Annotated in this window: 53 protein-coding genes, 4 tRNA genes and 4 pseudogenes (1 of these 61 only partly in view); 34 read left to right on the top strand and 27 right to left on the bottom strand. The window is 28.3% G+C overall.

Features of this window, described 5'->3' with window-relative positions:
• Positions 1–20: 20 nt before the first annotated feature.
• The 4 genes from J5A73_RS08685 to ricT all read left to right on the top strand — a co-directional run bounded on the left by J5A73_RS08685 (position 21) and on the right by ricT (position 1516).
• Positions 21–107 (top strand) — tRNA-Ser (locus J5A73_RS08685).
• Between the two features lie 3 nt (positions 108–110).
• Positions 111–186: transfer RNA gene (locus J5A73_RS08680), tRNA-Phe, on the top strand.
• Between the two features lie 122 nt (positions 187–308).
• Positions 309–1007, top strand: coding sequence for a DNA repair protein RadC (gene radC / locus J5A73_RS08675; RefSeq protein WP_211614980.1), 699 nt, complete (start codon positions 309–311; stop codon positions 1005–1007).
• Positions 1004–1516, top strand: a complete 513-nt coding sequence (ricT, locus tag J5A73_RS08670; protein ID WP_094079677.1) for a PSP1 domain-containing protein — start codon at positions 1004–1006, stop codon at positions 1514–1516. The genes radC and ricT overlap by 4 nt, the downstream gene beginning before the upstream one ends.
• A 248-nt stretch (positions 1517–1764) precedes the next feature.
• Here ricT and J5A73_RS08665 read toward each other — a convergent pair whose 3' ends face one another.
• From J5A73_RS08665 to J5A73_RS08630, 8 genes are all read right to left on the bottom strand, one after another.
• Positions 1765–4245: an AMP-binding protein gene (locus J5A73_RS08665; protein WP_211614977.1), complete on the bottom strand. Its 2481-nt coding sequence runs from the start codon at positions 4243–4245 to the stop codon at positions 1765–1767.
• Positions 4246–4422: 177 nt separating this feature from the next.
• The gene (locus tag J5A73_RS08660; protein ID WP_211614975.1) at positions 4423–4671 is read right to left on the bottom strand and encodes a hypothetical protein; all 249 of its coding nucleotides are present in this window, start codon (positions 4669–4671) and stop codon (positions 4423–4425) included.
• Positions 4672–4732: 61 nt separating this feature from the next.
• A complete protein-coding gene (locus J5A73_RS08655) occupies positions 4733–6208 on the bottom strand; it encodes a hypothetical protein (RefSeq protein ID WP_211614972.1) in 1476 nt (491 codons plus the stop codon).
• Positions 6209–6281: 73 nt separating this feature from the next.
• Positions 6282–7451: a YARHG domain-containing protein gene (locus J5A73_RS08650; protein ID WP_211614970.1), complete on the bottom strand. Its 1170-nt coding sequence runs from the start codon at positions 7449–7451 to the stop codon at positions 6282–6284.
• A gap of 96 nt (positions 7452–7547) precedes the next feature.
• Positions 7548–8006, bottom strand: a complete 459-nt coding sequence (locus J5A73_RS08645) for a hypothetical protein (RefSeq protein WP_211614966.1) — start codon at positions 8004–8006, stop codon at positions 7548–7550.
• 36 nt (positions 8007–8042) lie between these two features.
• Positions 8043–8513 carry a hypothetical protein gene (locus J5A73_RS08640; RefSeq protein ID WP_211614964.1) on the bottom strand — a complete coding sequence of 157 codons (471 nt, stop codon included), beginning with the start codon at positions 8511–8513 and terminating at the stop codon, positions 8043–8045.
• A gap of 123 nt (positions 8514–8636) precedes the next feature.
• Positions 8637–9113, bottom strand: a complete 477-nt coding sequence (locus J5A73_RS08635; protein WP_211614962.1) for a B-box zinc finger protein — start codon at positions 9111–9113, stop codon at positions 8637–8639.
• Between the two features lie 75 nt (positions 9114–9188).
• Positions 9189–9809 carry a J domain-containing protein gene (locus tag J5A73_RS08630; protein ID WP_211614959.1) on the bottom strand — a complete coding sequence of 207 codons (621 nt, stop codon included), beginning with the start codon at positions 9807–9809 and terminating at the stop codon, positions 9189–9191.
• A gap of 321 nt (positions 9810–10130) precedes the next feature.
• Between J5A73_RS08630 and J5A73_RS10570 the strand changes: the two genes are divergently transcribed.
• The 7 genes and pseudogenes from J5A73_RS10570 (at position 10131) to J5A73_RS08600 (ending at position 16393) form a co-directional block, all read left to right on the top strand.
• A complete protein-coding gene (locus J5A73_RS10570; protein ID WP_249069239.1) occupies positions 10131–11102 on the top strand; it encodes a hypothetical protein in 972 nt (323 codons plus the stop codon).
• The gene (locus J5A73_RS10565; protein WP_249069238.1) at positions 11099–11824 is read left to right on the top strand and encodes a M3 family metallopeptidase; all 726 of its coding nucleotides are present in this window, start codon (positions 11099–11101) and stop codon (positions 11822–11824) included. Before J5A73_RS10570 ends, J5A73_RS10565 begins: the two co-directional genes overlap by 4 nt.
• Before the next feature lie 142 nt (positions 11825–11966).
• Complete coding sequence (gene cysK / locus J5A73_RS08620) at positions 11967–12884, top strand: cysteine synthase A (protein ID WP_211614956.1); 918 nt, start codon at positions 11967–11969, stop codon at positions 12882–12884.
• Positions 12885–13057: 173 nt separating this feature from the next.
• Positions 13058–13597 carry a serine O-acetyltransferase EpsC gene (epsC, locus tag J5A73_RS08615; RefSeq protein ID WP_211617415.1) on the top strand — a complete coding sequence of 180 codons (540 nt, stop codon included), beginning with the start codon at positions 13058–13060 and terminating at the stop codon, positions 13595–13597.
• A gap of 175 nt (positions 13598–13772) precedes the next feature.
• Positions 13773–13847 (top strand) — tRNA-Gln (locus tag J5A73_RS08610).
• A 325-nt stretch (positions 13848–14172) separates the two neighbouring features.
• Positions 14173–16001 (top strand): annotated as a pseudogene (gene glmS / locus J5A73_RS08605) (glutamine--fructose-6-phosphate transaminase (isomerizing)).
• An 80-nt stretch (positions 16002–16081) separates the two neighbouring features.
• The gene (locus J5A73_RS08600; protein WP_211614953.1) at positions 16082–16393 is read left to right on the top strand and encodes a hypothetical protein; all 312 of its coding nucleotides are present in this window, start codon (positions 16082–16084) and stop codon (positions 16391–16393) included.
• A 95-nt stretch (positions 16394–16488) separates the two neighbouring features.
• Here the strand turns inward: J5A73_RS08600 and J5A73_RS08595 are convergent, their stop codons facing one another.
• Positions 16489–17157 (bottom strand): hypothetical protein, encoded by a 669-nt coding sequence (locus J5A73_RS08595; protein ID WP_211614950.1) that lies wholly within the window; start codon positions 17155–17157, stop codon positions 16489–16491.
• A gap of 188 nt (positions 17158–17345) precedes the next feature.
• Between J5A73_RS08595 and J5A73_RS08590 the strand changes: the two genes are divergently transcribed.
• The 10 genes and pseudogenes from J5A73_RS08590 (at position 17346) to J5A73_RS08545 (ending at position 28611) form a co-directional block, all read left to right on the top strand.
• Entirely contained in the window at positions 17346–18701 is a 1356-nt protein-coding gene (locus tag J5A73_RS08590; RefSeq protein WP_211614948.1) for a glucose-6-phosphate isomerase, read from the top strand.
• Between the two features lie 262 nt (positions 18702–18963).
• Positions 18964–20340 (top strand): annotated as a pseudogene (locus J5A73_RS08585) (aminopeptidase); the annotation flags it as partial.
• Positions 20341–20352: 12 nt separating this feature from the next.
• Positions 20353–23394 (top strand): alpha amylase N-terminal ig-like domain-containing protein, encoded by a 3042-nt coding sequence (locus J5A73_RS08580; RefSeq protein ID WP_211614935.1) that lies wholly within the window; start codon positions 20353–20355, stop codon positions 23392–23394.
• Positions 23382–23993 carry a GNAT family N-acetyltransferase gene (locus J5A73_RS08575; protein ID WP_211614931.1) on the top strand — a complete coding sequence of 204 codons (612 nt, stop codon included), beginning with the start codon at positions 23382–23384 and terminating at the stop codon, positions 23991–23993. The genes J5A73_RS08580 and J5A73_RS08575 overlap by 13 nt, the downstream gene beginning before the upstream one ends.
• 101 nt (positions 23994–24094) lie before the next feature.
• Complete coding sequence (gene pgk / locus J5A73_RS08570; RefSeq protein ID WP_211614928.1) at positions 24095–25297, top strand: phosphoglycerate kinase; 1203 nt, start codon at positions 24095–24097, stop codon at positions 25295–25297.
• A gap of 404 nt (positions 25298–25701) precedes the next feature.
• Entirely contained in the window at positions 25702–25818 is a 117-nt protein-coding gene (locus J5A73_RS08565) for a MarR family transcriptional regulator (RefSeq protein ID WP_211614925.1), read from the top strand.
• Positions 25819–26227: 409 nt separating this feature from the next.
• Positions 26228–26752: pseudogene (locus J5A73_RS08560) on the top strand (IS200/IS605 family accessory protein TnpB-related protein); the annotation flags it as partial.
• An 80-nt stretch (positions 26753–26832) separates the two neighbouring features.
• Complete coding sequence (locus J5A73_RS08555) at positions 26833–27477, top strand: acyltransferase (protein ID WP_211614922.1); 645 nt, start codon at positions 26833–26835, stop codon at positions 27475–27477.
• Positions 27474–27698 carry a hypothetical protein gene (locus J5A73_RS08550; RefSeq protein ID WP_211614919.1) on the top strand — a complete coding sequence of 75 codons (225 nt, stop codon included), beginning with the start codon at positions 27474–27476 and terminating at the stop codon, positions 27696–27698. The genes J5A73_RS08555 and J5A73_RS08550 overlap by 4 nt, the downstream gene beginning before the upstream one ends.
• A 217-nt stretch (positions 27699–27915) precedes the next feature.
• Positions 27916–28611, top strand: coding sequence for an FAD-dependent oxidoreductase (locus J5A73_RS08545; RefSeq protein WP_211614916.1), 696 nt, complete (start codon positions 27916–27918; stop codon positions 28609–28611).
• A 94-nt stretch (positions 28612–28705) separates the two neighbouring features.
• On the opposite strand, the gene J5A73_RS08540 is transcribed toward J5A73_RS08545, so the two are convergent.
• The 4 genes from J5A73_RS08540 to J5A73_RS08525 form a co-directional block, all read right to left on the bottom strand.
• Complete coding sequence (locus J5A73_RS08540) at positions 28706–29944, bottom strand: dicarboxylate/amino acid:cation symporter (RefSeq protein WP_211614914.1); 1239 nt, start codon at positions 29942–29944, stop codon at positions 28706–28708.
• 268 nt (positions 29945–30212) lie between these two features.
• Complete coding sequence (locus J5A73_RS08535; RefSeq protein ID WP_211614911.1) at positions 30213–30932, bottom strand: endonuclease; 720 nt, start codon at positions 30930–30932, stop codon at positions 30213–30215.
• 35 nt (positions 30933–30967) lie between these two features.
• On the bottom strand, positions 30968–31096 hold the full coding sequence (locus J5A73_RS10710) for a hypothetical protein (protein ID WP_256438637.1): 129 nt from the start codon (positions 31094–31096) through the stop codon (positions 30968–30970).
• 69 nt (positions 31097–31165) lie between these two features.
• Entirely contained in the window at positions 31166–31804 is a 639-nt protein-coding gene (locus J5A73_RS08525; RefSeq protein WP_249069497.1) for a UPF0236 family transposase-like protein, read from the bottom strand.
• Positions 31805–32216: 412 nt separating this feature from the next.
• Between J5A73_RS08525 and J5A73_RS08520 the strand changes: the two genes are divergently transcribed.
• Complete coding sequence (locus tag J5A73_RS08520) at positions 32217–33851, top strand: malolactic enzyme (RefSeq protein ID WP_211614909.1); 1635 nt, start codon at positions 32217–32219, stop codon at positions 33849–33851.
• Between the two features lie 64 nt (positions 33852–33915).
• Here J5A73_RS08520 and J5A73_RS08515 read toward each other — a convergent pair.
• A pseudogene (locus J5A73_RS08515) lies at positions 33916–34347 on the bottom strand (hypothetical protein); the annotation flags it as partial.
• A 216-nt stretch (positions 34348–34563) separates the two neighbouring features.
• Positions 34564–34923 carry a MerR family transcriptional regulator gene (locus tag J5A73_RS08510; protein WP_211614905.1) on the bottom strand — a complete coding sequence of 120 codons (360 nt, stop codon included), beginning with the start codon at positions 34921–34923 and terminating at the stop codon, positions 34564–34566.
• 276 nt (positions 34924–35199) lie between these two features.
• Here J5A73_RS08510 and J5A73_RS08505 point away from each other — a divergent pair, with 276 nt between their 5' ends.
• The 4 genes from J5A73_RS08505 to J5A73_RS08490 all read left to right on the top strand — a co-directional run bounded on the left by J5A73_RS08505 (position 35200) and on the right by J5A73_RS08490 (position 38328).
• Positions 35200–35316, top strand: a complete 117-nt coding sequence (locus J5A73_RS08505) for a MarR family transcriptional regulator (RefSeq protein ID WP_211614903.1) — start codon at positions 35200–35202, stop codon at positions 35314–35316.
• Between the two features lie 403 nt (positions 35317–35719).
• Positions 35720–36967 (top strand): RNA-guided endonuclease TnpB family protein, encoded by a 1248-nt coding sequence (locus J5A73_RS08500; RefSeq protein ID WP_211614901.1) that lies wholly within the window; start codon positions 35720–35722, stop codon positions 36965–36967.
• 92 nt (positions 36968–37059) lie between these two features.
• Positions 37060–37839: an SDR family oxidoreductase gene (locus tag J5A73_RS08495; protein WP_211614899.1), complete on the top strand. Its 780-nt coding sequence runs from the start codon at positions 37060–37062 to the stop codon at positions 37837–37839.
• A gap of 75 nt (positions 37840–37914) precedes the next feature.
• Positions 37915–38328, top strand: coding sequence for a hypothetical protein (locus tag J5A73_RS08490; protein ID WP_211614896.1), 414 nt, complete (start codon positions 37915–37917; stop codon positions 38326–38328).
• 32 nt (positions 38329–38360) lie between these two features.
• On the opposite strand, the gene J5A73_RS08485 is transcribed toward J5A73_RS08490, so the two are convergent.
• The 5 genes from J5A73_RS08485 to J5A73_RS08465 form a co-directional block, all read right to left on the bottom strand.
• Positions 38361–39734: an MATE family efflux transporter gene (locus J5A73_RS08485; RefSeq protein ID WP_211614893.1), complete on the bottom strand. Its 1374-nt coding sequence runs from the start codon at positions 39732–39734 to the stop codon at positions 38361–38363.
• Positions 39735–39810: 76 nt separating this feature from the next.
• Complete coding sequence (locus J5A73_RS08480) at positions 39811–41049, bottom strand: RluA family pseudouridine synthase (protein ID WP_211614890.1); 1239 nt, start codon at positions 41047–41049, stop codon at positions 39811–39813.
• A 19-nt stretch (positions 41050–41068) separates the two neighbouring features.
• Entirely contained in the window at positions 41069–41725 is a 657-nt protein-coding gene (locus J5A73_RS08475; protein WP_211614887.1) for a thiamine diphosphokinase, read from the bottom strand.
• An 87-nt stretch (positions 41726–41812) separates the two neighbouring features.
• Entirely contained in the window at positions 41813–43201 is a 1389-nt protein-coding gene (locus tag J5A73_RS08470) for a sensor histidine kinase KdpD (RefSeq protein WP_211614885.1), read from the bottom strand.
• Position 43202: 1 nt separating this feature from the next.
• Entirely contained in the window at positions 43203–43907 is a 705-nt protein-coding gene (locus J5A73_RS08465; protein ID WP_211614883.1) for a response regulator transcription factor, read from the bottom strand.
• A gap of 191 nt (positions 43908–44098) precedes the next feature.
• Between J5A73_RS08465 and J5A73_RS08460 the strand changes: the two genes are divergently transcribed.
• On the top strand, positions 44099–44437 hold the full coding sequence (locus tag J5A73_RS08460; RefSeq protein ID WP_211614881.1) for a hypothetical protein: 339 nt from the start codon (positions 44099–44101) through the stop codon (positions 44435–44437).
• A gap of 44 nt (positions 44438–44481) precedes the next feature.
• Here the strand turns inward: J5A73_RS08460 and J5A73_RS08455 are convergent, their stop codons facing one another.
• From J5A73_RS08455 to J5A73_RS08445, 3 genes are all read right to left on the bottom strand, one after another.
• The gene (locus J5A73_RS08455; RefSeq protein ID WP_211614879.1) at positions 44482–45420 is read right to left on the bottom strand and encodes a hypothetical protein; all 939 of its coding nucleotides are present in this window, start codon (positions 45418–45420) and stop codon (positions 44482–44484) included.
• An 87-nt stretch (positions 45421–45507) separates the two neighbouring features.
• Positions 45508–46005, bottom strand: a complete 498-nt coding sequence (locus J5A73_RS08450) for a methylated-DNA--[protein]-cysteine S-methyltransferase (RefSeq protein WP_211614876.1) — start codon at positions 46003–46005, stop codon at positions 45508–45510.
• A 176-nt stretch (positions 46006–46181) separates the two neighbouring features.
• Positions 46182–47885 carry an AAA family ATPase gene (locus tag J5A73_RS08445; RefSeq protein ID WP_211614874.1) on the bottom strand — a complete coding sequence of 568 codons (1704 nt, stop codon included), beginning with the start codon at positions 47883–47885 and terminating at the stop codon, positions 46182–46184.
• Positions 47886–48096: 211 nt separating this feature from the next.
• Here J5A73_RS08445 and J5A73_RS08440 point away from each other — a divergent pair, with 211 nt between their 5' ends.
• Positions 48097–49326: a replication-associated recombination protein A gene (locus J5A73_RS08440; RefSeq protein ID WP_211614872.1), complete on the top strand. Its 1230-nt coding sequence runs from the start codon at positions 48097–48099 to the stop codon at positions 49324–49326.
• A 107-nt stretch (positions 49327–49433) separates the two neighbouring features.
• Here the strand turns inward: J5A73_RS08440 and J5A73_RS08435 are convergent, their stop codons facing one another.
• Genes J5A73_RS08435 through J5A73_RS08425 form a run of 3 tightly spaced genes read right to left on the bottom strand, consistent with a single transcriptional unit; the run spans position 49434 to position 51990 of the window.
• Positions 49434–50111 carry a hypothetical protein gene (locus J5A73_RS08435; protein ID WP_211614868.1) on the bottom strand — a complete coding sequence of 226 codons (678 nt, stop codon included), beginning with the start codon at positions 50109–50111 and terminating at the stop codon, positions 49434–49436.
• A gap of 39 nt (positions 50112–50150) precedes the next feature.
• Complete coding sequence (locus tag J5A73_RS08430; RefSeq protein ID WP_249069236.1) at positions 50151–50942, bottom strand: hypothetical protein; 792 nt, start codon at positions 50940–50942, stop codon at positions 50151–50153.
• 31 nt (positions 50943–50973) lie between these two features.
• Positions 50974–51990 (bottom strand): hypothetical protein, encoded by a 1017-nt coding sequence (locus tag J5A73_RS08425; RefSeq protein WP_211614862.1) that lies wholly within the window; start codon positions 51988–51990, stop codon positions 50974–50976.
• A 234-nt stretch (positions 51991–52224) separates the two neighbouring features.
• On the opposite strand from J5A73_RS08425, the gene J5A73_RS10560 reads away from it, so the two are divergent.
• Entirely contained in the window at positions 52225–52299 is a 75-nt protein-coding gene (locus J5A73_RS10560; protein WP_249069496.1) for a hypothetical protein, read from the top strand.
• Positions 52300–52570: 271 nt separating this feature from the next.
• Complete coding sequence (locus J5A73_RS08415) at positions 52571–52957, top strand: MliC family protein (protein ID WP_211614859.1); 387 nt, start codon at positions 52571–52573, stop codon at positions 52955–52957.
• 131 nt (positions 52958–53088) lie between these two features.
• On the opposite strand, the gene J5A73_RS08410 is transcribed toward J5A73_RS08415, so the two are convergent.
• Positions 53089–53165 (bottom strand) — tRNA-Arg (locus J5A73_RS08410).
• A 136-nt stretch (positions 53166–53301) separates the two neighbouring features.
• Between J5A73_RS08410 and J5A73_RS08405 the strand changes: the two genes are divergently transcribed.
• The 4 genes from J5A73_RS08405 to J5A73_RS08390 form a co-directional block, all read left to right on the top strand.
• Positions 53302–55020, top strand: a complete 1719-nt coding sequence (locus J5A73_RS08405; RefSeq protein ID WP_211614856.1) for a phospho-sugar mutase — start codon at positions 53302–53304, stop codon at positions 55018–55020.
• A 168-nt stretch (positions 55021–55188) separates the two neighbouring features.
• Entirely contained in the window at positions 55189–56436 is a 1248-nt protein-coding gene (gene hemW, locus J5A73_RS08400) for a radical SAM family heme chaperone HemW (RefSeq protein WP_211614853.1), read from the top strand.
• Positions 56437–56659: 223 nt separating this feature from the next.
• Positions 56660–56776, top strand: coding sequence for a MarR family transcriptional regulator (locus tag J5A73_RS08395; protein ID WP_080667958.1), 117 nt, complete (start codon positions 56660–56662; stop codon positions 56774–56776).
• 413 nt (positions 56777–57189) lie between these two features.
• On the top strand, positions 57190–57671 hold the start of the coding sequence (locus tag J5A73_RS08390; protein WP_211614850.1) for an RNA-guided endonuclease TnpB family protein. 766 nt of this gene lie beyond the right edge of the window; the window shows 482 of its 1248 coding nt (coding positions 1–482); its start codon is at positions 57190–57192; the stop codon falls past the right edge of the window.

Here is a 57671-nt window from a genome sequence, read left to right as displayed (position 1 = left end):
GATATAAATTTTTAAGTTGTGGGTGGATGTCCGAACGGCTAAGGGACCGGTCTTGAAAACCGGCGAAATCGCAAGATGTCTGGGTTCGAATCCCAGTTCACCCGCCATATGCCCAGATAGCTCAGTCGGTAGAGCAAGGGACTGAAAATCCCTGTGTCCGTGGTTCGATTCCGCGTCTGGGCACCATTAAATTCACTAACTTATATTTAAAGTATGATGTTTTAAAAAGACATCTTTTTTTTTATTTGTTGAAAAAAAAAGGGAAATACGATATAATAAAAAAGGGTTAAAAAATTGAGGGGATTGTAATGGAAGAAATTTTAAAAAAAGATGAAGAAAAAGAAAAAGGACATCGTAAGCGGTTGAGAGAAAAATTTTTGACTGTTGGAACTAAAGGGCTTCAGGATTATGAAATTTTGGAATTGCTCTTGACTTATACAATTGTGCGAAAAAATTGCAGGGGGATTGCTAAAGAATTGCTTTTGAAATATGGAGATTTGTATTCTATTTTGAAGCAATCTAGTGAAGAATTGCAAAAAAATAAAAATATGACGGAAAGAGCTGTTGTTTTTTTGAAATTGATATTTGAAGTAATTGAAAATGGATTGTATAAAAAAATTTATAACAAAAGAATTGAAATATCCAGTAATATTAAATTATTAAACTATTTGAGTTGTTCTCTTTTGAAACGAGATATTGAAGTTTTTAAAGTTTTGTTTTTAAACAGTCAAAATGAATTGTTGAAAGAAGAAGAGTTATTTTTTGGGACTTTGGATAGAAGTACAGTTTATATTAGGGAATTAATAAAAAAGATATTGAATTATAATGCTAAGTCAATAATTATTGTGCATAACCATCCATCTGGATCGTTAAAGCCATCAGATTCAGATATTTTTTTGACAAGAAAGATAAAAGAACTTTTTGACAAGATAGAAATACAGCTTTTGGATCATTTGATAATTAGTGAGCGGGGATATTTCAGTTTTTTAGAAGGTGGAATATTGTGAAAATAATAAATATAAAATTTAGGAAAACTAAAAAAGTTTATCCGTTTATAATTAATGAAGTGGAAAATTATAAAAAGGGAGATTATGTCTTGGTTGATACCATTCGTGGAGAGCAGATTGGGATTGTTTTGGACGCTGTGTTGAATCAGGAAAAGATTTTGGAGGAAAAAGAAGAACTAAAAATGCGTGAAGTTAAGCGAAAATTGAATGAAAGTGAAATAAATAAACTTACGGAGCTTGATAAAAAGGCAGACGAAGCTTATTTTATATGTAAAAAAATTGTAAAAAGATTTCTTCCTGAAATGAATCTTGTAATTGGCGAGTATACTTTTGATGAAAATAAGCTAATTTTTTATTTTACGGCGGAAAAAAGACTTGATTTTAGGGAATTGGTAAAAGAAGTGAACAGAACTTTTAAAAAGAGAGTGGAGTTTTATCAAATTAAAGTAAATGATGAAGGTCGTATTTTATCAGCATTTGGAAAATATGGAAGAGAGATTTATTGGTAAAATTTACTCAAATCTATTTAAAATTAAATTATTAAAAATTATATAAATTTAGAAGTTGAGTAAAATAGTCATAGTTTTTGAGTTCGATTTTAAAGCAGTTTTACTATAAAATAAAAAATTAAAAAAGATAAAAATTAGAAAATATCTAAAATTTATCTTTTTTTGTTTTTATGTTAAGAAAAAATTGTTTTTTATAAATTTAATTTTTATGTATTTTTATTTTTCATAAAAATTTTAATTATTTATTATTAATTTTCCATGTATTTTTTTATAATATTTTGTGCTTTCTTGCAAATTTCGTCATAACTGCCAGATGGTTTAAATTTTTCTAGCACCGCAACTTCAATTTTTTTCGGTCTTGGAAATTTCATATATCTTGAATATGCGTTAAATGCACCTTTTATACCTAGGCACTGAATATCTACATCCATTTCTTTAGCTATGATCGCAAATACTTTTTTAAACTCAGCAACTTTTCCATCTTTTGACCTAGCACCTTCAGGGAAAATAAGCACACTTTTACCGCTTTTTAAATGTCCAACAATTTCTTCCACACTTTTTCTTATATTTTTGTTTATATCAACTAAAATAACATTTCCGTGACTTACAAGAAGTTTCATAAATCCTTTTTTAAAATACCAGTCAATTGCTAAAAATAAAGTGTTATTTAATATTTTTCGTGGAAGCAGAGTTCCTAATACAACTGGATCAACAAAACTTTGATGGTTTGAGACAAAAATTTGAGGTTCTGCCGTAAGATTTTTTTTATTTATTTTTTTTGTCCTAAAATACAAATCAACTATTGGTTGAAGTGGTTTTAAAATTTTTGTAACCCAACGATTTTTATTGTCAACAATCGGTTTAGTTTCATCAATTATCTTTTTCCAGTCAACTTCATTATCTTCAATTTTTGTAGCTTTTTGGTTGATATATTCAGAAAGCAAAAGTAAATTAGGCATTTTAGAAAACTCATCTTCATCTAGTCTAATTCCAAAGTTACTTTCAATATATGCAAAAAATTCGACGATGTCAAGCGAATCCATTCCAATTTCAAGTTCCAGATTTTCTTGTGGCTGTGGAGCAATTCCTTTATTCTTTTTGACATATTCTTTTAAAATTCTGTAAATTTCGTTATCTGGCTCGATTACTTTTTCTTTTTTATCTGTTTCACCTTTTTCGTATAAGTCAGGCAACATAAATCTTCTTGTTTTTCCAACTCGAGTTTTTGGCAATTCATTTTCAAAAAGTTTATAATCCAGTATTTTTTCATAGTTATGAGCTTTTAAGTTGTAGTCTTCTACAATATTTTTTATGTAAGTTTTTGTGTTTGTAATATTTCTTTTTCTAAATTCCAATAAATCGGGAACAATTATTGCCGCAAGTTTATTTTTATGATTAAAAATTCCGATTTCCTTTATAAGTCCGTCACTTTTTTTTAGAACTCTATCTTCTAGGGTTTCAGGATCAATATTTTTACCATTCGATAAAACAATCATCGTATTTCGTCTTCCCCGAATTGTGACAAATCCTTCGTTGTCAATTGTCGCTAAATCCCCTGTTTTAAACCATCCATCTTCAGTAATCACTTCTTTTGTTTTTTCCGGCTTATTATAATAACCTTTCATCACAATTGGTCCTTTTACCATAAGCTCTTCATTTTCAATCTTTACTTCGACATTAAAAAGTTTTTTCCCAACAGTTCCAATTTTTCTCTCTTTTTTAGAATTTACTGCAATAACTGGCGAAGTTTCAGTAAGTCCGTAACCCTCCAGAGCATAAATTCCCAGAGTTTCGTAAAATCTTGAAATTTCAGGATCCATTTTTGCTCCACCAACGACGATAAAATCCAAATGTCCTCCAAATTTTTTGTGAACTTTTGCGAATACTTTTCGTTTTAATTTTATAGAATTTGAGTTTTTCATAATTTTGTAAATAGTTCTTGTTAAAAATTTTGCATTAATTTGCTCCATAACTCCATCATAAAATAATTTAAACACTCTTGGAACCCCAATTAGCGCTGTAACTCTATTTTTTTCAAGAGCTTCGAAAATCTCTTTACTTGCAATTTTTTCCACAAAAACGATAGAAGTCTGATATTTTAACATCAAAAGCACAGTCGCTGTAAGTGGCAAAATGTGATGAAATGGAAGTAGTGCCAAAATTTGGTCACGGTAGTCAAAAATTCCTTTTTCATAAATTCCTTCCATTTCAGAATTTAAGTTGTCAAATGAGAGCATAACTCCTTTAGGATTTCCAGTCGTTCCAGAAGTGTAGAGCATTGCAGCAGTTTCATCTCCAGTTGGATTGTTTAGCTCAAAATCTAAATTTTTTATAAAATTTAATTTTTCTTCATCAATTTTAACTTTATCAACATTAATTATTTTTATTTTATCTTTAAATTCATATTGATTAACAGCATCAATTATATTTTTTTGAGTCTCATCAGAACACAAAATAATATCAGGATTTGCGTCATTTAACACATACAAAATTTCTTGAGGGTTGCTATTCGCATCAAGTGCAATTCCTGCCGAATTTTTATCCCAAATAGCCATAAATCCGTAAATCCACTCAGGACGATTTTCCATAATTATAAGTCCAAATCTGTCTTTTTCTAAATTTACTACATATTCTGAAAAATATTTAATATTATTTATAAGCTCGGTATAATTTATATGTCTATTTTTAAAATCGACTAAAGCAAGTCTATCCGTTCTTTGTAAAAACATATATTTTCCTCCTCTTTTTAGATAAAAAAATTATATCATATTTTGAATTGTTACGCTATTTTTTTCTATATTTGTAATTTTATTGTTGCAGTAAAAATATTCAAAATAAAATAGAGCAATTTTATTTTGTAATAAAATTGCTCATTAAACTATTTATAATTCTACTGTTGTTATTTATTATTTTAATTCAGGATGTTTCTTAAAATATTCTTCTCTTACTTTTTTGTAATTAGTAGGTGGTTTTCGATTGGGGTCAGGATATTTTGCTAAATCGAGAAAACTAAACCTTCTCATATTCATAGCATCTTTTTTTGTAGATTTTGTTCTAGTTGATGTTGTATTTCTTTTTGTGTTTTTAGAACTTTTATTTGCTGAAAATGAAAATAAAGATATTACAAGTGTTAATAATAGTATAATTTTTTTCATATATTTTTCCTTCTTTCTTTTTTTATTTTTTTTTATTTTTTTATTTTTTTTGTTTATTATTTTAATTTAATAAAGTATATCCTTGTGAACTCATCGCAGCTTGAACTTCTCCAGCGTTATTATATTTTTCTGAAGAAAAAGAGTTAGATTTTATTTCTTCATAAGAAGTAATGTTGTTATTTTTATCTAAAACTATGTTCCCAATTTCAACTGGTTCAAAAGATTCAGTATTGCCAAGGAATCCAGCAAATGTGTTTTGAATGAAGTATTTAATTGATAAATTTCCATTTTCATCTTGTTTGTAATAAATTCCTGATAAATTAGGATTATCAGAAGGATTATCATCTTTTTGCAATTCAATTTTTCTCTGTGCAAGTTTTGTAATATAATTTTTCAAATCTTTTACTTGATTAGCATTTTTAGCATATTCAAGAAGTCCATTGATTTTTATTTTAAATTTACTGTTTTGAGGACGAATCTTTAATTTTTTTGCTGCATCTTTATTATAAGAAACTTCAACATCAATTGTATCTCCATTTTGTATTCCTTCAGTTTTGGAAAAATTAAATGTAATTCCTCCTTCTTTTGCAAACTCTTCCTCTTTTTTAGGTTTTTCTGTATTGCCATTTGCAGTTTCTAGCGGAAATTCAGGATTTTGATAATTTGTTATTTTCCCGCTTCCAGAAGCTCCATCGATTCTAACTGTATAATATTTATTAAAGTCAAAATTTTGCAAAAATATGAAATTTGCGCAAATATAGTATAATGCAATAATTCCAACTATAGCTATTCCAATAGCTGTATATTTTTTCTTTTTTTCAGGATCTATTGCATTTATTTTTTCAGCTCCGTTATTCCATTCTGATTTTATATCTTCAATTTCTATATTTTTTCCTCTAAAAATAACAAAATAATTAGTTATTACCGAACCTAATGAAGTTATGAAAGTCAATGCTAAAGAAAATTTTATTAAACCAAAATTTGGTGCTGAGCCTGTAGCTGCTCCAAACATACCTGATAAAGAAGTTAATGCTTTTATAAGTCCATGCACTGCATACATTTCTAAAAGTCCAAATATTATAAATCCACCAATAAAATAATAATTTAGATTTTTTAATTTTTCTATTTTATTTTCTTTTTTTGCCTTTAGATAAATCAAAACAGCAGCCACAATTACAGCAATTACTATTAAATTTAAAATCCCTTGCATTGTTTTAGCTGTTGAAAAGAAATCCATCCCTTTTCCCAGTAAATTTGCACCACTACTAAACAAATTATCTAAAGATCCTGAACTAGCTTCTGAAGCAGCTTTTTTTGCATTAAGGTATAAACTTAAACCTTTTATTCCAGTATAAAGAAGTATAACTGAAGCGGCTGCAGTCAGCCAGAATACTATTTTCAAAAAAAGTTTATTATTTTCATTATCTTTTTGTAGAATATTATCTAAGAATCCTGATTGTGAAATATTTCCAGAATTATTATTTGCATTTGAATTTTGATTATTTGTTTTATTTTCTGTATTATTATTATTATCCATTTTTCCTCCTATTTTTTACATAAACAAAATAATTTTATATTTTTTAGTATAAATCTAAAATAATTTATATAGATTATTGTTCATATTCTCTTATTATAAGAACAAATTTTTTCTCTTCTGGATTTAAAATTTCATCTGTGTTGTATCTTCCGTTATACCAACTTTTTTTAGAAAAATAATCAGCATATTCACGACTTTTTGTGAATATATATCCCTTTTTTGCAAATAGTGTATTTCTTATATATCCCAATTTTTGTTTTGAAAAAGTTTTTAGTATGTCTTTGTTGTTTTTATGCATAACCTCATCGTAAACTCTGTCCAATGTCGCCAAATCATCGTCATTTTGATTAGACTGCGCTGATGGAGTAATTGGATTAGGATTAGTTGTATTTGCTGAATTTGTTGCATTTGGAGCAGGAGCGGCAGGCTGTCCTGATTGTCCTGGAACTGGAGTTGCAGCAGCAGGAGTGGCACTTTCTCCAGTATCTGACATTATTCTTCTAAATAAAGTCATTCCATTTTCAAGTACCATATTAATTTCACTTAATTTTCTAATTCCAGACAATGTTTCGATTTTTTGTTTTTTAGAATCAAGTTTATATTGTGTTTCAGTAACTTCTCCAGTTGATTTGTCAAAGCTATAGTAAATTTTATAAATTCCGCCATTTTCTCCAATTACTCCGCTTACATATTTTTGATAATCTTCTTCTTTTACTTCCAAATCCTTCAAAGTTTTTCCATCTTTTTTAATTTCTCCATCCAAAGTTACAAAATCCATTGAATACGAGTTTTTATCATATTTTGTAGCAACTTTTACAATTTTTCGGTTATCAATAGAAGCAGGATCATCAGAATAATCTACGACAGTTGTGACATTATTTTCAGTCTGAGTAAGCTGCATAAGTTTTCCTTCCTCATAAACTTGCACTTTCTTTGTTCCAGTCAATTTATAATTTATTTCAGTTTCCCCTTGCAATTTTCCGTTGCTTACAAAGAAATATCCGCTTTTTTGTGGAAGATCAAATGTAATTTTTCCTGTAAAAATTGCTCCTTTATAATAGATAAAATCGTTGTCAACCCTAAAATCAGTTGAATTTAATGCAACCGTAGCTCCTTGTGGATTTTGCGGCTTTGTATAAGTAGCTGATTGATATCTAGTATCTTTTGCATTATTATCTTTATTTTGGTTTGAACAAGATACCATAAATGCTAAAATAAGAATTGTGATTGATAATTTTTTCATATTTAAATATTTCCTTTCTTTAGCTGTTTTTGGACTGCTCATATTTATAATTTTTGTTTGACAATCCTGAATTTTCTTTTCAAAATTCTATCAAAGTTATTTAATTTCATCAGTAAATGGCAATTTTTTATAATCTGCCGCTTCAAAACCAAAATAGTTTTTTACAGTTTTCTCAAAAAATCCAACATTTTCAAAGCCAAGGTCAGATGATTTTGAGTAACCTGTTCCACGCATTTCTACAGTATAATTTTTTTCAAAATTTAATTTTGTACCCGCATTAAAGTATGTTTTATGATTAGCTTTCAATTTTTTATTAAAAAATTTATACGGCGCTACATTATCGCTTCTTCCCCAAGTATATCCAAGAGCCACATCGTTATATTCTTTGCCGTTAATGTTACAAACTTTATAAAATCTAAAAAATTCTCCCGCTCCAGAACCGTGGTCTCCACCAATAGATGTAATTCCTGTGCAATAGCTTCCTTTTTTTGTTACGATTGTTTGTCCGAACGCAAAACTTCCTAGTAATAATCCAACTAATAATAAATTTTTCATTATTTTCACTTCCTTTTTTTTTAATTTTTATAAATTTTAATTTTCTTGTTTTGGCTTTAAAATTTTAAATTTTTTTAAATCACAATCTCCTGCTATTTTTTCAAAAAAAATTGTAGTGTTATTCTCATATATTTTAAATTCCATTATGGGATAAACATATAGATCATAATTTGTCTGATTGCTGCAAAACCAAAATGTTCCCTTTTCAGGATCGGTAAAGAATACTCCTGTTTCACCTTTTTCTGACCAGCTGAAATTATTTTCCTTTGGTATTGGCAATTTTTCCATTCTTCGTTTCAGCTCTCTTCTTATCAATGAACCTTCTAAATTAAAACCTTTAAAAATGTAAAGAATAATGGCAGACCAAATTATAAGACCAATTATTACATCACTTGTTTCTTTTTCTAAAAAAATAACAAAAAATAATGCTCTTATAACAAAAATTGCAATAAAAACATATTTTATCAGATAGCAAAGTTTTATATAATTATATTCTTTAGATTTCATATTAATCTCCTTCTTTATTAATTTTATAATATTTTTATAATTTTAAAAGTTGAAATTTTTATAAAATACACGATAATACCAAATATTTAATAAATTAAAAAAATTTTTTTATTTTTTATTGTTTTAACGAGATATTATTTCTTCAAGTAGAGCTTTATTTTTTCGAAGTATTGCTGCTGCTTTTAAATAATTAATAACTGAAAGTAATGTATAAATTGGTCCAAATAAAAGTGCTACTACTAATCTTATTAACAGTAGCTGTCCAAATCCTTCAAGAGTAATTGCCACATAAGGACTTCGTGCCCTAAATGCATAATATAATCCTATTGGAATGCTTCCAAACCACATAGCCATAAGTAATGCTCCTTCAAAACTTTTTTCAACATTCATAAAAAATACTACAGCGGCTGTAATTATACTTACAATGTATATCATTCTCATTTTTGATAAGTTTTTTTCATGATAGGCAATAAGATTACTAAAACAGTCTGGACAATATGCTTCATCTTTTCGAGTTATCGAACAATCACTACAAATTGCTTTACCACAATTTTTACATATTGCGTGAGCATCTTTATCGTGATGATAAAAACATTTCATAATATTTCCTCCTAATAATACTTATTTATTTAATATTATCATGTATTTTATAAAAAATTTCAACTTTTAATATTTTTAATTTTGAAATTTTTTAGATAAATAATATTCCAAATTGGCATCTAAATATTCTTTAGCTGCATTAATTTTCTGCATTTCAACGGTTGTATCTTTTCCTGGATTTCTATCTGGATGATATTCTTTTGCTTTTGTTCTATGTGCTTTTTTGATATTTTGAAGTGAAAGTTGTGAATTTGTCTCCAATCCAAGTATTTTTAAATTTTCTTCAAATTTTTCGATTATATCTTCTGTGGAATATTGAGCTCCATATCCTTGTTGCTTTTGCTGCTCTTGTCTTGCATGCTCATATTTTTCGTATTCTTTTTGGAACCATTCGCTGTACCAATTTTCATATTCTTGATGTATTTTTTCATCATCTTTATCTTCTTCAAAAAATTTTCCAAACATTTCTGGCAGTTTAAAACTTAATGTATCTAAAGAAAATGCAACTCCCAGCAAAATAGCTACTATAACCAAAAAATTCCAAAAGAAGCTCCAATTATGAGCAAAAAAACTTATAAGAGCTGTTATTGCAAGAGGAATCAAAAGAAGAAATCCTAGAATTCCACTAGTTACAGTTACAAAAATTAAGACTGAATTTATCGTAAACTGAATAATTCTGACTATTTGTTTATTCATATTTCCTACCTTTCTCAAAAATTATAATATTTAATATTACAGTGTAATTCTATAATTTATAAAAATAAATTTTTTCATATTTTTCTCTTCGTAATATTAAAATTTTAGACATATTTTTAATATTATACTTTATTTTTTATTGTTTTATATTATAAAAATATTATTTTTTTATATTTAATTAAAAAATTATAAAAATAAAATTTTTTTATTTTATAAATTTCAAATAAAAAATTGCTTTTTTTCCATAACTGTGGTAATCTTTTGATATGAAAAATAAATAATTTAAATAAATTAATTAACTAAACGAAAGGAAGTAAAAAGATGAACTTTAATGACTACAAATATGAACATATTGAAGTGGAAAAAATAAAAGCTGAATTTTCTGAAAATATTAAAAATTTTGAAAATTCTAAAAATGTGGAAGAACAATGTGAATATTTTGACAAAATTATAAAACTTAGAAATTATTTGGATACGATGCAGACACTTGTGTCAATTAGACATAGCATTGATACAACTGATGAATTTTACGATAAGGAAAACGAATATATGGACGAAATTAGTCCAATTTTATTTAGTTTTACAAATGATTTTTATAAAGCGCTTGTAAATTCTAAATTTAAAAAAGAGTTAACCCAAAAATACGGGAAATTTTTATTTGAAAAAGCTGAAAATACACTAAAAACATTTTCTAGCGAAGTCATCCCAGATTTTCAGGAAGAAAATAGACTTACAAGTAAATATGAAAAACTTATCGCAAGTGCAAAAATTGAGTTTGACGGAAAAGAGCTAAATTTATCACAAATGGTGCCTTACACTCAGTCAAAAGACAGAAATGTGAGAATTGAAGCGGCTAAAAAAGTTGCTAATTTTTTTTCTGAAAATAAAGAAGAATTTGACAACATTTACGACTCGCTTGTAAAAGTTAGAGATAAGATGGCAAAAAAATTGGGTTACAAAAATTATGTGGAATTTGGCTACAAAAGATTATCTCGACTTGAATATGACGCAAAAATGGTCGCTGGATATAGAAAACAAGTGTTAGAAAACATTGTGCCAATTCATACAGAACTTAGAAAAAGACAGGAAAAAAGATTGGGTGTAGAAAAATTGAGATTTTATGACGAAGCGATAAAATTTAATTCTGGAAATGCCGATCCGCATGGTTCACCTGAATGGATTTTAAATAATGGAAAAACAATGTATAAAGAATTATCTAAAGAAACTGACGAATTTTTTACATTTATGACTGAAAATAATTTACTTGACTTGCTTTCAAAAAAGGAAAGATGAGCGGTGGATACTGCACTTACATTCCAGATTACAAATCACCATTTATTTTTGCAAATTTCAATGCGACTTCGCACGATGTCGATGTTTTGACACATGAAGCTGGACACGCTTTTCAAGTTTATCAAAGTCGTGGCTATGAAGTTCCAGAATATTTGTGGCCAACTTACGAAGCTTGTGAAATTCATTCGATGAGCATGGAATTTTTGACTTGGCCGTGGATGAATTTGTTTTTTGAAGAAGATACTGAAAAATATAAGTTTAATCATTTATCAGAAGCGCTTTTGTTCATTCCATATGGAGTAACTGTGGACGAATTTCAGCACTGGGTTTACGAAAATCCAGAAGTTTCGCCGCAAGAAAGAAGAGAAAAATGGCTTGAAATTGAAAAAAAATATCTTCCAACAAGAGATTATGGTGAAATCGAAGAACTAAAAGAAGGAATTTTCTGGTTTAGACAAGGACATATTTTTTCATCCCCATTTTACTATATAGATTACACTTTAGCGCAAGTTTGCGCATTCCAGTTTTGGATTAAAGCCAATGAAAATAGAGAAAAGGCTTGGAGTGAATATTTAAATTTATGTAAATTAGGAGGAAGCAAACCGTTTTTTGAATTAATGAAGTCGGCAAATTTGAAAAATCCATTTGAAAAAGGTGTATTATCTGAAGTTGTTCCAAAGATAAAAGAATATTTAGACAGCGTTGATGATATGAAATTATAAATTATAAATAAAATATATTAAATTATAAAAAAAATATATGATTAAATAAATTTTTTTACTTGCATTTACAAATGTTTAGTGGTATACTAATTGTAGATACAAATATGAGAGAAAAAATATAATAAATTATGGAGGAAAATATATGATATACGAAAATATTATTGATTTAATTGGAAATACACCAGTTGTAAAATTAAATTTTTTAAAAGGTGACGATGTTGCTGATATTTATGTAAAATTGGAAAAATATAATATTGGGGGAAGTGTAAAAGATAGAGCGGCTCTTGGAATGATTGAAGCTGCAGAAAAATCTGGAGAATTAAAACCAGGTGGAACAATTGTAGAACCAACATCAGGAAATACAGGAATTGCATTAGCAATGATAGGAAAAGCAAAAGGATACAAAGTTATAATTATTATGCCAGATTCAATGAGTATTGAAAGAAGAAGTATTTTAGCTGCTTATGGAGCTGAATTAATTTTAACTGAAGGTGCAAAAGGAATGAAAGGTGCAATTGCAAAAGCTGAAGAACTTGCAAAAGAAAATGGATACTTCTTGCCACAACAATTTAAAAATCCTGCTAACCCTGCAAAACACTATGAAACAACAGCAAAAGAAATTTTAGATGATTTTCCTGTACTAGACGCTTATATTTCAGGAGTTGGAACAGCTGGGACTCTTGTTGGAGTTGGAAAAAGATTAAAAGAAGAAAGACCAGATACAAAAATATATGCTGTAGAACCTTCTTCATCAGCTGTATTATCAGGAGAACAACCTGGAAAACATTTGCAACAAGGACTTGGAGCTGGATTCGTTCCTGGTAACTATGACAGCAGCGTAGTTGATGAAATTGTAAAAGTAACAAATGAGGAAGCTATAGAATTTTCTACAAGAGCTGCAAAAGAAAATGGATTATTCGTTGGAATTTCTTCAGGAAGTGCAATAGCTGCAGCTTACAAAGTAGCTAAAAAATTAGGAAAAGGTAAAAAAGTACTAGCTATATTACCAGATGGCGGAGAAAAATATTTGTCAGTTGAAGCATTTAGAAACAGTTTATAATAAAAAAAGGGAGTATATTTTTGCTCCCTTAATTTACAAAATATATAAATATGAAAATAATTCAAGTATTAATAAATTATTTACTTGAAATTTTTTTATAAATTTTATTAAATTTAAGCATATGTAACAGTAAAAAAATAAAAAATAAAAAAATTAAAAAGGAGGAGTTTGCCATTTTTAAACAATTAAAAGAAGAATTTGACAATATCGCTCAAAAAGATCCAGCGGCCAGACATAAATTAGAAATTTTATTATATCCGTCGCTACATGCGGTAATAAATCACAAAATAGCGCATTTTTTTCAAAAGAAAAAACTTTTTTTCTTGGCTAGACTTTTTTCTCAAATTTCAAGATTTTTTACTGGAATAGAAATTCATCCAGGAGCAACTTTAGGAAAACGAATTTTCTTTGACCACGGAATGGGAATTGTAGTTGGAGAAACTGCTGAAATTGGCGATGATTGTGTAATTTATCACGGTGTGACTTTAGGTGGAGTGACGACCGAGAAAGGAAAAAGACATCCTACATTAAAAAATAATGTGACAGTTGGTGCGGGAGCTAAAATTTTGGGAAATATAACGGTCGGAAATAATGTAAAAATAGGTGCAAATTCCGTTGTTTTAAAAGATGTTCCCGACAATGCCGTAGCTGTTGGAATTCCCGCAAGAATTATTCAAAAAGCTGAAGAAGACTTTTTTATGTGGCATATTTAATTTGAAAAAGTAAGTTTTGAAGATGGAGAATATTGAAAGAAAGGTTCGATATTCTCTATATTTTTGAACTTTAAATCAAATAATAAAAAAATTTTTTTCAATTAAAATAAAAAAAAGTGTTGACAAAATTATTTTTTTTTGATATACTTACATAGTCGTAAAAGTTATGACTTGTTGGGCTGTCGCCAAGCGGTAAGGCACTAGACTTTGACTCTAGCATGCAATGGTTCGAATCCATTCAGCCCAGCCATTTTTAAAAATTTAAAATAGTTATTTATATAAAACTGTCTAAAAAGACAGTTTTTTTTATTTTAAATTTTATAATTTATAAAAAAAATAAAATATTGAAAAAAAATAGTAAATTTGATATAATTATTTAACAAAAAGAATAAAAATTAAAAATAGCGCCAGACCTTTTTAAAAAAGGAGACGAGGAAAAAGAGTTATCGAAAATTCGGCGGATGCTCTTTGGGTTATCACAACCTGAATAATATACAAAAGTTATAAGAAATTATAAAACAAAAATATTATAGTGATTATTCTTTTTGAATTTTATATTTGTAAAGGAGAACGCTATGTGTGGAATAGTAGGTTACATCGGTTCACAAAATGCTCAAGATTTTGTAATTGATGGATTAGAGAAATTGGAATACAGGGGATATGATTCAGCTGGAATTGCTGTAAATACTGGAAAGTCAAAATTTGACATTGTAAAAAAAGTTGGAAGATTAAAAAATTTGGAAAATGCTTTAAAAGAGAATCCTTTGAAAGGTAATATTGGAATTGGGCATACAAGATGGGCAACTCATGGAAAACCATCTGATGTAAATTCTCATCCGCATTTTAATAAAGATAAGACTTTAGTTGTAGTTCACAATGGAATTATTGAAAATTACTTGGAATTAAAAAAGATTTGATTTCAAAAGGATATGAATTTATTTCTGAAACTGATACGGAAGTTGTGGCTCATTTGCTAGATAGCCTTTATGAAGGTGATTTGCTGGAAGCCGTAAAAAAAATGTTAAAAATTATTAAAGGTGCGTATGCACTAGGAATGATGTCAATTTCAGAGCCAGATAGAATTATTGCTGCAAGAAAGGAAAGTCCATTAATTTTGGGACTTGGAAAAGGGGAAAACTTTATCGCTTCTGATATTCCAGCAATTTTAAAATATACAAGAGATATATATTTAATTGAAAATAATGAAATTGTAGAAATAAAAAAAGATTCTGTTAAAATAATGGATACTGAAGGAAATGAAGTAAAAAGAGATGTAACTCATGTTGAGTGGGATTTGGAAGCTGCTTCAAAAGGCGGTTACGAATATTTCATGGAAAAAGAAATTTATGAGCAGCCAAAAGTTTTGATGGAAACTTTGAACAGCAGAATTGATGAAAATAAAAAAATTAATTTTGAAGACGCTGGACTTACAAAAGAATATTTAGAAGGTGTAAGCAATGTATATATAGTAGCTTGTGGAACTGCATATCACGCAGGATTGGTTGGAAAATACATAATTGAGAAAAAAACTAGAATAAAAGTGGATGTCGAATTAGCTTCAGAATTCAGATATAGAAATCCAGTTATTGATGAAAATACGCTAATTATTGTATTGAGTCAATCTGGAGAAACTTTGGACACTTTGGAAGCTATGAAAGAAGGTAAAAGAAAAGGTGCTAAAGTTGTGGCAATAACTAATGTTGTCGGTTCTTCAATTGCAAGAGAAGCGGATCATGTAATTTACACTTGGGCAGGTCCTGAAATAGCCGTTGCTTCAACTAAGGCTTACAGCACTCAAATGATGATTTTGTACTTATTAGCAATTGATATGGCTTATAAATTTAATAAAATTACAAAAGAGCAATATGAACATGATATAGATTCACTTTATAATCTTAAAGAAAAAGTTGAAAAAGTGTTGGAACATTCAGAAAAAGTTGAAAAAGTAGCTGCAAAAATATTGAATCAACAAAGTATTTTTTATTTGGGAAGAGGATTAGATTATATGATAGCCGTAGAAGGTGCACTAAAATCTAAAGAAATTTCTTACATTCATTCAGAAGCATTTGCTTCGGGAGAATTAAAACATGGAACAATAGCGTTGATTGACGAAGGTGTGCCAGTTGTAATAAATGTTACTCAATCAGATTTATTCGATAAATCAGTTTCAAATATAAAAGAAGTTGTGGCAAGAGGAGCTTATGTAATTGCGGTTGCAAAAGAAGGAAATACATTGGTGGAAGAAGTTGCTGATGAAGTATTTTATATACCAGCAGTTGAAGATGAATATACAGGATTCTTGTCAATTATCATCCATCAGTTGTTAGCATATTATTTATCAAAATTAAAAGGAAATGATGTGGATAAACCAAGAAACTTGGCAAAATCAGTAACTGTAGAATAAATAAAAAAAGAATATTTGATATTTATAAAAAATATAAAAAATAAAAATAATAAAATAAAAGAAAATAGAGGTGTGAAATTATGAAACTTGATGATTTGAAAAAAGGAGCGGAAGACGCTTTAAAGAAAACTGAAGAAGGAGCAAAAAATTTAGCTGATAAGGCTGCTGAAAAAGCAAAGGAAGTTGCAGGAAGCGAAGTTGCTCAGAATATTAAAAAAGGAACAGAAGAAGTTTTTGAAAAAACTGTGGAAGGCGCAAAAGATTTAGCAGAAAAAGCTTCAAATAGTAAAATTGTTCAAGATGTGAAAAAAGGCACTGAGGAAGCAGTAGACAAGACAGTAGAAGGGGCTAAGGGCTTAGCAAATAAAGTTACTGGTGTATTTAAAAAATAGTAATTTTATAAGATTTACATAGAAGAACAAGAGTAATAAAAAATTAAGGGTTATCTTTTTATAAGATAGCCCTTTTATGAACTTAATTTATATAATTATTTTGAAATTTTATACATTTGTCTATAATTTTCTAATTTTTCTTCAAGTTCAGCAACTCCCCATTTTCCATTGTCTTTTTCCAAATAAATTGTAGCTTTTGAAGATGAATATTCTTGTGTTTGTTCCAAAGTTTTTTTCACAGTTTCAAACATTTTTGTTGTTATTTTATCAAAAATTTCATCTTCTGACAGATTCTTCAATTCTTTTTTGCTTATAAAATCTTCGTTTGTCATTAATTCAAATATTTTTTTGTAGCTTCCTGCCACATCTGGCATTTTTATTTTTATATTTAATGTAACTTCCACGACATCATTTTTAACATATCTTATTTTTTCAATTTCAATTTTATTGTTGTTTAACATATAATCAATCATATCACTAGAAAATTTTTCTATCTTTTTTTGATAATTTTTAAGCATCTGATTATTATTTTTAGACGCTTGAAATTGTTGATTCATCATTCGGGAAAGCATTGATTTCGTCCCAATTGATGCTCCTTGTAAAATTAAATTATAGTCTCTTTTAGCTGCAATTTCGATTTCTTTATTATTCTTATTCAGTTCTTGCTGTGATAAAGTGACACCTTTTTTTTGAATAACTTTATAATTGTCTGAAAATAGCTGGATTGACAAAGTTAGTAAGAGAAAAGTTAGTAGCTTTTTCATATAATTAAACACTCCTTTTAATTAAATTAAATTTTGAATCTTTATGTTATTTTAACATATTTTTTTGAACTAGTGAAGATTTTAAAGATAAATTTTTAGTTCGATATTTTTTTATTTGAAAAAAATATTTTTTTTTGATATACTTAAAATGTAAAAAAAATATTTTATAGATTTGAGGAGAAAAAAAGATGAAATTGGAATTTAGTTATAAATTTGCAAAAAATTTTTTTGATGAAAAAGAAATTACTCAACTAAAACCATTTGTAGAATTGGCAAATGAAGTTTTAGTAAACAAGGAAGGAGCGGGGAACGATTTTTTAGGTTGGACAACTTTACCTTGCGACTATGACAAAGAAGAATTTGATAGAATTAAAAAAGCTGCCGAAAAAATTAAAAACGATTCAGAAGTATTAGTTGTAATCGGAATAGGTGGTTCTTATTTAGGAGCAAAAGCTGCAATTGAATTTTTATCACACAGCTTTTACAACAATTTAACAAAAGAAAAAAGAAAAACTCCAGAAATTTATTTTGCTGGAACAAATATGAGTGGAGTTTATTTAAAACACTTAATTGAAGCAATCGGAGACAGAGATTTTTCAGTAAATGTTATTTCAAAATCTGGAACAACAACTGAGCCAGCAATTGCTTTCAGAGTATTTAAAAAATTGTTAGAAGAAAAATATGGAAAAGAAGGTGCTAAAGAAAGAATTTATGCAACTACTGATAAAGTAAAAGGAGCGCTTAAAACATTAGCTACAAGTGAAGGATATGAAACTTTTGTTGTACCGAATAATGTTGGAGGAAGATTTTCTGTTTTAACAGCAGTTGGATTATTGCCAATCGCTGCAGCTGGAATAGACATTGATGAGTTGATGCGAGGAGCAGCTGATGCTGTAAAAGATTTTTCTAGCAAAAAATTGGAAGAAAACCAAGCTCTACAATATGCAGCTGTTAGAAATATTTTACTTAGAAAAGGTAAAAGTGTGGAATTAATGGTTAATTACGAACCAAGATTACATTATTTTGCTGAATGGTGGAAACAATTGTTTGGAGAATCTGAAGGAAAAGATGGAAAAGGACTTTATCCATCATCAGCTGATTTTTCGACTGATTTACATTCTTTGGGACAATTTATTCAAGAAGGACAAAGAGTGTTCATTGAAACTGTTGTTTCAATTGATAAACCAGAAGTTGAATTTGAAATTGAAGAAGATGCAGAAAATTTGGATGGACTTAACTTTGTGGCAGGAAAAACTATGGATTATGTAAATAAAAAAGCAAGAGATGGAGTTATTTTAGCTCATGTCGATGGTGGAGTACCAAATTTATCAGTAAATATTCCTGAAGCAACTCCTTATCAACTGGGATATGCATTTTACTTTTTTGAAAAAGCATGTGGAGTGAGTGGATATTTATTGGGTGTAAATCCATTTGATCAGCCAGGAGTTGAAGCTTACAAGAAAAATATGTTTGCATTACTTGGAAAACCAGGATATGAAGAAGCTGGAAAAGAATTAGAAGCAAAATTAAAAGAAATAAAATAAAAAATTTTTTTAAAAAATAAAAATAATAAAAAAGTTATTTTTTAGTAAAAAAATTAAAAAATAACTTTTTTTTTATTTATTTTAAAAATAACTTGATTTTTTATAAAAAAGATGTAAAATATATTAGGATAGGTGTAATATTAATTTTTAAATTAGTTTTTTCTAAAAAGTTAATTATTTAGAAAATTTAAAAATTTAAGGGAAAATAAGTTTAAAGAATATGTTGAAATAAATTTTGAAAAAATAAAAAAAGAAGGAGCTAGCGGTGACAAAAGAGAATTTATGGAAAAACTATTCCGAAGAAAAAAAATCAAAAGTATTTGAATTTGCTGAAGAATATAAAAAGTATTTGAATTTGGCAAAGACAGAAAGAGAATTTGTCGTAGTGACAGAAAAAAAACTGAAAAAAAATGGTTTTGTTGATATAAAAACAAAAGAAACTTTAAAAGAAGGGGATAAAGTTTATTTTAATAACAGAGATAAAAATATTGTTGCAATAATTATCGGAAAAGAAGATATAAAAAATGGAATTAATATGATTGTTTCACATCTGGATTCACCAAGACTTGATTTAAAACCGAATCCAATTAAAGAGCAAGAAGAATTTGCACTACTTAACACAAATTATTATGGGGGAATAAAAAAATATCAGTGGGCTTCAACTCCACTTGCGCTTCATGGGGTAGTTTACTTGAAAGATGGAACAAAAGTGACTTTGGCGATTGGAGAACAAGAAGGAGAGCCAGTATTTTGCGTGCCTGATGTTTTACCACATTTAGCTCGAAAAGTACAGGGAGACAGAAAAACGGCAGAGGTGATAAAAGGTGAAGAATTGAAACTCCTTTTTGGAAATACGCCTGTAAAAGATAAAAATATTGATAAAAAAGTAAAACAATGGGTTTTAAATAAATTAAAAGAAAAATATGGAATGGAAGAAGATGACTTTTTTACAGCGGAGTTAGAAATTGTTCCAGCTGGTAAATTAAGAGATGTGGGCCTAGATGAAACTATGATAGGTGGTTACGGACAAGATGACAGAATTTGTGCATACACTTCCCTTGCAGCACTATATGAAGTAAAAGATCCTAGAAAAACGGTTATGGTTTATTTAACAGATAAGGAAGAAATCGGAAGTGAAGGTTCAACAGGATTAAAATCAACATTACCAGAATATATTGTAGGAAAAATTTTGTCAATGACAGAAAAGAATTATAATGACCAAATGTTAAGAGAAACATTATGGAATTCAAAAGCGTTGTCATCAGATGTGACAGCAGCTGTAAATCCAGTTTTTTCTTCAGTTCACGACTTAGATAATGCGGCTAGATTATCTTATGGAATAGCTTTTGCAAAATATACCGGTAGTGGTGGAAAATATGGATCAAGTGATGCTGACGCAGAATTTATCCAGGAAATTAGAGAAGTTTTCGAGAAAAATGCCATAGAATATCAGATTGGAGGGTTTGGCAAAGTAGACGAAGGCGGTGGAGGAACTGTCGCAAAATTCTTAGCTTATTATGGAATAAGGACGATAGATGCAGGACCTGCACTTATATCTATGCATTCGCTATTTGAAATTTCTTCGAAAGCTGATTTGTATGAAACATATAAAGCGTATAAAGTGTTTTTTGAAATATAAAGGAGAATATAAATGAGCTATAAAATAGAGATATACAAAGATAATAAGTTTTATAAAAAAGCCGATTTCAGAGAAAAAGGGGATAAACTTTTAATTTATAAATGGGAAAATGTTGATAAAGGAAGTTATTTTTTTGAAATAAAAGATGAAAATGATGAAAGTTACGGAGTTACATATAACCACACTGCTCCATTTGCAGAAACTTTTGATGCTGTTGTCGAAAAAAATGCATCGGCTAAACCAATAACAGGTTTTCAAAAGGGAGTTGACATTTTAATTATATTTGTACCTGAAGAAAAGAAATTTATTTTGAAAAAAATGAAATTTTATAAAATGAATTTAGATATAGCTGAATTTGGATTGAGTGAAGCAAAAAGTATAAAAATTGCGACAAATTACGACGGCTGGAAACTGGAAGATGAGCCGATTAAACAGCTTGATAAGACGAATTATGAAGTAATTTTGGCAATTCCTGAAGGAAGTTATGAATATAAATATGAAATTGATGGAAAATGGTATCCAGAAGGTGCAAATAAAAAATTAATAATTGGAGAAAACGGAGATTTGTTTCCTAAAGGAGATTTGGGAACTGGAAAATTTGTGTATGAAGCAATTGACAAAAATGTGAGCTTAAAAGCGATTGCACATAACTACAAAAATTTACAGTATTTTAATAAAATTTCCGATAGAGAATATGAATTTAAACTTAGAACACAGATGAATGATGTGGAAAAAGTCTATATAAGCATAGTTTTACATGAAGAAGACAACTATGAAATGATTTATGAACTTGAGCGATTTCGTGATAGAACAAATGGATTTGATTATTTTGAGAGAATCATAGATTTTGGAAAACAAGTTGATAAAATTCGTTATTATTTTATTTTGGAAGATGGTGGAGTAAAAGCTTACTTTAATGGAAAAAACTTAGATTATAAAGTTCCACCAAAGATTGTAATTGATACAAAATCAGACGAAATTCAAATTTTTAGCATTCCAGACTGGGCTAAAGAAGTTATTTGGTACAATATTTTTCCAGATAGATTTTATAATAAAAATCACTATAATGATCCCGTTTTTAATGAATTTGGACCAGAAGTATTTATGAGAAATGAACTTCATGAACAAAACTTTATAGAAAAATATAAATGGGAAAAAGTTAATAATTTATATGGAAAATTTGATAGAAACCGTTGGACAGCTGATTTTAAAGATAAAGTTGGATGGGAAAGAATTGGAGAGCAGAATATAGATTATAGTTTAAAATATGCAAGAATGTATGGTGGAGATTTGCAGGGAATAAAAGAAAAAATACCATATTTAAAAGAACTTGGAATAACAGCAATATGGTTAAATCCAGTATTTTTCTCATATCAAAATCATAAGTATGGGGCAAATGACTTTAGACATATTTCTCCTGACTTTGGAACAATTAAGACAAGCGGAAAAGAATATGGCGTAGAAATTAACAAAGAAAATAAATTTGGAAATAAATCTTATGTGGATGTACTTGGTTCAAATGTAAAAAATAATAGTGAATTAGAGTTATTGCAAGTGAACTTGAAAGGAGAAGACAGAGGTAAAAATGGTTATGGAGAAACTGAAGATCCAGCAACTTGGGTTTGGACAGAATCAGATTTGATAATGGTAGATTTAATAAAAGAACTTCATAAAAACGGAATAAGAGTTATATTTGACGGAGTTTTTAATCACAGCAGTGACAGACACTGGTCATTTGATGTTGTAATGGCTCAAGGAGAAAGTTCAAAATATAAAGATTGGTATAAATTTACTGATTTTAGCGACCATGTTCCTATAACTGATGATATGACTGATGCACAAGCTTATGAAACGCTTATAATTAATAAGAAAAAAGTTCGTTACAATGCTTGGGCAGGATTTAATTCACTTCCAGAATTTAATACATTTAATCAGGAATATAAAGAATACATCTTTAATATCACAAGAAAATGGATGTATGGTCCAGATGGAGTTGAAAGTGAAAATTGGCAAGAAGATGACGGAATTGACGGATGGCGACTAGATGTGCCAAACTGCTTGGAAAATCAAGGTTTCTGGAACGAATGGAGAAAAGTTGTAAAAGAAAGCAAGAAAGATTCCTACATAACAGCAGAATTATGGGGAAATGCGTCAGTTGACATAAATAATGGAAATAAATTTGATACAGTTATGAACTATGAATGGCTAAAAACTGTGATTGGATTTTTTGTAAATCAAAGCAGTCAAGGTGGGTATCAATATAAATTAAAAGCACAGGACTTTTTTAACGAACTTCGTGAAAAAAGATCTTGGTATCCGTATCAAGCGCTTCAAGCCAGTCAAAATTTGAATGGTTCTCATGATACAGATAGACTTTATTCGAGAATAGTCAACGATGGAATTGGAAGAAATCTGGAAGAAGGAAAACAGTTAGAAAAGGGTTACAACAGTATAAAACCGTGTCTTGCTGGAAATTATCATCCAAATACGACAATTGACTGGAGAAATAGTGAAATTAAACCAAAAGATGTTTTAAAGTTAATTTCAATTTTTCAAATGACTTATATTGGAGCACCGATGTTATTTTATGGTGATGAAGTAGGAATGTGGGGAGCAACTGACCCTTATTGCAGAAAGCCAATGTTATGGGAAGAATTTATCTATGACGACGAAAAAAATCCGTCATACATAAATCAAAATGAAAGTTATTCACAAGAAGTTGACACTGATTTATTTCAATGGTACAAAAAATTAATAAAAATAAGAAAAGAAAATAGAGTTTTAGTCTATGGAAAATTTAAAGAAATAATGGCAGATAACGAAAAGGATGTCATTGTCTATGAAAGAATTAATGACAGATATTCAATAATTGTTGTAATCAATAATTCTTTTTATGAACAGGAAATCGAATTTTCAACTGACTATTTAGACGAAAAATTTATAAATTTAATAGACGGAAATACATTTTATTCTGCTAGTAATGGAAAGGTAAAATTAAATTTAAAACCGAAAGAAGGAAAGATTTTAAAAAAAGGGCATAAATGGGAAGAATAGACGAAAAAAAAATAAAATTTCGATTTGCGACAGTTGAAGATGCAAGTAAAATTTTAAAAATTTATGAATATTATATAAAAAATACGACTATAACTTTTGAATATGATGTACCAACACTTTTGGAATTTAAAGAGAGAATAGAAAAAATTTTGCCAGAGTATCCATATATTGTCTGTGAATGTGAAAATAAAATATTAGGTTACGCCTATGCTCATAAAGTTTGGGAAAGAGCAGCTTACATGTGGGATGCTGAACTTTCTGTTTACATTGATAAAGACTATGTCCAAAATGGCTTAGGAAAAAAATTGTATAAAATATTAATTGAAATTTTGAAGTTGCAAAATGTCGTAAATGTGTATGGCTGCGTAACTTTTCCAAATGAAAAAAGTGACAGATTACACGAAAGTTTTGGATTTAAAAAAATTGGAATTTTTGCAAATTCTGGCTATAAATTTGGAAAATGGATAGGTGTAACTTGGTTTCATAAAGCAATTTTAGAGCATAAAAATGAACCTGAAAAATTGAAAAAAATATCACAAGTTGACAAGAAAAAAATAGAAATCATTTTTAAAAAAAATAAAAAAAATTTTTTTAAATAAAATTAAACTATGTGCAATAAATAACTTGAAAATTAGATTAAAGAGTGATATAATTTTAGTAGAAAATAAAATAATAAACACAATAAATTTAGGAGGCACTAATGGCTAAAAAAACTTTAAAAGATTTAGATGTAAAAGGTAAAAAAGTTTTAGTAAGAGTTGACTTTAATGTACCTATAAAAGACGGAGTTGTTGGGAATGATAACAGAATTACTGCTGCATTGCCTACATTAAACTATATTTTGGACAACGGTGGAGCAGTTATTGCTTTTTCTCACTTAGGAAAAGTTAAAACTGAAGAAGACAAAGTTTCAAAAACATTGGCACCAGTTGCTAAAGTATTAGCTGAAAAATTAGGAAAACCAGTTAAATTTGTACCTGTAACAAGAGGACCAGAATTGGAAAAAGCAGTTGCTGAATTAAAACCAGGAGAAATTTTAATGTTTGAAAATACTAGATTTGAAGATTTAGATGGTAAAAAAGAATCTAAAAATGATCCTGAATTAGGAAAATATTGGGCTTCTTTAGGAGATGTATTCGTAAATGATGCATTTGGAACTGCTCATAGAGCACACGCTTCAAATGTAGGAATTGCTTCAAATATCAAAGAATCAGCAGTTGGATTCTTAATTGAAAAAGAAATTAAATTCATCGGAGGAGCTGTTGATAATCCTGAAAGACCATTAGTAGCTATTTTAGGAGGAGCAAAAGTTTCTGATAAAATTGGAGTTATTGATAACTTATTAGAAAAAGCTGATAAAGTAATTATCGGTGGAGGAATGATGTTCACTTTCTTAAAAGCATTAGGAAAAAATACAGGTTCTTCATTATTAGAAGCTGATAAAGTAGATTTAGCTAAATCATTAATCGAAAAAGCAAAAACAAAAGGTGTTGAATTATTGTTACCAGTAGATGCTGTTGTAGCTCAAGAATTCAGTAACGATGTACCATTTAAAACAGTTTCAGTGGATGACATTGAAGATGGATGGATGGGATTAGATATAGGTGAAAAATCTGTAGAATTATTCAAAAAAGCTTTAGAAGGTGCTAAAACTGTAGTATGGAACGGACCTATGGGAGTATTCGAAATGTCTAACTATGCTAACGGAACAATTGGTGTTTGTAAAGCAATCGCTGAATTGAAAGACGCTAAAACAATTATTGGTGGAGGAGACTCTGCAGCAGCAGCAATTCAATTAGGATTTGCTGATAAATTCTCTCACATTTCAACTGGTGGAGGAGCTTCAATGGAATACTTAGAAGGTAAAGTATTACCAGGTGTAGCAGCTATTTCAGAAAAATAAGGTGAAAGATAAAAAATAAAGCTTGTTATTATATATAATTTTTTCATTTTAACAATATCTAGCAAGAAGTCTCCCTCTTCTACAAGAGGGAGATGAATTGCAGAACATAACTTGAAATAATAATTATTATATGGTATAATACTCGTACATCAGGGCAGGGACTGCCCGAAGAGCTTGGTAAATATATTTGGCTAACAGAAGCAGATACTTCCCAAGAAGCTCCCACTTCTAAAAGCGGGAGTAGTTCACTTATGGCTGTTTCTAAAATTTACTATTTTGGGAACGGTCATTTTTTATTAAAAAAATTTGGGTAGGATAATTATGGCTATTGATATTATTAGAATTTTAGCTTTTATTTTTATTAAATAGTGCAAGAGCACTCGCAACTTTAGTCGTGAGATGAATTGCACGAAAATTTTAGTAAGCATATAGGGAAACTTGTATGTAGACACGTAGAAAAATCGTGCAACAAAGAAACTGAATTGCTGGGAACTCTTAAAGCTAGTATAACCACAACATAATATTTAAGTGCGAATATAGTATAAGTGTGATGGTGGCGAAAGCAGAAAAAATATACTAGATGATGCAAGGTTAAATCCTAAACATTATGATAATAGACAATCAGCAGCTAATCCTGAAAAGGAAAGTTCAACGACTATCCCTCGTGAGGGGAGTACAATACAAGCGATTGGTATTGGAAGTGGTTTCGCCTAAGTCCTTGAAATAGGATATGGATAAGATATAGTCTGTGCTTGTTAGAGATAACAAGAAGTTCAAGGCTAATCTCCTTAATTTATTAAGGAGTATATATGCCATGAGAACTGCATAAGTAGTAGCGAACTTATGTGAACGACGCTTCCCACTGTTGTGAGGTTTTAAAAACTTTAAAAATATTTAAAAATAAATAAAAAATATTACTTTTTTTAAAATATAGAGCATATAACATTAAGACAAAAAAGAATAGCTAGAAAGAGAAATAATCGTATAAATGATTATCTTTCAAAAGTAGCAAGAATAATTATAAATTATTGTCTTAATAATGATATGGGAAAAATAGTTCTAGGATATAATGAAGATTTTCAAAGAAAATCAAATATAGGAAGTATAAATAATCAAAACTTTGTAAATATACCATATGGAAAATTAAGAGATAAATTAATATATCTATGTAAACTATATGGAATAGAATTTAAACTGCAAGAAGAAAGTTATACATCAAAAGCAAGTTTCTTTGATGGAGATGAAATTCCAATATATGATAAAGAAAATCTGCAAGAATATATATTCAGTGGAAAAAGGATAAAAAGAGGACTATATCAAACAAGTGCAGGTAAACTCATAAATGCAGATTGTAATGGAGCATTAAACATATTAAGGAAAAGTAAAGTTGTGGACTTAAGTGTCCTATACAATAGAGGTGAACTGAACACACCTAAAAGAATAAGGGTAGTGTAAAGCTATCAAACTTCTTAGAAAATTTTTGAATATTTTTAAAGGTTTTAGAACCCTGTGACTTTAGTCGTGGGAGGTTCAGAGTGCTTCTTCATACAGTTAATACTCAATATGGTGAGAACATTTGGATCTTGTTATATGGGATAATTTCTATAGGAGTTAATTTATTTATAATGATTAGTGGATATTTGCTGCTGGATAAATCAGAAAAAATGTCGATATTTTTTAAAAAAAGAATTAAAGGAATACTTCCACTTTTTATATTTTTTAATATAGTTTATATTTTTGCAAATAAAATAAAAATAATACAAGGATCACAAGGGAAAGAAATTGTAGCACCACATTTTTGGTATATTTATATGATTTTAGGTTTGTATTTTATTACCCCTTGGCTTCAAAAAGTTCTAAAATTTGCTAAAAAAGAAACTTTTTTTGTATTAATTTTGTGGTTTTTGTGTAATATATTAAATCCACATTTGATAAAATTTGATCTTCCAAGAATTCCATTTTCACATTTTCCAATAACAGAATTTATTGGTTATTATATTTTAGGATATTACATAAAAGTTGATAGAGATAAAATAAAAAAAATACCTTTTTTTATAATAATCGCAGTTTATTTAGTTGGTTTTTTTATAAGTGCAATTTCCACAAAATATGTTTTACTAAAAACAGGAAATAGAATCAGTGATTTTTTTGACAAAAATTCACTTGGAACATTTTTATGACAATTTCATTTTTTACCTTTTTTATAAAATTTGATTTTAAAAATAGAAATGAGATAATTAAAGTTATTGCAAATTCAACATATTTTGGATTTTTAGTACATTTATTAGTTTTAAAAATTGTTGTGAAATTTAGTGATGAGATGATTTTTAAATCTGTTGTTACTGTAATTATTAGTCTTTTACTTGGAATAATTTATGAAATATTTATAAAAAAATTTTAGTAAAATTAAAATTAAAAATAAAAATTTGAATTTCAAAATATTGTTTTTGTATAAAATTGTTTTATTTACAAAATAATATTTATTACAAAAAAAGGTTGATTTTTTCTCAAATTAAAGGTATTATTTTAAAGTGATATGATTTTTTAATCATAATTATTTTAATATAATAAAAAAATATAGATATTGTTGTCTGTAATGTAGAAGGAGAGAAAAAGAAATGAGTATAAAAAAAGATTGGGCGGCAAAAGTCCTGAAAAGAGATAAAGTTGCAAATAAAACTTTTGAAATCACTGTTTCAAAACCTGAAGGATTTGAATATGAAGTAGGTCAGTATGTTAATTTTAAATTTCCAGAACCATATTTTGAAACTAAAGACAATATGATGAGACCACTATCTATTGCTTCACATCCTGAAGAAGATGTACTAAAATTCGTAGTTCGTGAAAGTGAAAGTGATTTTAAAAAAATGTATAAAGAAATTAAAATGGGAGATCCTGTTTCACTTTTTGGACCACTTGGAAACTTTATTCCAGTAGAAATTCCTAAAGACCAAAATATAGCTCTTTTAATTTCAGGAATTGGAATTGCGCCAGTGTTACCATTTTTCAAAAAATTGAAAGATGAAAAACATGAAGGAAAAATAAAATTATTTTACAGCAATCGTACACCTGATATTGTAACTTATGACAAAGAATTGGAAAATTATCCGCTTGGCGATAATTACGAATATATAAAAGTTTTGACAGGAGTTCAAAAAAGAATTGATGGAGATTTTATTGAAGCTCATGTTGGAGATCTAAATGACTATGTTTATTATATCGTAGGAACTAAAGAATTTATTAAATCAATGAGAATGGCATTAAAAGATAAAGGTGTTGACAATAAAAAAGTAAAAATTGATAATTTTGGATAAAAAAAGAAGGTTGTCGAAAAAGACAGCCTTTTTTCTTTTTTTATTAATTTAATGTTTATATTTTTCATAAATATTTTTTTTAATTAGAAAAATTTTAGTTATTTACTTCTCTAATTTCATTTTCACTCTTTGCCACAACAATTGTACAGACAGCGTCTCCTGTAATATTTACAACTGTTCTAAACATATCAAGAATTCTGTCAACACCAATTACAACTCCAATTCCTTCAAGCGGTAATCCAGCTTGTTTTAACACAAGTGACAACATAAGCATTCCAGCTCCTGGAACCCCTGCCGTACCGACTGAAGCTAGTACCGCTGTTAAAATAATTCCAATATATTGTGTTGGTCCTAACTGAATGTTATAAAGATTTGCGATAAATACTGCCGCAACTCCTTGCATAATCGCAGTTCCATCCATATTTACTGTTGCTCCCAATGGAATTGTAAATGAGCTAATTTCTTCTGAAACACCGAATTTTTCTGATAATGTTTCAATATTTACTGGAATTGTCGCATTGCTGCTCGATGTAGAAAATGCTACTGAAATAACATTTAAAAAGTTCTTGAAAAACTTAATTGGATTCATTTTTGCCATACTTACAAGCATTATTTGATAAACTCCTGTATGAATTACAAAAGCTATTAATGTCACGACAACAAATCCTACTAATTTAACTAGCACATCCACTCCTGTTGAAGCAACCACTTTTGAAATTAGTGCAAAAACTCCAAGTGGAGCAACTTGCATTATAAGTTCTACCATTTTTAACACAAGTTCATTTGCTTCTTCAAGTAAAGTTTTTAAATTTTTAACTTTATCTCCCAAAGCTGTAATTGCAACTCCTAAAAGCAAGAAGAATATTATTATTGCTAACATTTTTTCCTCTGACATCGCATTTACGATATTTTTTGGAATCATATCAAGCAATACATCAATAAGTTTACTTTGCTGAGCAATTTCAAATTCTCCTTTTGGAAGATTTCCGTGAATCATTCCTTTTCCAACATTGGAAATTCTCGCTACAAATAGTCCAATAGCTACGGCAATCGCAGTAGTTGCAAAATAAAATCCTAAAACTTTTGTCCCAATTCTTCTAAGTTTTTTTACATCTCCAATGGAAGCTGCTCCCATTGCAAGAGAAATAGAGACAAGCGGTACAATCATAACTTTCATAAGATTGATAAACATTCCTCCAAAAAACGCAAGAACTGAATCAATAACAACATCTTTTACAAACGGATTAGCTGCAAAAGGACTCAAAATCATTCCAAATACAACTCCAAGTGCCAGTCCAATCATAATTCTGGTTGTCAAGCCAAATTTTTTCATAAATTTTCTACACAGTATGAAATACTGCCTCCTTTCAAAAATTTTTATAACATATTTTATATTTTAACTTTTTACGAAAAAATTTACAACCTATTTTGAAAAATTTTATTATTTTTAAATATTTTTTTAATATATTTGTTTTCTTTTAAATTTATTTCATCTAATATTTCGTTAACTTTATCGCTAAAAAATATTTTGATTGTGTAAAAAATATGTGAGAAAATATAAATTTTTTGCTATGTTGGTGCAAACATTGATGTATTTTCATTTATTTTTCGTGATTTTTTCTATTTTTTATATACAGATAAATAATTTCTATAAGCAACATTACACTCCAAAACATCAAATAGAATGCTCTATCTTTTTTATACTTTGTTTCCAATTTCTTACTTAATTCCGAATTTAAAGAAATATTTTCATCTAAATCTCCTGTTTTATCTAATTGATATAGATACAGAATTTCTTTTTTACTTCCAAATTTATCAACTAAGTGCTCTGCATCCTGTAATTTTATTTCTTTTAGATTTAATTTTTTTTCTAAAATTTTTTCATCTAAGTTATATTCAATTTTATTACCGTTAATCCAAAAATATGTTTCTGGTTTGACACCATATTTTCCTTCATAAGAATCTGTTTCCTCGATATAGCCAATCCAATTATTATTAATTTTAGATAATCCATCTAAATACAAGATTAAATCCTCAGGTTTTGTCTTATCTACAAGTTTATAAACTTCATGTTCCGAATCTGAGCTTAAAGTTCTCTTTATCAAAAAATTTTTTGATATTTCAAGTTCGCTGTTACGATTAACTGTGTCATAAGGAAAACGAAGATACCTAACAAATAATAATGATAAAATTGTAAATGCGATAAGAAAATTAAACTTTCGTTTTGAAACAAAAAACCAGAAAGTTAATAAAATTAATATTGGAATTATAAAAGGGGATAACAAGACAAATCCCCAAGTTATATTTGTATATGCAAGCATATTTTCTCCTTAATTTCTATATATTTATGACCTTTTTATTTTTCAGAAATACTTTTTAAAAAACTCTCATAAATCTCAAGTTTATCATCAAGATTTTGTAAATATTTTTGCCACTTTTCAATTTCTATATTTACATATTTTTTATGATTTGTCAAAATTTTCATTCTTTCTGACAGAGTAAAAAATATAGGGGCAGCCAAAATAACATAATAAAATATTTTTAGCTGTCTTTTTTAAATCATTCTGCTTTGTGATATTTCCTTCAGAACTTCCCTTATCAATCTTTCTCCTCCTCTTAAATATGGAATATTTGTCCCTTTTCCTGCTTCGCTAATAATATCTGCCAAACAATTTGTTTCTATTACTTTTTCCATTGTATCCGATCTTGTCCCATTAAAATACACTTTGTGAGCCTTGTCCCTATCCTTGCCGTAGTTTGCAAAGAAAGTTTCGAACCTTTCAATATTAAGTTTTGGCATTTCAAAAGAATTGACAAGATTATACACGGTAGCTTTTGAAATACCGTAAGTCTTTGCAATAAATGAAGCCGCAGTATGCTGATATTCAAAAAGTATAGTAAAAATCAGCTCCTCAGAAAGCCGTCTGTACCGCTTAAGTCCAATTTTTTCATCAATGTAGTAGCAGACGCCTGTTTTCTTGTCTACATATTTTCGACGTTCAAAAGTTACATACCCAAAAGCAGTAGTAACAGTTTTTTTGATAAACTCTTTGCTTTTAAATCTATCCTTTCTTTCATTGGAATGAAAAAATCTGTCATCAACTTTTTTGACATAAACTCTAAACAATATTTCAAAAGCCTTTGTGATAAATAGTTTAAATTGTTGTTCAAACGAAAGTTTGAAGGAAAAAATATTTTAAAAAAAAATCTTTACAAGTGAATAAAAATCTGATATTCTAATCATAGAGGAAACCACCTTTCAATAGGATTGAGGGATTATATTGTAACTGGTTTCCTCTTTTTTGTTAATTAAAAATTTTATTAAATTTATTTGCTCCTATATTTTTTACTCTGTCCATACTCAACTGCCCGTTGAGGAACACGGTACTCTTCTGATATACTATTCATAGAAAGGTTTCTCCTTATGTAGTTTTGGTTGGCTTACATTATATCAGAAACCTTTCTTTTTTTCTTCTTTTTTGTTACATATGTATTGTACCACGACACTCTCCTTTAATTTAAAGTAAAAAAAAATCAATTTCTCTATTATTCCATGTTATACTTGACTTATCAAAATTATTTTAAAAATTTAGAGGTGATTATTTATGAAATCAGGTTATGAAATTTTGAATGATCCTTTTCTTAACAAAGGAACAGCATTTACAAAAGAAGAAAGAGAAAAATATGGATTATTGGGACTATTGCCAGCACAATTCCAAACGATAGAAACTCAAGCGAAACAAGTTTACAAACAATTTCAAGCGAAAGATAAATTAATAGAAAAAAGACATTTTTTGATGGAAATTTTTAACACAAATAGAACATTATTTTATTATTTATTTAATGAACACGTTGTTGAGTTTATGCCTATTGTTTATGATCCTGTAATTGCAGAAAGTATAGAAAATTACAGCGAATTATTTGTAAATCCTCAGAATGCGGCTTATTTGTCAGTAAAAGAACCAGAAAATATAGAAATAACTTTAAAAAATGCATCAAGTGATAGAAACGTTCGATTGATAGTTGTTACTGATGCTGAAGGAATTTTAGGAATTGGGGATTGGGGGACTAATGGAGTGGATATTTCAGTTGGAAAGTTAATGGTTTATACTGCTGCAGCTGGAATTGATCCTTCTACAGTTCTTCCAGTTGTGATTGATGCAGGTACGAATAGAAAAGAATTGTTGGAAAATGAATTTTATTTGGGAAATAAATTTGAAAGAGTTAGAGGTGACGAATATTATAACTTTATTGATAAATTTGTAAAAACAGCTGAGAAAATTTTCCCGGATTTGTATCTTCATTGGGAAGATTTTGGAAGATTAAATGCTGCTAATATTTTGAAAAAGTATGAAAATGAAATTGCAACTTTTAATGATGACATACAGGGAACAGGAATTATTACTTTAGCTGGAATTTTAGGAGCATTAAAAATTTCTGGTGAAAAACTTACGGATCAAGTTTACATGTGTTTTGGTGCAGGAACTGCTGGAGCTGGAATTGCTAAAAGAATTTTTGATGAAATGATTGAACAAGGACTTTCTGAAACAGAAGCAAAAAAACGTTTTTATTTAGTTGATAAGCAAGGATTATTATTTGAAGATACAGAAGGATTGACACCAGAACAAATTCCTTTTGCTAGAAAACGTGATGAATTTGAAAATTCTGATGAACTAATAAATTTAGAAGCAGCAGTTAAAGCTATAAAACCAACAATTTTAGTAGGAACTTCAACGGTACCAAAAACTTTTACAAAAGAGATCATACAAGAAATGGCAAAACATACAAAAAGACCTATAATTTTTCCATTAAGTAATCCTACAAAATTAGCAGAAGCATCTGCGAAGGATCTTATTGAATGGACAGATGGAAGAGCTCTTATTGCAACAGGAATTCCATCAGATCCTATAGAATATAAAGGAATTGTTTATGAAATTGGACAAGCTAATAACGCATTAATTTATCCTGGATTAGGACTTGGAATTATTGCAACAAAATCAAGACTTGTAAATAACAAGATAATTTCAGCAGCAGCTCATTCATTAGGGGGAATTATTGATACAAACAAACCTGGTGCTGCAGTACTTCCACCTGTATCGAAATTAACAGAATTTTCTGAAACGGTAGCACTTGCAGTAGGAGAAAGTGTATTAGAACAAAAATTAAATAGAGATCCTGTTGATGATTTAAAAGAAGCAATTAAAAATACAAAATGGATTCCTAAATACAAAAAACTTTAATTGACAGAGTAAAAAATATAGGGGCAGCCAAAATAACATAATAAAATATTTTTGGCTGTCTTTTTTAAATCATTCTGCTTTGTGATATTTCCTTCAGAACTTCCCTTATCAATCTTTCTCCTCCTCTTAAATATGGAATATTTGTCCCTTTTCCTGCTTCGCTAATAATATCTGCCAAACAATTTGTTTCTATTACTTTTTCCATTGTATCCGATCTTGCCCCATTAAAATACACTTTGTGAGCCTTGTCCCTATCCTTGCCGTAGTTTGCAAAGAAAGTTTCGAACCTTTCAATATTAAGTTTTGGCATTTCAAAAGAATTGACAAGATTATACACGGTAGCTTTTGAAATACCGTAAGTTTTTGCAATAAATGAAGCCGCAGTATGCTGATATTCAAAAAGTATAGTAAAAATCAGCTCCTCAGAAAGCCGTCTGTAGCGCTTAAGTCCAATCATAATTCTAGTTGTCAAGCCAAATTTTTTCATAAATTTTCTAACAGTATGAAATACTGCCTCCTTTCAAAAATTTTTATAACATATTTTATATTTTAACTTTTTACGAAAAAATTTACAATCTATTTTGAAAAATTTTATTATTTTTAAATATTTTTTTAACAAAAATAAAGTTGATAAATTTAAAAAATATTTAAGAAAAGAATTAATATAAATTTTTTTATTAAAATGGTCAAAAAATATAACTGTAAATGATTTTTATTTTTTATTTTTCAAATAATTTTCATAAATCTCAAGTTTATCATCAAGATTTTGTAAATATTTTTGCCACTTTTCAATTTCTATGTTTACATATTTTTTATGATTTGTCAAAATTTTCATTCTTTCTTTTATCGTTCCGTTCCCTTCATATCGCAAATCTGAATATTTCTTAATTTCACTCAATTTCATTCCCATGTCTTTTAATCTTTTTAACATTTTTATCCATTCAATATCAGTTTCATCGTATATTCTTCTATTCTTTTCGTCTCTTTTTACACGAAACAGGTCCTTTTTTTCATAAAACCTTATTGTATATGGAGTTAAGCCTGTTTTTTCTGAAAATTCCTTTATTTGCATTGTTCTATTTTTTCTCCTTCTCTTTATTATAACTAAAAATAATAGTTGAATATTAATTATAAATATTTTGGTTATTTTATATTATACTAAATATATGAAATGAAAACAACTCAAATAAAAAATTTTGGAGGTAAAATGGAAACTTTGTTAGAAAAAATTAATTTGGGAAAATTTTTTAAAAAACTCTTGACTTATACTATACTCTAACTGCTATTCTTTATTTATCAAATTTATTAAATAGTACAAGAACACTCGCAACTTTAGTCGTGAGATAAATTGCACGAAAATTTTAGTAAGCATATAGGGAAACTTGTATGTAGACACGGATCAAAACCGTGCAACAAAGAAACTGAATTGCTGAGAACTCTTAAAGCTGGTATAACCACAACATAATACCTAAGTGAGCATATGGTATAGGTGTGAAGGTCGCGAAAGCAGAAAAAATATACTAGATGGTGCAAGGTTAAATCCTAAACATTATGATAATAGACAATCAGCAGCTAAACCTGAAAAGGAAAGTTCAACGACTATCCCTCGTGAGGGGAGTACAATACAAGCGATAGGTATTGGAAGTGGTTTCGCCTAAGTCCTTGAAATAGGATAAGGATAAGATATAGTCTGTGCTTGTTAGAGATAACAAGAAGTTCATGAGAGAACTGCATAAGTAGTAGCGCACTTATGTGAACGACGCTTCCCACTGTTGTGGGGTTTTAAAAACTTTAAAAATATTTAAAAATAAACAGATAAAATGTAGAATACATGGTATAATATCTCTGATGAAAGGGAGGTGATATCTATGTATTTAACATTAAAACAACAGGTAAAACATCTTAGTAAAAAAGAGTTTAGAAATTTAAAATATTTGTGCCATATAGCCAAGAACTTAACTAATGAAGCTATATATAATATTAGACAACACTATTTTCAAAATAAAAAGTATTTAAATTATAACGAAAACTATAAAATGCTTAAAAATAGTGAAAATTACAAGAAATTAAATTCTAATATGGCTCAACAAATTCTAAAAGAAGTAGACGGAAGTTTCAAATCATTTTTTGGACTTTTAAAACTTGCTAAAAATGGTCAATATGATAATAAGAAAATAAAATTACCTAAATATCTTGCTAAAGATGGATTTACAACTCTTGTTATAGGTTTTGTTAGATTAAAAGATGATATTCTGATAGTTCCTTATTCAAATTCGTTTAAGAAAACTCATCAGGAAGTTAAAATTAAGCTGCCACCAGTATTGAAAGGTAAGAAGATAAAAGAAATTAGAATAATACCAAAACAACATTCTAGGTACTTTGAAATTCAATATACTTATGAAGTAGAAGAAGTTCAAAGGGAATTAAATAAAGAAAATGGACTAGGAATTGATTTAGGTATAGATAATCTTTGTACTTGTGTAACTAATAACGGAGCATCATTCATAATAGATGGTAGAAAATTAAAATCAATAAATCAATACTATAATAAGACAAATGCAAAATTGCAAAGCATTAAAGATAAGCAAAAGATAGAGCATATAACATTAAGGCAAAAGAGAATAGCTAGAAAGAGAAATAATCGTATAGAAGATTATCTTTCAAAAGCAGCAAGAATAATAATAAATTATTGTCTTAATAATGATATAGGAAAACTAGTTCTAGGATACAATGAAGATTTTCAAAGGAAATCAAATATAGGAAGTATAAATAATCAAAACTTTGTAAATATACCATATGGAAAATTAAGAGATAAATTAATATATCTATGTAAACTATATGGAATAGAATTTAAACTGCAAGAAGAGAGTTATACATCAAAAGCAAGTTTCTTTGATGGAGATGAAATCCCGATATATGATAAAGAAAATCAAAAAGAATATATATTCAGTGGAAAAAGGATAAAAAGAGGACTATATCAAACAAGTAAAGGCTATCAATTAAATGCAGATTGTAACGGGGCATTAAATATATTAAGAAAAAGTAAAGTTGTGGACTTAAGCGTCCTATACAATAGAGGTGAGCTGAACACACCTAAAAGAATAAGGATAGCATAAGACTATCAAATTTCTTAGAAAATTTTTAAATATTTTTAAAGATTTTAGAACCCTGCGACTTTAGTCGTGGGAGGTTCAGGGAGGTAATAACTATGAAAACAAAATATACTGTTATAACAGGAGCAAGTTCGGGAATAGGAAAGGCTGTGGCTCTAAAATTTGCAGAAAGAAATAAAAATCTTATTCTGATTGCACGAAGAAAGAATTTACTAGAGGATCTAAAAAGCGAAATTTTGAAGAAAAATCCTGATTTGGACATTATTGTAATAGATTTTGACTTAACTGATGTCGGTAAAATCCCTGAACTATATTCAAAATTAAACAATTATCACATTGAAACTTTAATAAACAATGCTGGATTTGGAATGTATGGTGATGTAAAAGAGCAGCCTTTAAATAAAATTTCAGATATGCTTCATCTCAATGTAGAAGCATTAACTTTGTTATCTTCCTTATACGTCCAAGATTACCACAACGAAAAAGGATCTCAATTAATCAATATCTCCTCAGCAGGAGGCTACACAATCGTCCCGAATGGAATTGTCTACTGTGCCACAAAATTTTACGTAAACGCCTTCACAGAGGGACTCGCACTAGAATTAAAGCAAAATAACGCACAATTAAAAGCAAAAGTCCTAGCACCCGCTGCAACCAAAACTAACTTTGGAAATGTCGCAACTGGTAAAACTGATTTTGATTATGATAAATCTTATCCAAACTATCATACATCCGAAGAAATGGCAGATTTTATCATTCAACTTTACGAAAGCGACAAAACTGTCGGTTACATCAATCGTGAAACTTTTGAATTTGACTTATCCGATGGATTTTTTCAAAATGCGTTTAGTTCTAAAAATAATATGAAATTTTAAATATTAGTTTTTATTGTTGATTTTCCTAAAAAAATATTATAAAATATAAAAAAATTATTATTTGGGAGTGATTTTATGAAAAAAATTATATTTGCGTTATTTTTACTGACTTTTAGTTTAAGTTTTTCTAATTCTGATATTGACATAATATCCAAAGAGGTTTGGAGATGCCCTCATTCTGTTGACAGAACTTTTAAGGGGCTTACTTATATAAAATTCTTGAATGAAAATGGCAAGCCGTCTATTTCAGTTAGCATATTGGATAATCGTGCAGCATTAAAAACAGGAAAAGTTTCGCTTGAACTTTCACAATTAGATTACGAAGTAAAAGAAAATGAAAATTCTATCTATTTTACAAACTTAAATGATAAAACACAAGTTTTTTCAGATTACAAATTATCTTATTCATTTGACAAAAAGAATAGACCTAAAATGGATTTATATCGTATTTCAGATAACAAGAAACTTTGCAGTCTTATAACAAATTAATTTTTTATAAATTATAAATACAGGACATCATTTTAACAATGCCCTGTTTTTTTATTATTCCAGTTTTTTTTCCTAATATACTCATTCCCATAAAACGCCCAAGCCAACTGCCCAGTCATCACAATCCAAATCAGCGGCTCGCAAATCATCACACCAAAATACCCCAACTTTGGCACAATAAAAATTACGAAAATTATTTTCCCAAAAAATTCGATTATACTGGAAACTAGAGGGATTACTTTTTCTCCTAGAGCTTGTAAAGCGTATCTTAAGTTGAATAAAACGCCTAATATTGTGAAAAATGGAGAGGCGATTTTTAGGTAGGTTGAGCCGTTGTAAAGGACTACTTCGGAGTTTGAGCCAGACATTAGGTGAATCATATTTTTTGAAAATAGGTAAACGAAAATTGTGATTCCGATTGCAAAAAAGATGTCCATTAGGTTTGCATAAAATACGCCTTTTCGTATTCTGTCGACTCTGTCGGCTCCTTTATTTTGAGAAACGAAGGTTGCTAGTGCAAGTGCCATTGTTGTTAGTGGAATGTTGCAAAATCCCATTAATTTTCTTGCCGAAGTATGTCCAGCGATGATTAAATAGCCAAATCCGTTTATTGCGTATTGTAAAATTAGTGATCCTGTTAATACAATTGCAATCATTAATCCCATTGAAATTCCTTGTCCGAGCAATTCTCTGTATAATTTTGCGTCGAATCGGAAATGTTTTTTTCTTGGAATTAAAATTGGTTCTTTTATGTAAATGTAAATTACGCTTAAAATTACAGATATTGCTTGTGCGATAACAGTTGCGACTGCTGCACCACCAATTCCCATTTTTAGGGAAGTTATGAAATAAATATCAAGAAAAATATTCAAAATTGAGGCAATTACTAAAAATACAAGCGACATAAAACTGTTTCCGATTGCTCTCAAAAGTCCTGATGACAAATTATAGGAAAAAGTTACTCCTATGAACATTGTTATAATGTTTATGTATTCAAATGCTTCATTTATGATATTTTCAGGTGTATGTAAAATTTTTAGCAACGGCATTAAAATAAATCTTGATAAAATCATCACGGCAATTGTTACCATAAGTCCAATAACAATCGAACCTGCAACCGATTTTTTCAAAAGATTTTTATTATTCGCTCCGTAACTTCTCGCTGTAACCATACTAAGCCCATTCCCAATTCCAAGCGCAAAACCAAAAATTAGCTCAAAAATTGCTGCTGAGGCCCCAATTGCTGCAAGTGAATTGTCTCCTAAAGTATGTCCAACAATAGCAATGTCCGCCATATTGTAAAGTTGCTGAAAAATATTTGACACTAAAATTGGTATTGAAAAAATCAGTAGTGATTTCAAAATGTTGTCGTTTATTAAATCAACAGAAAAATTAAATTTTTTCATTTTTCTCCTTTCTTTAATTTTAATTATTCTTTATCTATCGTTATTCTGTAAAATTATTTATCTCAACTAATAAAAATTATTTTTCTAAAAAGTCTTTCATATCAGTAAAAATAGGTATTTCCAATTCAACTTCCTCTTTACTCGCAGGATGTGTAAATTTTACCTTGTAAGCATGTAAAAATTGTCTATTTATCCCAAGCTCTTTATTTAAGCCAGTTCCATAAAGCTCATCCCCAACAATTGTATGCCCAATTGATTTCAAATGCACACGAATTTGATGTGTTCTTCCCGTAAAAAGCTCACATTCCACAAGCGTCACATTTTTTTCAGGATAAGTTTTCAACACTTTTACAGCCGTTTTCGCATACTGACCTCTCTCGTCAATAATTCTCTCCAAATTATCGCCATCTCGAAAAATCCGTCTTTCGATAATTATTTTATTTGTTCCATTTTTTTCCAAAATTTCATTATTAAAATCATTTTTATCTTTCAAATTTAAATTATATTTTGTATTTTTGCTGTCAAAATCTATATTTTTATTTATTTTAAAATTTATATTTTCAAAATTGCTTTTACTTTCCAGATTTAAATTATTATTTTCTTTTTTACTGTCAAAATTTATATTTTCTCCAATTTTGTTATCTTTATTTTCAAAATTTGAATTATTTTCAATTTTCTCAATTTCATCATACTTTTTCATTTTTCCAAAATTAACTTTTTCAACTTCAGCTTTCAAATTTTCTTTCTCAAAATCCTGAATTTTATGATTTTCCCCATCTTTTGCCAATTCATCTTTAATTCTAGAAATTTCTTCATCATCAATAATTCCATTCACAATCGCCAAATATTTTTTCTCAAAAATCGAAAAATTTTGCAAAAACGCCTGTGCAAAGCTGTTTTTAGCAATAATAATCAATCCAGATGTATTCATATCGAGTCTGTTATAAAATCGTGGCACTCTCACTTCACCATATTTTTCCAAAAAATGATTCACAACCCCATTTGCCAAAGTAAAATCAACCTTTTTCTGTGTTGGATGTGTTAACAAAAACGGCTCCTTATTCACAACCAAAATATCTTCATCTTCAAACACTATATCAATCGGCAATTTAATTGGCTTAATATCAGTCCCTTTCTTCTTCTCCACAACCTTCAAATTTCCATGCGACGGCAATTTTTTCGTAAGCCTAACTTGCTTCCCATTCAAAAAAACTTCCACATTTCTCAAACTTCTCCCCGAATAATTCTGCACTTCTCGCAAATACTGGGAAATTTTCATTCTCTGATGTTCCTTCTCAATCCTAAATTTTTTCAATATTTATGCACTTCCTTTTTTATTTTTTATTATTATTTTTCAAAATAATTATCAGTTTTCCATTTTCAAATTCCACGCTAGCCTCATTTTCAAGAATAACATTGCTCACAAGTCTGGAATTTTCCCTTTTCACATCAATTTTATCCGTTTCAAACTTAAAGCCTTTTAATGTCAATTTTTCAACTTTTTCACTAATTGGAATGATTGAAAATTCACATTCCTTTTTATTTTTTAGGACAAAAGACTTTTCTGCATAAAAAATTTCTTCATTTTCCTGCAAAAAAACAAGATTTTTATACTTTTCCATTATGAATAAATTGCTCAAAGTCATATCAATTCGTTTCCCAAGCCCACCAACAACAAATATTTTCTCAACAAAATTCTTATTTTCCGAAATTTTATTAATTTCTTTCAAAATCAGCTCAAAATCTGTAAAATCCTTGTCTTTTGGGAATTTTTTTATCAAAATATTTTTACTTTTATAATATTCCAAAACTTTTTTCTCAATCGAATCCAAATCCCCAATAATCATTTCAGGAACCTTCCCATACTGAAAAGCAAAATTTGCGCCACCATCCGCACAAAAGCAAATCGTCTCTTCCGAAACCAATCTATCCATAAATTCCTGCGAATATTTATACTCTCCATTCAAAAAAATCACAAATCTTTTTATCATGTTTTCCCTCCATCCAAAAAATACAACTATTTTATATTATACTTTTTTATTTAATTATTTACAAGATTATAAGAAGAAAAAATCCCTTCACATTTCAAGAATCTGTAAAACAACCTTAAATCCCCCATATTCACTATGTTTCATCTCAACTTGTCCATTATGGACATCCATAATTTGTTTTACAATAAGAAGCCCTAAACCGTGCTGCTGTTCTGTCGTATTTTTGTCACAAACCATATAATGTGGCGTATTATTGAGCTTTTCTAGCTCTTTATCAGAAACTCCTATTCCATTATCTTCAACACAAATTATACAATTTTTTTCATCTTCTTTTACTGAAACATAAATTGTGCAACCATTTTCATTGTGATTAATACTATTTTGGATTAAATTCGCCAAAGCTCGTTTTATCAGATTTTTGTCAACATTAACAAAGCAGGATACAAATTCATTTTTCGTCTTCCATTCTATCGGAAATTTCTCGTCAATATCCATATTTAAAAAATCAACAATAACTTGCCGAACGACTGCAACTGCATTTTCTTTTTTCTTCTCAAAAGGTTGCATATTATATTCTAATTTTGAAGCAAGATTCAAATCATTTATTAGATTTTTTATACGCTCACTTTGTTTCAAAATAACAGAAAGTTTTTTTGCCATTTCATCTGATAAATCTGAAGATGTTTTTAATTGACTTGCATAGCCCATTATCATTGACAATGGAGTACGAATGTCGTGGGAAACTCCTGCAATCCAGTTTGCTCGTGCCGTGTCTTTATTTCGCAGTTGTTCTCTTTGATTTTGCAAAATTTCAGAAGTTTTATTTATACTTTTTGCAAGTTCGGATAAAACGCCTCTTTCATCTATATTTACTGGATTATCTTTTGGCAAACCCTGTATACCTTTTATTATTGGATTTACTGATTTTAAAAGTTTTGAATTTGAAAAAATGTAAATCAAAAATACAAAGAATATATTGGATAGTAAAAATATAAGAAAAAAATTAGGAACATTTTGAATTAAACGATAGTTCCAGGTAGCTGTGGAATATTTCCAGTAACTGTCTTTTGGATATCCTAATACAAGTAAATCATTTCTAATTTTTGTTGTAAAAACTGGATAGCCTTTTATGTAAGCGTGTGAAAATAGCGCTATATCGAATACCGAATATTCTTTTGGAATCTCGCCTGGCAAGTTTTCTGTTTGCCATATCACTTTTTTAGAATCATTGTCAATCACAATTGCCCAAATATTTTGCTTTTTCAAATTGGAAATTTCTTTATCTGGCAAAAAATATTTTCTATCTTTAAATTTTATCATTTTCGCTATTTCAAAAGTTTTATCTGAAGGAGAATCATCTGTCGAATATTTGAAAAATATAAATTCAAACAAAAAAATATTTAAAAATAGAAGCAAAAATATGCTTAATATTATTGTTATTACAAAACGGCGTATAAGTTTTAATATATTTTTCATACTATTTTCCCTCCACGATTAATTTATAACCTAATCCTTTCATTGTTATAAGAGAAACTGGATGTGACGGCTCTTTCTCAATTTTTTCTCTAATCCGTCTAATATGAGTCATCAAAGAATTTGAGTAAACATAAGCATTTTCTCCCCAAATAGCTTCACAGAGCGAATCAATCGTTACAATTCGTCCAGCATTTCTATATAAGGTTTTTAGTAGTTCGTATTCCTTTGCAGTTAAGGAAAATTTTCCCCCATCTTTTACAATTTCTCCTCGTGAAAAATCAATCTGACAGCCATTCAAGTTCACAATAAAATTCTCTTCCTTGTAAGTCCGTCGCAAAATTGCCGTAATCCTAAACAAAAGTTCTTTTGGCAAAAAAGGTTTTACAATATAATCGTCCGCTCCCAATCCAAATCCTTTAAATTTATCCTCATCCTCCCCTCGTGCTGTTAAAAATAAAATTGGATAATCACTATCCTTTCTCAACTTTTCAAGCAACTCAAAACCATTCCCATCTGGAAGCATCACATCCAATATCGCAAAATCAGGTTTCTTTTCTTCAACACATTTTAAAGCCTCTTTCACATTTCTAGCAGTCCTTGTATTTTCATAACCTCCATCTGCCAAAATCGACACAACCATATTCAAAATTTCCTGCTCATCATCCACAATTAAAATACATTTATCTCTCAAATATTTTTCAACCATTTCAAACTTCCTCCAATTATCACTAAAATTCATAAATCATTATATCACAAAAATCACTCCCAACTTCCCAAATTTCCAAAAAGTAAGGTAAATGTAAAGTAGTGAAAATGTTGCCGTAAGGTTGATGTGGTAATATATGAATATAGAAAAGGAAGAAACAAAATAAAAAAAATAATGAGAGGATGATTTCTATGAACAATGAAGTAATCAAAAAAACAACTGAAAAAAGAGTTTTTCTTTCAGACAAGGAACAACATCAAAAAATTAGTAAAATTGCATTAATTATGAGTTTAATCCCAATTTTAAGCCAATTTATTGCATTTTTTAAAGTGCATTATACAGTGTCACACCTATTTGGTATTGCAAATATTTTATGTATTTTATGTTCTTTTGTTCTATCTATTTTATGTATTAAAAATCGAGAAAATCGAAATTTGATGAATATTTTTTCGATGATATTAAGTGGACTTTTTATGGTTATTATAACTGTAATTGCTTTTGCGGTTGTGGTTTATGCGGTAAAAAGATAAAAAATTGAGAAAAAAGGCTCTATTCATTACGAATAGGGTCTTTTTTATATCATATTATTATTTTCAAAAATTTCTTCTAAATTTTCACTATTTTTCTCAAACTCAGTTCCTTCCAAATATTTTTCCAAATAATCTCTATCTTTTGCAGTTTCCAATTTTATTTTTTTTGCAATAAATGTATTTTCTAGTTTTTTCAAATTTTCTTTTTTTAGAGCAGAATTTTTAATCTCTTCATTTATCATCAAAATGTTTAAAAATAGCAAAGTTTCTTTTCTTTCGTTATATTTTCTAATATTGTCAGAAACATTACTGTTTACAATATTTTGTATATATTCTGAAACAGCTTTTTCAATTTGTCCACTGTTATAATATTTTCTTGCTTCTACAAGCGTGTAGGTCAAATTCATTGAATGAATGTCCTCATCAGCCAGGCCCAGCTCTTTTTTCACATTTTCATCTTTTAATAAATTTAACACTTTTTTTATTTGTGCTTGCCTTTGCGTTTTATCTTTTGTTGTGTAAATTTTTATCATTTCCAAAATCGGCGTATTTTTGTATTTTTCTTTTAATTGTGAGTAATATTTATCATATTTTTTTTGACTTCCATAGCTTCGCTCGTAAACCATTTTGGCAAAAGTTTTCTCAAAGTCATAAGGTGTGTATTTTACAAATAAATCTAAGTAATTCTTGTAATCTTTTCCAATTTTTGATTCATAAATTGTAATAATATTTTCAGAAGCAATATAATTTCTTTCATCTTTTTTCAAAATATTTGAAAATCGTTGCAGCATTTGTCCAATGACAACTTCATCAGTTTGAAAAGCCACAATGTCTCTTGCATCATAGTCAGCTTTTACCGTTTCATTAATAATTTCTTGATTAATTCCCAGTTTTTGCAAACTATTTTGTATTTTTTCTTCTCTTGTAAAAGAAAAAGTTAAAATACTTAAAATCAAAAATTTTATCAAAATTATTTTTTTCATTAAGTAAGTTCTCCTTTTTTATTTTATTTTTATTATTTTTTTATAAAGAAATTTTTTCATAATCTCATTTTTTATTTTAAATAAAAATTATTTTATTTTAAACTCTTCCAATTCCAACAAAAATCGCTTAATATGAAGTCCCCCACCATAACCAACCAATTTTCCATCTGCACCAACCACACGATGACATGGAATAAAAATAGCAATTTTATTTCGATTATTTGCCATTCCAACTGCACGAACAGCTTTTGGATTGTCAATTGCGATTGCAATATCTTTGTAAGAACAAGTTTCGCCATAAGGAATTTTTTCAAGAGCACTCCAAACAGAAATTTGAAATGGTGTTCCTTCTTTCAAAAGTGGCAAATCAAAATTTTTTCGTTTTTTTTCAAAATATTCAAAAAGTTGTTTTTTCACTTGTTTAATCAGTTCAGTTTCACAAATTTTAAAATTATTATGTTTTTTAAAATCTTCAAAATCTGATTCCCAAATTAAATCTGTAATGTGAGAATCATTTTGAGTTGTGACGATTCCAATTTTTCCAATCGGAGTGTTTGTTTCATAAAAATAGATGTTCTTTTTCATTGTTTTTACCTCTTAATTTTCATTTATAATAAAATTATTTTAAAACTAAACTCAAAAGTTATGGCTACTTACTTAAAATCCAAATGTATACAATTTTAGTAGTTTGGTTTTAAATAGGTTCAAACATATAATTAATTAAAAAAATTAATTTCAAATTACAAAAAATTTTTCATGAATTATTCTCTCTCAAATTTTATTTCAAATTCTTTTCCAAAAAATGCAATTCCAATTTTTAAAATATTGTCAATTCCAGCATTTTTCAAAATTGAAGTATATTCTTTTTCTTCAATTTGATTTAGTGCAACCTCACATTCATTTAACAATTTTTCGTGAATTTTTTCTGAATCTAATTTCAAATTATCTATATTTATTGCTTTTAATTCAATGATAATTCCTTCTTTTTTTTCAAAAATATTTTTAGGTTTCAAAAGTAAATCGTATCGACCTTTTCCTGAAAAATTATTTGATGAAATTTCATATTCATTTTTTAACATTAAGATTAGTCCTAACATTAATCCATGATAAAACTGCTCTTTATAAATTCCGATTACATCAAAAATACCAATATTTTCTAATAAAATTTTATTCAATTCAAATTTAAATTTTTCAATATTTCCAGTTGTAAGTGCATCAGTCATATCCAGAAAGGTTTCAGAATCTTTGAAATAAATTTCGATAAACATTTCTGAAAACATTTCTAGAATTTCTTTGTTTGGAATTTTAATACTAGCATTTTTTTTCATCACATCATACTTATCAGCCAAAGTCAAATATCCGCTATGAAAAAATAGATTCCAAATATTTTTTCCAAAATTAGTTTTCAAATTTTCAAAAGTCATATTGTTGTTTATTCTTTTAAGAATATTTTCTTTATTCAATAATTTTGAAAAATCGTCAAAAACATCATTTTTTAATTTTTGGAGATATAATTTGATTAATCCATTTCCACTTGTATTTACCCAGTAAGATTTTAAATTTCCACGATTTAAAAAATTAATAATCGACCAAGGATTATAAACTTTTTTTTCGCCAAATAGATACCCATTGTACCATTTTTGAACATCATTTAATTCATATTTTAAGTCAAAATCTTCAAGAGATTTTTCAACTTCATTTTCCATAATCCCAAAGTATTCTGTAAATTCATCATCTAAAATTGTGTGAACTTCCAAATTATTCAATCCCGAAAAGACATTTTCCTTTGCAACTCGTAATATTCCAGTTAAAATTCCCATTTCCAAATAATTATTATCTTTCAAAACTTTTCCATAAAATGCTTTAAAAAATGCGATACATTTCTCATAATTCCCTTTTATGTAAGAATCAATTATTGGCTGGTCATATTCATCTATCAAAACAACAACTTTTTTTCCAGAAATTTCATACAAATATCTAGTCAAATTAAACAAAGAATTAATCCAGTCAGCATTATCTTTTTTCAGCCAAATAGCATCAAAATCTGCCAAGTCACTTTGATTTAAATTATCTCTTATCAAATAAAATTCGTTATACAGCAATTTTATTTCATTTTTAATCGTATTAAATCCACTTTCCCAGCTTTCTGCATCATAATTTTTAAAAGAAATAGAGATTACAAAGAAATTTCCCTGTTTTTCAAAATATTCACTTTTAGAAATTTCTAAATTTTCGAATAATTTTCTATTTTCGTCTTTATTTTTAGTGTCAAAAAAGTATTTTAACATCGAAATATTTAAGGTTTTTCCAAATCTTCTCGGACGAGTAAATAATTTAACTTTAGAGCCATCTTCTAAAATATTTTCTATAAATTTTGTTTTATCAAAATAGTAGTAGTTATTTTCGATAATCTCTTTAAAATCAGATATTCCAATTGGTAATTTCTTTTTTTTGCGATTTCCCATCTTCATTACCCCTCCTTTTTATTTATAAATAATTTTATTGTTTTAACTAAGTGAATATATTATAATATGAATTGTAGAAAAAGTAAATTATTTGATTATTACAAAATAGTTTTGAATTTGTAAAATAGATTGTATAGTAAAATACAATAATTTTAGAATAAAAGTGTTTTATTTAATTATTGTAATTTGAAAAGTAAAAGGGAGTAAAAAAATGAATTTATTTGATGAAGTATATGAAAATAAGAAGCCACTTGCATTTAGATATCGTCCGAAAAGTTTGGATGATTTTTATGGTCAGGAAAAATTGGTTGGGAAAAATGGAATTTTGAGGAAGATTATTGAGCGTGGAAATTTCATGAATGCGATTTTTTGGGGAGCACCTGGGACTGGGAAGACGACTCTTGCGGAAATTGTTGCTGAAAAAATGAATTATCATTATGAATATTTGAATGCGATAAAGGCGTCTGTGACTGATATAAAGGACATTTCTGATAAAGCACACAACAGATTTCGTACGAACGGACAGCAGACACTTTTGTTTTTGGATGAGATTCATAGATTTAATAAGTTGCAGCAGGATTCACTTTTGCAGGATTTGGAAAATGGGAATATTATTTTAATTGGTGCTACGACTGAAAATCCTTATTATAATTTGAATAATGCGTTGTTGTCACGCTGTATGGCATTTGAATTTAAAAAATTGAGTGAAAAAGATTTGCTTAAAATTTTAAAAAATATTAATGAAAAAGAGAAAATTGGAATTTCAGATGAGATTTTAAAATATATTTCAGAAATTATTGAAGGAGATGCGAGACAGGCTATAAATATTTTGGAATTGATTGCGAATGTTGGGGTGGATTTTACGCTTGATGAAGTGAAGGAAGTGTTGAATACGAAAAAGTCTTATCACAAGACGGAAGATAAGTATAATACGGTTTCTGCGATGATTAAAAGTATTCGTGGGAGTGACCCTGATGCGGCGATTTATTGGATGGCAAAAATGCTTTCTGGTGGCGAAGATATTTTGTATATTGCTAGAAGACTTGTAATTTTGGCTTCTGAAGATATTGGACTTGCAAATCCACAGGCGTTACCAATTGCGGTGTCTGGACTTAATGCGGTAAAGGAGATTGGAATGCCAGAAGCAAGAATAATTCTCTCAGAAGTTGCGATTTATTTGGCGATTTCTCCAAAGAGTAATTCAGCTTATAATGCGATAAATTCAGCACTTAGCCATATTGAGAATGAAAAAATTCAAGATGTGCCAACTCATCTTACAAAAGTTGGGAAAAAAGATTATAAATATCCTCATAACTATGAAAATCATTATGTTAATCAGGTTTACATGAATGAAAAAATCAAGTTTTATAAGTTTGGAGAGAATAAGTTTGAGAGAGCGGCTGCGGAATATTTTAAGAAAATAAAAAAGAGTGAAAAGTAAATTTGTCTATTAAATTTTATTTATTATAACAAAATATTTAAAAAGTACTTAATATAAAAAATACTCAAACAATGATATAGTTTATTGCAAGAGTATTTTTTTTATATTTAATAACAAGCTGAAGGATCATAATTTTGTACAAAATTTCTTGCTGTATCACGCTCACAGTCATACCTTACTGCTGAATCATGTCCAGATAACTTGTAATCTATTAATGCTTTGTTTAAATTAAAGCTATATATATCTGAACCAGGACGATGAAGAATTAAGCCATATTCCATTTCGACTCCGTTATTAACGCCAGTTGCAGCCCAAGTGCTCCCAATTAATTTTCTTAAAGAAGAACTGCTTATATTTTTAAAACCTTTTAAATTAATATATCCTTTTTTATTTTTATTTTTTCCTTCCAAAACACGCACTAACACTTTATTTCCATCTCTAACTCCTTTAATTTCCACAAGAGTATCATTCATGTCAGAAGCTGTAAATCTTCTTTCGTACGGATCAACTTCCTTAGTTTCAGTCTTAGTTTCGTTGGTTTTGGTTTCACTTTTTTTGTTATTTTCTTTAGCCTGAGTTTGTACTGAAGCCATCATTTGATTTTCTAGCTGTCGTTTTTCCTGCTCCTTTTGGACTTTTTCCATCTCGCTTATCTTATTTTTCATACTTATAAATTGATAAATACCACCACCTATGATGATAAATCCTATAACCAGAACAAGAGCAATTATTATTCCAATTAGAATTTTTACTAAATTTTTATTTTCAATATTATTATTTTCCATTTTTATTTCTCCTAAATTTTAAATTTAAAATGTTTAATACTATTTCTTTTTCAAATATTTCCAATTAATGTATCCAAATTTATGTTGTCCTAAAACTTCAACATATACTCCTTCAACATCAAAAGGACTTATATCAATTGGATCTATGACTACAATTGTTCCATTTTTTATTTTATCACGAATAGTCGAATTATCAAACGCTTTTCTAGTAAGATTGGCATAACCATTTGGAGATTTTACTATGAATTTTTCTTTTTTACAATTTTCTTCACTAATACTTTTACTTGCACATACAGGAATATCATCTTCTTCATAATCTTCGCCTATTATTACTTTTTTATAATCATTTCTTTTTTCAACGTCAACTATATTTCCATAAATTTCAATATCCTGAACTTCTTGATTAAATGAAATTCCCACAGGATTTCCGTTAATATCTGCATCTTTAGAAATTTTACAAAATTGATGATTTTTCTCAAGACACGAATCATAATCTATTTTTATGTCTTGATTATTATTATATACACCATCCATCATTTCAGCATACATCGCATTGATAAATAAACCATGTTCAATATGAAATTCTGTTATTTTGGGATCAAGAATACAATTATTTAAAATCCTATTTTCATCAAAGTGAATTGCCTGTACTTTGTTAGCATTTTTACCAAGTTTTATCATAATTGTTCCATCTTTTTTGTTTTGTCCAAAATAACTTCCATTTAAATCATTTACACTAATTTCATAGATTGTTTTAGGATTACATTTCTCATAAGCCAATCCAACAATGTTTACAACAAACAAACTTAAAATTAACAACAATTTTCTCATAATTTTTCTCCAATCTTTTAAAAATTTATTTTTACCAAGTAATATCATTTAATTTTTCTGCAATTTCTAAAGTTGATAATTTTTCTACATTTTCAATTTCTAAATTTACTTTTAAGTCAAAAAGTCTAGAGCCTAGCAAACCATATTTTGAAGTTTTTTTAAATTTTGTTGGACAAAAATCATTATCGTCAAATAAAAAGAAAATATGTCCTTTTGAAATATCTCCATAGCCATAAATTTCTGGAAATTCTTTTATTGTGCTTATTATTCTGTTTTCTTCCTCGCTAGTAATTTCCCCATTACCTGAAATTTTTTTAGTAATTAATTTTCCTTCTTTTGTAAGTTCAGCCAAAAAAACTTTGTTTACTTTTCCAATATATTTCACTTCTTTTGCAGTATATATTCCAGTAAATTGATGGTTTGAATATCCTCTGGATTCAGGTTGGAAGTATAAATGATATTTTTCGTTTAATTCAAAACTTTTATTGCATGGAACGATTCTGAATACATTTTTTATTAGACCCATTGAACTACAATAATAATAAAAATCTTTGGATAAACGGTATAGTTCTTCGTTAAAAGGATATTCATCTGCAATTTCTTGAAGGGAGGAAAGTAATTCAGAAAAAGTTATTGAAACAAAATCAAAATTATAAATTCCTATTCTTTGATTTATAGATTTTGTGGTAGCTTCATCAAAAGTAGAATCACTTATGTGAATTAATATATTTGTTTCAGCTAAATTTTCGTTTTTGCAGTAATTAATAAGTTTTTTTGTATTATCTAATCCTGCAATTTTAGTTTCAATAATAATTTTTGTTGCTTTTGTATGAATATGTCCGTCAATAATTCCTCCTTCCTTTTGTGACTTTTGCTGTGAAAAAAAAGGGATAATCTCATAATTGATGTTTTCTGGAAGAATACTGTTTATAAACAACTCATAAATTTTTGGATTTATTCTATACAAGTTTGATAGAAGTAATAGAATATTATTTGTAATAGTATTTTCTCCTTTAGAGTAAATTTGAAATGGATTAATAAATGCCATAAAAAACCTCCTTATTTGCTTTAAAGTTATATTCTTATTTTAATTATACCTTTTTTTTTTTTTTTTTGATTATATATTAGTTAATTTATAGTTAACTTTATAAATTGTTGTATAATGATTTTAAATCTACAATTTTTAAAAAGCTAATATTTTTTACAACCTTTTACAAAAGTTGGGAAAAAAGATTATAAATATTCTCACAATTATGAAAATCACTATGTGGAACAGGTTTATATGAATGAGAAAATCAAGTTTTATGAATTTGGGGAAAATAAATTTGAGAGAGCGGCGAAGGAGTATTTTATTTAAATTATAACTATAAATGTCTGAACCAGGATGATGAAGAATCAAACCGTATTCCATCTCAACTCCATTATTAATAGCAGTTGCTGCCCAAGTGCTGCCAATTAATGATTTTAAGGGAGAATTTGTATCATCAAGTTAAATTTAAAGTTATAAAATAAAAAACGAGAATTTCTATATATTTTCTATTAAAATTATTATAAATTTATAATCGAAATAATAGTTTTTTAGTGTATACTCCTATTGAAATAAATCATAAAGAAAAGAGATGGTCAAGATGAAATTATTGAAAAAATCTATGTTAGCATTATCTGTAATGACTTTAATTGGAGGAATGGCTTTCGCAGCAGCACCTAAAAATGGAAAAAAAGCACCTGCTAGAAAAACAGTTGCTAAAAAAGTGGTTAATAAAAAAGCAGTTGCAAAAAGACCTGCAGCAGAATCATACACTTGTGGAACTGAAAGAATAACAGTTACTTATCCAACAACAAAAACTGCAAAAGTAGTAACAAAAGCTGGAAAAGTTTATAACTTAAATGTAGCAGTTTCAGGTAGTGGAGCAAGATATGTATCCAAAGGTGGAAATGTTGAGTTCTTTAAAGGTGGAAAAGACGCTATTTATAGAGGACCAAATAATATTGAAAAATCTTGTACAAGAAAATAATAAAATAAAAAAAGCATAATTGACAAATCGAGTAGAAAGTTTAAGATTTGAAAGTTATGTTTTTTTTATAAAACATTTTTGTTTAAATAAAAAATTATTGTTGAGTTTTCCAAAATTTTTGAATAAAAAAATGGCGTACCTGTGAGGAATCGAACCCCAAGCCTTCTGATCCGAAGTCAGACGCTCTATCCAGTTGAGCTACAAGTACACGAATTTATGTTACCATATTTTTTTTAAATAGTCAACGAAAAAAATTTGGAAATTTTGTAAAATGTGGTAAAATTAAAATGAATGGATAAATTATTTAATAAAAATTTGGAAAATAAATTTTAGGAGGAAATATCATGGACTATATGAAAAAATACGAATATTGGCTAAATTCAGATGCCATTGATGAAAAAGACAGAGAAGAATTGAAAAGCATTGCAGGGAATGAAAAAGAAATAGAAGATAGATTTTTCAAAGATTTGAGTTTCGGAACTGGTGGAATTAGAGGAGTTCGTGGAATTGGAACTAATAGAATGAATAAATATGTAATTAGAAAAGTAACTCAAGGACTTGCAAATTATATGTTGAGTTTTGATGAAAAAGCGGCAAAAGAAAAAGGAATCATAATTGCTCATGACTGTAGAATAGGTTCGAGAGAGTATGCACTAAATACTGCAAGAGTAATGGCTGCAAATGGAATTAAAGCATATATTTATGAAAGTTTACATTCAACTCCTGAGTTGTCATTTGGTGTAAGATATAAAGGATGTATGTCAGGAATCGTTGTTACAGCTTCTCATAATCCTGCAGAATATAACGGATATAAAGTTTATTGGGATGATGGAGCACAAGTTGTTGACCCACATGCACCAGCAATTGTTGATGAAGTAAATAAAATTTCTACATTGGAAGAAATAAAAGTTATTTCTGAAGAAGAAGGAAGAGAAAAAGGATTAATTATTCAACTTGATCATAAAATTGATGATGACTATATAGCAGCGATTAAAAAACAAACTATACATACAGATATTCCAGGAAAAGAAGATTTCAAGATTGTTTATACTCCGCTTCATGGAACTGGTGGAAGACCAATGAAGAGAATTTTATCTGATTTTGGATACAATTTTGAAGTTGTAAAAGAACAAATTGAACCAGATGGAAACTTCCCAACAGTAGTTTATGCAAACCCAGAAGAAGTGGCAGCATTTAAATTGGGAACAAAATTAGGAAATGAAATTGGAGCACAATTAATTTTGGCAAATGACCCAGATGCTGATAGAATCGGTATTGCGATAAGAGATGACAAAAATGAATGGTATTATCCAAACGGAAACCAAGTAGGATTATTGTTATTGCAATATTTATTGAATTACAAAAAAGATATTCCAGCTGATGCACAAGTTATTACAACTGTTGTTTCTACACCAATGATTGATGTTGTTGCACCTGCTAAAAATGTTGGAGTTATGAAAACATTGACTGGATTCAAATATATTGGACAAAAAATTAGACAATTTGAAAATAAAGAATTAAAAGGATCATATTTATTTGGATTTGAAGAAAGTTACGGATATTTGATTGGAACTCATGCAAGAGATAAAGATGCGTTGGTAACTTCAATGGTTATTTCTGAAATGGCAACTTATTACCACTCAAAAGGAACTTCTATTTACAAAGAATTGCAAAAATTATATGAAAAATTCGGATATTATTTAGAAGGAATTAAATCAGTAACATTGAAAGGTAAAGACGGAATTGAACAAATGGCAGCATTGATGTCTAACTTGAGAGAAAATGTTAAAGATGAATTGCTTGGTAAGAAAATTAAAATTAAAAGAGATTTCTTCTCACACAAAGAATATAACTTGGAAACTGGTGAAGAAAAAGAAATTAATTTACCAAAAGAAAATGTATTACAATTCGTGCTTGAAGATAATACATTTATTACAGCAAGACCATCTGGAACTGAACCAAAAATTAAATTCTATTTCAGCGTAAATGCAGATTCTAGCGAAAATGCCAAAGCTAAACTTGATAAAACAATGGAAAAATTTTCTAAATTTATTGGGATATAATTTTGAGTGATTTATAAAAAATAATTGTAATATTTTGTTGAAATTTATTTTAAGAAAAAAACAAAAATAAAAATTAAAGAAAGGATTTTATCATAATTACAAAAAAAGTTATGCTCTGAAATCCTTTTTTTAAAGTATGAAAGAAAATAAAAAAATAAAAGGTAAAAAATGATTGAAAAAAATAATAAAAAAATTTCAGAAAAAAAAGATGCAGATGCCATATATATCCATATTCCATTTTGTGATAAAAAGTGCGAATACTGCGACTTTTGCACATTTGTGAAAATGGAAAAGGAATATAGAAAATATACGGATTATTTGATTAAAGAAATTAGAATGTATCCAAAAATCAAATATGATACAATTTATTTTGGCGGAGGAACACCTTCTTTACTGCCTGTTGCGATGATAAGTGAAATATTAGACGAACTTGATTGGTCTGAAAATGCTGAAATTACGCTGGAGTTGAATCCGACGGATGTGACTTTTGAAAAACTGAAAAAACTTAACAAAATTGGAATAAATAGGTTAAGTATCGGTATTCAGAGTTTTCAAGATCATGTTTTAAAATTTATTGGAAGGCAGCATAGTTCTGATGATGCAATAAATGTTTATAAAATGGCAAGAGAGGCAGGATTTTGCAATATTACGGTGGATTTGATGTTCGGGATTCCTAATCAAAGTCTTGAGGATTTGCAAAGGGATCTTGATATTTTGCGGGAATTAAAACCTGAAAATGTGTCGATTTATTCGCTTATTTGGGAAGAAGGAACGGTTTTTTGGAGCAAGTTGCAAAAGGGGATTTTATCCGAAATTGATCAGGATTTGGAAGCAGAAATGTATGAAAAAATTATTGATTTTTTTGGGGAAAATGGATATTGTCAGTATGAGATTTCTAATTTTGCAAGAATAGATGATGAAGATAAAGATGTTGAAATTAATGAAATAAAAAAATTTGAAGATTTAAGAAAATTGCAGAAAAATGCGGGAAGACATAATTTGAAATATTGGCGAAATCAGAAATTTATCGGCGTTGGAATGAGTGCTGCTAGTTATTTTGGCGATAATAGGCACAGCAATATACGGACTTTTAAGAAATATTATAATCTGATTGATGATGGAAAATTGCCGATTGATGAAAATACGGTTGAAAAAATTGATGATTTTGAAAAAGAAAAATTGAAAAAAATGTTAGGTTTAAGGCTTATTAAAGAAGGGGTAAATTATACTGAAAAAGATGCCAAAAAAATTGAAAAACTTGTAAAAAGTGGATTGATTGAAGAATTTTTTATTGAAAAAAATGAAAAAATAAGTTTTAAAAATAAAAAAAAATCTGCTAAAAATTATGAAAAAAGGATAAAATTGACAAAAAAAGGAATTTTTTTGGCAAATAATGTATTTGTTGAATTTATTTAAAAAAAAGGTTATAATAAGATAATTATAAATAATAAAAATTCTTTGATTTTTAAAATAGGAGCAAAAAAATGGAAAAAAAAGAAATAAAACTTGATTGTGAAAAAATAAAAAAAAATTACAATGAAATTTTGGAAGATATAAAAAAATATTCTTCTAATCCAGAAAAAGTGAAACTTTTATTTAAATAGTACAAGAACACTCGCAACTTTAGTCGTGAGATGAATTGTACGAAAATTTTAGTAAGCATATAGGGAAACTTGTATGTAGACACGGAGCAAAACCGTGCAACAAAGAAACTGAACTGCTGGGAACTCTTAAAGCTAGTATAACCACAACATAATACTTAAGTGAGAAAATGGTATAGGTGTGAAGGTAGCGAAAGCAGAAAAAATATACTAGATGGTGCAAGGTTAAATCCTAAACATTATGATAATAGACAATCAGCAGCTAAGCCTGAAAAGGAAAGTTCAACGACTATCCCTCGTGAGGGGAGTACAATACAAGCGATTGGTATTGGAAGTGGTTTCGCCTAAGGTGCCAAAATACACTATGGATAAGATATAGTCTGTGCTTGTTAGAGATAACAAGAAGTTCATAAGAGAACTGCATAAGTAGTAGCGTACTTATGTGAACGACACTTCCCACTGTTGTGGGGTTTTAAAAACTTTAAAAATATTTAAAAAATATTACTTTTTAATAGATAAAATGTAGGATATATAGTATAATATCTCTGATGAAAAGGAGGTGATATCTATGTATTTAACTTTAAAACAACAGGTAAAACATCTTAGTAAAAAGGAGTTTAGAAATTTAAAATATTTGTGTCATATAGCTAAGAATTTAAAGAATCAGGCTATATACAATGTTAGACAATACTATTTTAAAAATAAAAAGTATTTAAGTTATAATGAAAACTATAAGATGATTAAAAATAGTGAGAACTATAAAAAATTAAATTCTAATATGGCACAACAAATTCTAAAAGAAGTAGACGGAAGTTTTAAATCATTCTTTGGACTTTTAAAACTTGCTAAAAATGGTCAATATAATTTTAAAGATATAAAATTACCTAAATATCTTGATAAAGATGGATTTATAACTCTTGTTATAGGTTTTGTAAGATTAAAAGATGGTATTCTGATAGTTCCTTATTCAAATTTGTTTAAGAAAACTCATCAGGAGATTAAAATTAAGCTACCACCAGTATTAAAAGACAAGAAGATAAGAGAAATTAG

This window comes from Leptotrichia sp. oral taxon 218 (assembly GCF_018128225.1).
Classification (GTDB): Bacteria; Fusobacteriota; Fusobacteriia; order Fusobacteriales; family Leptotrichiaceae; genus Leptotrichia.
Note: the sequence above shows the minus strand (reverse complement) of the source record. Positions and strands in the feature narration are given on the sequence as shown.

What these genes read in the sequence shown, in the direction of transcription:
- J5A73_RS08665 (WP_211614977.1), bottom strand. Translation starts at nt 4,245, where the DNA reads ATGTTTTTACAAAGAACGGATAGACTTGCTTTAGTCGATTTTAAAAAT.
- J5A73_RS08635 (WP_211614962.1), bottom strand. Translation starts at nt 9,113, where the DNA reads ATGAAATGTTTTTATCATCACGATAAAGATGCTCACGCAATATGTAAA.
- J5A73_RS08405 (WP_211614856.1), top strand. Translation starts at nt 53,302, where the DNA reads ATGGACTATATGAAAAAATACGAATATTGGCTAAATTCAGATGCCATT.
- J5A73_RS08455 (WP_211614879.1), bottom strand. Translation starts at nt 45,420, where the DNA reads ATGAAAAAAATAATTTTGATAAAATTTTTGATTTTAAGTATTTTAACT.
- cysK (WP_211614956.1), top strand. Translation starts at nt 11,967, where the DNA reads ATGATATACGAAAATATTATTGATTTAATTGGAAATACACCAGTTGTA.
- J5A73_RS08545 (WP_211614916.1), top strand. Translation starts at nt 27,916, where the DNA reads ATGAGTATAAAAAAAGATTGGGCGGCAAAAGTCCTGAAAAGAGATAAA.
- J5A73_RS08590 (WP_211614948.1), top strand. Translation starts at nt 17,346, where the DNA reads ATGAAATTGGAATTTAGTTATAAATTTGCAAAAAATTTTTTTGATGAA.
- J5A73_RS08425 (WP_211614862.1), bottom strand. Translation starts at nt 51,990, where the DNA reads ATGGCATTTATTAATCCATTTCAAATTTACTCTAAAGGAGAAAATACT.
- J5A73_RS08485 (WP_211614893.1), bottom strand. Translation starts at nt 39,734, where the DNA reads ATGAAAAAATTTAATTTTTCTGTTGATTTAATAAACGACAACATTTTG.
- J5A73_RS08580 (WP_211614935.1), top strand. Translation starts at nt 20,353, where the DNA reads ATGAGCTATAAAATAGAGATATACAAAGATAATAAGTTTTATAAAAAA.
- J5A73_RS08630 (WP_211614959.1), bottom strand. Translation starts at nt 9,809, where the DNA reads ATGAATAAACAAATAGTCAGAATTATTCAGTTTACGATAAATTCAGTC.
- J5A73_RS08465 (WP_211614883.1), bottom strand. Translation starts at nt 43,907, where the DNA reads ATGGTTGAAAAATATTTGAGAGATAAATGTATTTTAATTGTGGATGAT.
- J5A73_RS08415 (WP_211614859.1), top strand. Translation starts at nt 52,571, where the DNA reads ATGAAATTATTGAAAAAATCTATGTTAGCATTATCTGTAATGACTTTA.
- J5A73_RS08645 (WP_211614966.1), bottom strand. Translation starts at nt 8,006, where the DNA reads ATGAAAAATTTATTATTAGTTGGATTATTACTAGGAAGTTTTGCGTTC.
- J5A73_RS08445 (WP_211614874.1), bottom strand. Translation starts at nt 47,885, where the DNA reads ATGGGAAATCGCAAAAAAAAGAAATTACCAATTGGAATATCTGATTTT.
- J5A73_RS08490 (WP_211614896.1), top strand. Translation starts at nt 37,915, where the DNA reads ATGAAAAAAATTATATTTGCGTTATTTTTACTGACTTTTAGTTTAAGT.
- J5A73_RS10565 (WP_249069238.1), top strand. Translation starts at nt 11,099, where the DNA reads ATGAGCGGTGGATACTGCACTTACATTCCAGATTACAAATCACCATTT.
- J5A73_RS08470 (WP_211614885.1), bottom strand. Translation starts at nt 43,201, where the DNA reads ATGAAAAATATATTAAAACTTATACGCCGTTTTGTAATAACAATAATA.
- J5A73_RS08540 (WP_211614914.1), bottom strand. Translation starts at nt 29,944, where the DNA reads ATGAAAAAATTTGGCTTGACAACCAGAATTATGATTGGACTGGCACTT.
- J5A73_RS08550 (WP_211614919.1), top strand. Translation starts at nt 27,474, where the DNA reads ATGACAATTTCATTTTTTACCTTTTTTATAAAATTTGATTTTAAAAAT.
- J5A73_RS08650 (WP_211614970.1), bottom strand. Translation starts at nt 7,451, where the DNA reads ATGAAAAAATTATCAATCACAATTCTTATTTTAGCATTTATGGTATCT.
- J5A73_RS08440 (WP_211614872.1), top strand. Translation starts at nt 48,097, where the DNA reads ATGAATTTATTTGATGAAGTATATGAAAATAAGAAGCCACTTGCATTT.
- J5A73_RS08535 (WP_211614911.1), bottom strand. Translation starts at nt 30,932, where the DNA reads ATGCTTGCATATACAAATATAACTTGGGGATTTGTCTTGTTATCCCCT.
- J5A73_RS08510 (WP_211614905.1), bottom strand. Translation starts at nt 34,923, where the DNA reads ATGCAAATAAAGGAATTTTCAGAAAAAACAGGCTTAACTCCATATACA.
- J5A73_RS08460 (WP_211614881.1), top strand. Translation starts at nt 44,099, where the DNA reads ATGAACAATGAAGTAATCAAAAAAACAACTGAAAAAAGAGTTTTTCTT.
- J5A73_RS08660 (WP_211614975.1), bottom strand. Translation starts at nt 4,671, where the DNA reads ATGAAAAAAATTATACTATTATTAACACTTGTAATATCTTTATTTTCA.
- J5A73_RS08575 (WP_211614931.1), top strand. Translation starts at nt 23,382, where the DNA reads ATGGGAAGAATAGACGAAAAAAAAATAAAATTTCGATTTGCGACAGTT.
- J5A73_RS10570 (WP_249069239.1), top strand. Translation starts at nt 10,131, where the DNA reads ATGAACTTTAATGACTACAAATATGAACATATTGAAGTGGAAAAAATA.
- J5A73_RS08640 (WP_211614964.1), bottom strand. Translation starts at nt 8,513, where the DNA reads ATGAAATCTAAAGAATATAATTATATAAAACTTTGCTATCTGATAAAA.
- J5A73_RS08435 (WP_211614868.1), bottom strand. Translation starts at nt 50,111, where the DNA reads ATGGAAAATAATAATATTGAAAATAAAAATTTAGTAAAAATTCTAATT.
- pgk (WP_211614928.1), top strand. Translation starts at nt 24,095, where the DNA reads ATGGCTAAAAAAACTTTAAAAGATTTAGATGTAAAAGGTAAAAAAGTT.
- hemW (WP_211614853.1), top strand. Translation starts at nt 55,189, where the DNA reads ATGATTGAAAAAAATAATAAAAAAATTTCAGAAAAAAAAGATGCAGAT.
- J5A73_RS08520 (WP_211614909.1), top strand. Translation starts at nt 32,217, where the DNA reads ATGAAATCAGGTTATGAAATTTTGAATGATCCTTTTCTTAACAAAGGA.
- J5A73_RS08600 (WP_211614953.1), top strand. Translation starts at nt 16,082, where the DNA reads ATGAAACTTGATGATTTGAAAAAAGGAGCGGAAGACGCTTTAAAGAAA.
- radC (WP_211614980.1), top strand. Translation starts at nt 309, where the DNA reads ATGGAAGAAATTTTAAAAAAAGATGAAGAAAAAGAAAAAGGACATCGT.
- J5A73_RS08475 (WP_211614887.1), bottom strand. Translation starts at nt 41,725, where the DNA reads ATGATAAAAAGATTTGTGATTTTTTTGAATGGAGAGTATAAATATTCG.
- J5A73_RS08655 (WP_211614972.1), bottom strand. Translation starts at nt 6,208, where the DNA reads ATGGATAATAATAATAATACAGAAAATAAAACAAATAATCAAAATTCA.
- J5A73_RS08595 (WP_211614950.1), bottom strand. Translation starts at nt 17,157, where the DNA reads ATGAAAAAGCTACTAACTTTTCTCTTACTAACTTTGTCAATCCAGCTA.
- J5A73_RS08500 (WP_211614901.1), top strand. Translation starts at nt 35,720, where the DNA reads ATGTATTTAACATTAAAACAACAGGTAAAACATCTTAGTAAAAAAGAG.
- J5A73_RS10710 (WP_256438637.1), bottom strand. Translation starts at nt 31,096, where the DNA reads ATGAAAATTTTGACAAATCATAAAAAATATGTAAATATAGAAATTGAA.
- J5A73_RS08430 (WP_249069236.1), bottom strand. Translation starts at nt 50,942, where the DNA reads ATGAGAAAATTGTTGTTAATTTTAAGTTTGTTTGTTGTAAACATTGTT.
- J5A73_RS08450 (WP_211614876.1), bottom strand. Translation starts at nt 46,005, where the DNA reads ATGAAAAAGAACATCTATTTTTATGAAACAAACACTCCGATTGGAAAA.
- J5A73_RS08495 (WP_211614899.1), top strand. Translation starts at nt 37,060, where the DNA reads ATGAAAACAAAATATACTGTTATAACAGGAGCAAGTTCGGGAATAGGA.